A 57671-nucleotide genomic window follows, 5' to 3' on the forward strand; every position below is an offset into this window, starting at 1 on the left:
TCTGCTCGCCGTCTTTGGTAATCGTAGCTGTCAGTGTCACAATCACATCACTAGCCGTTTTCACTGGACGGTTTACCGTTCCGTTCGTTGCGATTACCGTTGTGTCGGTCGAGGACCAACTGATCTCCGTTCCGTTCGCTCCCACTGTCGGCAAGCTTAGGTTCTGTGTCACGCCTGCTGCCGAATCGCCTGGAACAAAGACTACACTTAGCGATGCTGTATCCGTATCTACCGATTCTTTATCACTAAACGCCGTCAGTTTCAGCACGTTTACCTTGAACTCTTTCGTTTTCTGCTCGCCGTCTTTGGTAATCGTAGCTGTCAGTGTCACAATCACATCACTAGCCGTTTTCACTGGACGGTTTACCGTTCCGTTCGTTGCGATTACCGTTGTGTCGGTCGAGGACCAACTGATCTCTGTTCCGTTTGCTCCTGCTACCGGCAAGCTTAGGTTCTGTGTCACGCCTGCTGCCGAGTCACCTGGAACAAAGCCTACATTTAGCGATGCTGTATCTGTCTCTACCGATTCTTTATCGGTAAACGTTGTTAGCTTCAATACGTTTACCTTGAACGTTTTTGTCTCCTGCTGGTTGCCTTTGGTAACCGTCGCGGTTAATGTCACGATCACATCGCTCGCTGTTTTCGCTGGACGAGTTACGGTTCCGTCTTCAGCTATTACCGTTGAATCGGTTGAAGACCAATTGATCTCCGTTCCGTTTGCTCCTGCTTCCGGCAAGCTTAGGTTCTGTGTCACGCCTGCTGCCGAGTCGCCTGGAACAAAGACTACACTTAGCGATGCCGTATCCGTATCTACCGATTCTTTATCACTAAACGCCGTCAATTTCAACACGTTTACCTTGAACGTTTTTGTCTCCTGCTCGTTGCCTTTGGTAACCGTCGCGGTTAATGTCACGATCACATCGCTCGCTGTTTTCGCTGGACGAGTTACGGTTCCATCTGCAGCTATTACCGTTGGCGCGGTTGATGACCAGCTAATTGTCGTTCCGTTTGCTCCTGTAATCGGCAAGCTAAGGTTCTGTGTTACGCTTGCAGCCGAGTCGCCTGGTACAAAGCCTACATTTAGCGATGCAGTGTCCGCTTCTACCGATTCAATAGCCGTAATGGATTCCTTAATGACTTTAATAACAAATTCTTTGGTCTTGAATTCGCCATTAAACGTCAATTCAGCCGTCAACGTAACCGTTGTATCACCTGTTAAATAAGCAGGACGGGTAATGGTACCCGTTGTGCCAACAATGGCTATGATATTTGGAAGATCCGTAGTCCAAGTAATCGTTGAACCTTCGGCTCCGAGAGCAGGAAGCTCAATATCACCAATGACATGGCTAGCCGTATCTCCAGCTGCGAACTGAATGTTAAGCGCATTAAGATCGCGATTTAATGTTCCTGCACTTAATGCAAAATCGAGTGCTGTCTGAATGGCCAACTGGTTCTCGTATCCGGTAACTGGACGAGACCCCAAAACTTTGCCAGAGATGTCCAGCTTATCGTTGTAACCCAATGTATTATAGATGGACAAATCGAGTCCCAGCGTAATATTTTGCAATGCGGTTTGAATGGTTGCAGGTGTAATGGCAATATTGACATTCGCCACGACTGTTCTGCCCGAAATCGCTATATCAAATGCCGCTTGCACGGCTGCTGCATTTACAAAACCTGTAGACGGTACTGCTGCAAAAACAGCTTCTGCTACCGCGATATGATCTGCGTCTGTCCAGCTTGCATATGCGCCAGGCGTCAAGCCAAGTGCTGCATCTTCCAGCGCAGCTTGTATCTCCAATGCATTTGAAGCTGTATTCACTGCTGCAACCGCAACTCGTGCACTTAGCGCCACATCGAACGCCGATTGTACTGCCACTTGATCAGCATATCCGCCAATCGGACGAGCGGTATACACCGCAACTGCGACTGCTTCTTTGTCCGCATCTGACCAATTCCCGTAGGCGCCAAGAATCAAATCAAGAGCTACGTCCTCCAGTGCCACTTGTGTCTCTTCAGCATCTGATGCCAAATTCACAGCTGCAACTGCTGTACGTTCTGTTATCGCTGTATTAAATGCCGTTTGGATTGCAGTTTTATCCGCATAGCCACCATTTGGTCGATTATCCAACACTGCCGCAGCAACTGCTGACTGATCCGCATCTACCCAGACTGTATATACGCCAAGCGTCAATTGAAGATCTACGTCTTCCAATGCCGCTTGCACCGCCGCGTCATTTAATGCAATGTTGACTTCAGCCACTGGTTTACGAGCAGTCACTGCCGCATTAAATGCCGTTTGAATTGCTGCCTTATTCTCATATCCACCTGTTGGGAAAGCCGACAGTACAGCCGCAGCTACCGCTGATTGATCAGAAGTTGTCCAGTCTTCATACTCGCCTAGCGTCAGGCCCAGCGTATTATTTTCAAGTGCCGTCTGAACTGCTGTAGCGGTTAGAGCGATATTAACTGCAGCCACCGGCTGACGCACTTCAATTCCGTCATCGAATGCAGCCTGTACCGCTGCTACATTTGCATATCCAGCTGGCAGACGATTAGACAGCACATATGCCGCAACCGCCTTTTGATCCTCATCCGTCCAGTCTTCATACTCACCGAAGGAAAGGCCTAAAACAACGTTCTCCAATGCGGTTTCCATCTCAGATGCCGTTGCTGCAAGATTCACTGCAGCCATCGTTGCGTCCGCATCAATAGCGCTGTCCAAAGCTAGTTGCACGGCAGCTTTATTCGTAAATCCGCCAACAGGTCGATTGTCGAATAAATGGTCAGCAACCAACCATTGATCTGACAATAGCAATGTATCGTACTCCGACAAATCCAAGGCCAGTGAACCATTTTCGATCGCTGCTTGAATTGCAGCTACATCCAATGCGATGTTCACATCCGCTACTGGTGTACGTTCATCAACAGCATTATCAAAGGCAGTTTGGATAGCTGCTTTATTGACATAACCTGCCCCAAGATGACCGGCTTGTACTTCACTTGCCACAGCCGATTTATCTGCAGTTGTCCAGTTCTCATACGCACCAAGCGTTAAATTAAGCGTCGCGTCTTCAAGTGCCGTTTGAGCAGCCGCTGCTGTTACAGCGATATTTACACTTGCTACAGGCAATCTAGTTGCAATTGCAGCATTAAATGCTGCTTGTACAGCTGACTTATCTACATAACCACCTACGGGGATACCCACTCGAACTGATTCTGATACTGCTTCATGATCCGCATTTGTCCAGTTCTCGTATACTCCAAGATTCAGGTCTAATGTACCATCCTCTAGTGCCGATTGCATTTCTGCCGCATCTACCGCAATGTTGACTGCTGCCAATGCCGAACGGTTGGACACTGCAGTATTGAATGCTGTTTGTACAGCAGACAAATTCGCAAATCCTTCGGTTGGACGGGATAAACGTACAGCTTCAGCTACCGTCGATTTATCTGCAGTTGACCAGCCTGTGTAATCGCCAAGTATCAATCCAAGCGATCCAGCCTCCAAAGCAGTCTGAATTGCAGCAGCATCTTGCGCTGTATTCACAGCAGACACATAGCCTCGTGCTGTCAACGCATTATTGAATGCTGTTTGCACAGCCGCTTTATCAGCATAACCACCTGCAGGACGCGCTGACGATACTGCCGTCGCAACAGCTTTCTTATCTGCAGCCGTCCAACCTGTGTAGGCTCCCTGAGTTAATGAAAGTGCTCCCGCTTCTAGCGCGGTTTGCATTTCCTCATCATCTGCCGCTAGGTTAACAGCCGCTACCGCAACACGTGCAATGATCTCCAAATCAAGTGCAGCTTGCACGGCAGCTTGATTGATGTAACCTGCTCCGCGTGCCGCCAGCACACCAGTTGCTACTGCAGATTTATCCGCCGCCTGCCAGCTTGCATACTCGCCAAGCTCAAGATTAAGCGTTGAATTTTCAAGCGCAGTTCTCATATCAATTGATGTTAAAGCAATATTCACATATTCGATAGCTACTGCCATATCCAAAGCTACTTGTACCGCTGATTTGTCGGCATACCCCCCAGAAGGACGGTTGATCTGCACCCAACCAGCTACAGATGTTTGGCTCGAAGGGGATAATGTGCTGTAAATGCTTAAATTCAGTTGTAGTGTGACAGACTCCAGTGCCGCTTCCATAGCCGACGGATTGCCTGCTCCATTAATATCGGCAAGAGGTGCTACAGCAATAACAGCCGCATTAAAAGCCGATTGGATATCACCAAAGCCTTCATATCCGGTAGCTGGACGATTATCGAGTAGAGCCGTTGCCACCGCCGTTTTATCAGCCAACTGCCAACCAGCATAAGAAGCACCTAGATTTAGGTTTAACGTGTCTCGTTCCAATGCTGCCTGCATGGCCGCTGCATCCACTGAAATGTTAACAGCGGCGATGTCAGCACGGTCCGCCAAAGCAAGATCAAACGCAGCTTGCACAGCTGCTTTGTCTACATAACCAGTGCCTGGACGAGCCGACTGTACATCCACAGCAACCGCTTTTTGATCCGCCTCTGTCCAGCTTGTAAATACATCAAGATCAAGACTTAGTGTTCCGTCTTGCAGTGCTGTTTGCATATCAGCTTCATTGGCCGCTGTATTCACAGCTGCAACTGAAGCACGTGCAACTAATGCTGCATCGAATGCAACTTGCACAGCATTCTTATCTACAAAACCTGTACCCGGACGATTCGCCAGAACGTCTGCGGCAACCGCCGTTCGATCTGCGTCAAGCCAGTCCGTATTGTAATCAGTTCCTAAATCAAGTGCAAGTGCTGCAGCTTCCAGTGCCGTTTGTGTCGCTGCTTCATTTACAGCTAAGTTCACTGCGGCTACCGGAGTTCTAGCGGTTACAGCTGCGTTGAATGCGGCTTGTACAGCCGCTTGATTGACGTAGCCGTCAGTCGGACGATTCGCAACCACTGCCGATGCAACTGCTGCTTGATCCGCTGGTCCCCACCCTGGGTAAGAAGCTCCTTGATTAAGTCCGAACGCTACAGCTTCGATTGCTGATTCCGCTGCTGCAGCATCTGCTGCTAAGTTCACAGCTGCCATTGGAGCATTCAGTACAATCGCTGCATTCAATGCGGTCTGAACAGCTGGTTGATCTGCGAAACCTGCTCCTCGGTTTGCCAGAACGAGTGCGGAAACCGCATCTTTGTCTGCCGTCAACAAACCGTTATACGAAGCAAGCGAAAGGTTTAATACAGCAGCGGTCAAAGCGCTCTTTATGCTGCTTGCATCCGCAGCTGCATTGACGACGTCAACAGCTTGAGCTACTTGCTCAATGGCTACTAGTGAGCTAAGCGTTGCTTGAATACTAGACTGATTGGCAAACGATCCGTTCGTCGTTTTATAATTTAGAAGCGCCTGAGCGGCTGCTAATCGATGTGCAGCATTCAATTTATAATATTCGGTTAGGTCTAGGCCAAGATCTGAAGCTTCCAATGCCGATTTCATTGCAGTGGCTGTAGACGTATTATTGAGTGCTTGAACTGCTACAGCGTAAGCTGCATCTTGCGCACGCTGGGTTACAAGCGCGTTGAGCTTCGTTTGAATGGTAGCCTTGTTGGCAAAAGCGCCGTTCGCTTCTTTAAAATCATACATTTGCTGAGCGACCCCACTTTGATCGAGTAAGCTCAAGTTGTGGAAGGACGTCAGAATGAGTCCAAGATAAGCATCTTCGAGCGCAGCCGTCATTGCACCTGCATCGGTCGCATCATTTACGCTTTTTACAGCGAAGGCAAGCGCTTCATTATCCAGCGTAGCCTGAACGGCAACGTTAAATTGATTCTGAATAGTCGCTTGATCTGCAAAGCTGCCATGTACAGTACGGTAATCGAGCAGTAATTGCGCTGCTCCAAGCTTGCCGTCAGGCGTACTCAAATTGTTGTACGTCGTCAGAATCAAACCGAGTGCTGGATCTTCCAGCGCGGTTCTCAAGGCACTTGCGGAAGCTGCTGTATTTACAGCCTGGATAGCATTGAACAAGATTTCTACGTTTTGTTGATTAGCCACAAAAGTATTTAATTCTTGCTGAATCGACGGTTGGGAACCGAAGCTGCCGTTAGCTGTGCGGAAATCGATCATTTTTTGGGCAACAACTTCTTTTCCTGTAGGGCTTAAGATGTCGTAACCTGTAAGATTTAGAGCCAGATCCACCTGAGCGAGTGCGATTTGCATATCGGCTGCAGTAGCCGCCGTATTCACTACAGCAATAGCTGAAGCTTCATCCGCACTGGCAATATTGACTGGCAGCACAGAAATGACCGATGTTGCTGCAAATGTTGCAGAAAGCACGGTTGCGATACTTTTAGTTAACGGCTTGTAGTTATCATTTTTTTTCTTCGACATGTATGAGACCTCTCTTTTTTTCCATTTGAATGCAGTCTGTTCATCCATTGCGAGCACTATTATTTCACTTGAAATACATGCCATTCATCCGAACCAAAGCGGACCAGACTTACGATATATTCATATTTGCGTTGTCCCGTCGAATCTTGATAGAATACATCCAAATTGACGCGATATACCGGTTCTTCCCCACTGGTTACGAACATTTGGGATTGGAGAGCATATCCCTTGTCCAATGCAGGATCGTTCCGTAGCTTCTGAGCAAAATGTTCCTCCAAGTATCGACTAGCGATACCTATGATTTTAAGCTGTTCAACCAGCTCCAAACTATCGATTCCTTGGACAATTTCTTCCTCATGCGGCATATCTGAATTGGGAAGCTCGTCTATCGATTCCGTTGATTTCAAAGTTGATGAAAATATACGCTGACGCAGACGAGCCCATCTCCCTGCCAGGCCTTCCATACCTTAACCTCCCGATACCGACCTCTCTATTATTCCGTTTCGGCTTCAAGTACTGCGGCAATTGCAATGTTAAAAGCCTTTTGGATTTCAGTACGGTTCAAGAAACCGTTAGCAGGCACAGCTTGGAGTACCGAATCAGCCGCAGCAAGTTTACCTTCAGCGCTTAATTTTCTATAGTTGAGCATTACTAGTCCCAAATACGGGACTTCCAATGCACTTTGCAACCGCACTGCGCTGTCAGCAGTATTTACAGCAGTGATCGCATCACGTAGCACCGCGGTGTCTCTTTGAGCAGCAACTGCCTTATTTAGCACCTGCTGGATAACTCCCGAGTCTGTGAATGCTGCACTGGAATTCATAGTAAAAAGAACTTCAGCCACTTGTGCTTGATCCTCAGGACTAAGCGAATGGTAGCCTGTTAAATTTAAAGCCAACTCCACAGCGGTTAATGTAACTTGCAACTCTGCCGCTGATACAGCGTTTTGTAAGGACTCCAATGCTGTCACCTCCGTTTGAACGACAATTGCTGGCTCTTCTATTTCTTCAGTAGGTCCATCAACCAATGGTGATTCCTCTGGCGCCTCAATGACAGGATTTGCAGTATCAATTGGCTGAATATAAACGGTGTCTGCTACGCTTACATCTTGGGACACTTCGGCTGTTGTAAAATTTGCAGGTAATAAAGGCACTACCGTTGCAGCTGCAATCGTTAAAGTTAATGCTTTGGCAACCGTTTTGCTTAATTTCTTTTTAGAACTCGATTCTTTCTTTGACAAGGAAATACCCTCTCTTCTACTATGAATTTATATTTTATAGTTCAATGAGTCTACCAGATAATCTACTGTCAATGATCAGATCTCTGACTAGATTTAAGCAGACCCACTAAGCGTCACGGCAGGCAGATCTTTCATCTCCTGAATCACTTCTCTAGTAATGGCCCGATGGTATTTGCGTACAAATTTCAAATGTAAATGATACGCATCCTCCTCATATACTTCAGCAAGATCCCGCTTTTCAATGGCTCGAAAATGAATGCCTTGTTTAACCGATCCTAATATTTCCATATGTTCTATCCAACATTGATCGATCAGTCGCAAACATCGCTCCTTCCAGCTAGAACGCCACTTTTGCAGCGCCTGTGCCTCCAAAAACTGCGACCAATCTTGAAGCCACTGCTGTGCTACCTGATGTCGTATTTCACTTGGAGTCATCAAATCCGCAGTATGGATCGAATTCGTTAACCCAAACTCTTGGCCCAACTGCCTCACTTTCCATTCTTCTGGAAGCCGTTTAGCCGGACACAACCTCTCCACACAGACATCCATCCAATAGGAAACGGAGCGAGAAATAATATCTTCCATTTGCTCTGAATGCAGAATTCCCTCCCGCTCGAAATAAAACCACTCCCTCTGCCTATGAACGACACAGTCCAGTCTATACAGCATGGTACGAATACTGTACATTTGCTGCTCTGCCCTGTTCTGGGCCATGTCTACAAAACGAAGCAATGGTTGAGCGGATGCTCCTTCTTCTCCCCACTTCCACGATTCGCGCCAAGCGTCTGCCTCATCACTAGCGAATCGCTGAAACAATTCATCCTCTAGCGAAATAAAAAACTGAGATGCGCCTGGATCTCCTTGCCGACCAGAGCGTCCACTCAACTGCAGATCGATCCTGCGGCTTTCATGCCTTTCCAGCCCGAAAACATGCAATCCACCTAATTCAGCTACGCCATCTTCTAGTCGGATGTCCGCACCGCGACCTGCCATATTCGTCGCAATCGTGATCGCTGACTTCCTGCCTGCACGTCCAATGATTTCTGCTTCTTCCCGTTCTGTCTTGGCATTAAGCACCTGACATGACAAATGGACTTGAGACAGTCTCTCTGCCAGTTCCTCCGACTGCTGAACCGAGGTTGTACCCACAAGAATCGGTGCCCCACGTTGATGCAGTGCTGTAATTTCCTTTACTAGCCACTGAATCTTGGCTTCCTTGTTGGCAAAAACAAGATCAGGAGCATCCTTCCTAACGACAGGCCGATGTGTGCTTATCGGCATTACATCCAAACCGTAGGTATGCCTGAGTTCTTCGGTTTCTGTCTTTATCGTGCCAGACATGCCGATCATTTGCGGGTACAGGCCAAAATACTTCTGAACAGTAATTGAGGCATTAGTCCGAGTTTCTTCGCTCAGTTGCAGTCCTTCTTTTACTTCAATCGCTTGATGCAAACCGTCGCCAAATTCCCGACCTTCCAGCACTCTGCCCGTAAATGCGTCGATAATATGTACCTTTCCATCTGCAATTAAATAATCTCGGTCAACTTCCATCAACACCTGAGACCTTAAGCTTTGAAGCAAATAATGGTAAACCGTCATTTGGTCCAAATCAAATAAATTATCAATCATAAACACCGTTTCAATCTTTCGAATTGCAGATTCAGTGAACATGACCTGATTGGTTTCGACGTCTCGTTCGTAATCTCTATTTTCCCGTAAACCTTTGACAAATTTAGAGCAAATGTAATAGAGATCCGGTGCGGCTTTTGACTTGCCTGCGATGATCATCGGTGTTTTGGCTTCGTCAATAAGTACACTGTCAATTTCATCAATTATCGCGTAAGCGAGTGGTCGTTGAACTTGATGCCCAGGATCATATATGAGATGGTCTCGTAAGTAATCAAAGCCAAATTCCGACCAAGTCCCAAAAGTTATCTCGCATTCGTATACGGATTGTTTCTCTTCCATACGAAGTTCTGACCTGTTAAGCCCAACAGTCATACCCAAAAAATGAAACACTTCTCTCGCCTGCAAATAATCCCGCTCGGCCAAATAAGGGTTGACCGTAATCATATGTACGCCCTTGCCCTGAAGCCCAAACCAAAAGAGAGGGATTAATGACGTCAGCGTCTTCCCCTCGCCGGTCAGCATCTCTGTGACGTTCCCTCTGATCATTGCATAACCTCCCAGCAACTGCTCATCGTGCAGTATGACGCCCATCTTGCGCCTTACCGCTTCCTTGACAAGAGCAGCAGCTGTGTAAGTTGCATGACTAGGTTGCACGTGCTGGACAACCTCTTTTCTGAGCCGCTCGATCTGCTGTAAAAGTTCCGACTCAGATAAATGATGCAGGAGCTCGTATTTTCGATTAATCAGAGGTACTGCTTTTTTGATACTCGATTCTTTGTATTTTACCAGCCCTTTTGTCCACCATGCGCCGCTCAATCGTATGCTTCAAACCTCCCGACAAAAGAAAATAGTAAAATGATCGCATTTTATGAGACTTTTAACTCATATATAGTTATCTATCGGACTATCTAATCAATAACTTTAGAACTATTAATATATTAGTCCATAAGTTTAAAGAAATATATATTGTTAATAATCGATAATCATCTTTCCTCTCTTATAACTTAAGTGAAACTTCTAACTAGGTATAATTAAAATAGTGATACTTATTGATCAGTTGAAATTAGACTTTCGACTCATAAGAAGTATAATACAGCCCAATGACGGCAAAATGACAAACTTTTGTCTAAAAATCCAAATAGAGAAAATAGCATAAATAAGTGGGAATGGAGAATAACAATTGCCGTTCCAAAAAAAACTTATCATAAACAAATACAGCCAACCTCTAAAGAGGTTGGCTGTATTTGTTTTAAGTCTTTTAATTGGATGGAATGATTCGAATATCCTTATCTAAATTGGCAAGCATCATGTAATTGCGATTGAATGTAAAGATGCGTTTTACCTGATAATAGGACATCGTCACAGCTGTGAATGCTTCGCTGAGAGAGAAACGGAGCTCGGGCCTATCCATAAGCAGCCTGCGCGATTCACCATCAAATTCGGGGCCGTTGGAGATGACCGCCAGTTTGCCTCTACTTATCGCCTTATCAATTGCCTTCAGAAAATATTCCGCCTGCTGATAGCTGTAGTCATTACGCAGCCATTCATGAAGATCAAATATAATGGAATTGGTCGTTACGTAATTACGTTCAAGATCATGCAAATCCAGAAACAGGGAACGGGCTTTCACATAACGGGGATCTTCAGGGTTCATTAAAGCTGCCAAAGCTGTTCCATCTAGAAAAATGGTATCCTGAATATTCAATTCATTATCCATATCTCAACACTCCTTAATCCACTAATTTGCAAATACCATCCAAATAAAGTAGCGGGTTATCTTCCTTTTGATCCACTGAAATCGTGTTTTTTTCGTCTGGGATACTCGCCAGGTATTGGACAATGATTCCATTTACGATCGCTTGAACGGTTGTTTGCTGCTTATCGGCAATTGATTTCAGCTCATTATAATATTGCGCATTAAGTTCTATCGTACTTTCTGCTTGTTCTTCCCTTTTTGAAGATATGAATTCGGAAGCAGTAGACTTCGCTTTTTCGAATTGATTCTGAATGAAGCGTTTGTAGTTATTTACCATGGGGATTCACTCCTTGTGTATAGCTTATATAATTATTCGTCAAATTCTGTCGATTTCAGGGGGTGATATCAGATGTAAAGCCTGTTCACTACAATGAAGCCTCGTCAGAACGCAAAGCGCCGACCAGAGAGCTAGGCGGCGCTAATTTGTAATGCTTATGCTTTTAGTGAACGATTGTTACATTTATCCCTTAGCTCCTCAGCTTTGGGCAGTTGGAGCAGTATTCTTCAACACTAGACACCTCATAATATAAGCAGCAGGTTTTTCGAACCCGCATAGACGAGTTAGAAACGGATGAACAGGTTGGTTTGCCATAAAACTGACTGAGCGGGTTTTTCTTTTCCCCGAATAAAACGCCAGGAGCCTGAAGAATCAAATACTTAAAGTCTGCTTGGCCGCGGGATTGCTCTTTCAGTTCATCCCTGACCCCGATTCGTTTCTCGTATAGTGAAAACACACGAACGGCCACGTTTTCCCATAATATTGGTTTTGGTACGTTGGCCGCACTAGACATGACCGCTATTAACTTCCCTATATTACCGGCAAAAAGATTTAGAATAACCTGATCGCGCCAAACCTGCCGTTCGATCGTTTCCGGCATCGCAGCATCAATATCAGATAGACTGACATGCTCCAGCCAAGAGTGATCTGGCGAAGATTCTAGAAAGCAATTTTCCGCAGATAAATCCAGTCCCTTGTTGTACACTGTCATAGCGTACAACAGAGGAACGGACGTCACGAATGCGTACCTTTTAAAAAACTGCGAAGCCGTGATCATCCTCGATGGGGATTGCAGAAGCGCGGTCAGGCTGTCCAAATAATCAGAGCACAGCTCCATGTCTAGCAAGTCCGAAGCTCTCAATGAATAATCAGAACGGGCTGAGTCATATTCACACAAGCCAAATTGAGAGTTTAAGTAATCCCATTCCTCCTGCTTGATCCGTGACTGTTTGTTCATACGCACCCCCTAGGATTCTCTGGTCAGCAGGAATTAATTGAGCGCATCAGCAATCTGATCGACGATCAAATTGATCGCTATAGGCCCATAATAACCGATCCACTGCGCAGTATTCTCTGCATATACTTGGTTTTCCTTAACTGCATTCTGACTTTTCCAGATCATCGTATTTTGAAATTCAGTCGTGAGCTCTAAGTTCGTATCGTCCTGAAGTAGAAACAAATGATCAGCCGCTAGCTCTGGAAGAGATTCAAGAGAAATCATCATACTTGAATCTTTACTGTTAACTGCCATTTTAGGTGGCGTTAGACCTAAATCATCATATAGAATCTGTGAAGTTCGATGTGACGAAGTTTGGAGACGAATCATTGCATCTCTTGGCCTAATCAAGGCCACCGTTTGGCCCTTCATTTTGTCAGTCAGCTCTGCTTTTAGATCGCTTATTTTTTGTTTGTAGCCATCTACTAGCTCTTGCGCTTCTTGTGGCCTATTCAAGATTTGCCCAAACTTCAACTGTACTGTTCGCCAATCTTCATTGCGTTCTAGTACGATCGTTGGTGCTATTTTGAGTAAATCTTCGTAAATATCATCATGGAATTCAGTAGCAATGATAAGATCAGGTTCAATAGCAATAATTCCTTCTAGGTTCGGTTCTATATACGTTCCGAGTAAGGGAATATTCCCCATCTTATCGCCCAAATATGGTGGAAGACCGTTGTCGGTTTCAGCTATTACACTGCCTGCCGGCTGAACGCCAAGAGCCAGCATTTGATCCGCGTACTGCACGTCCAACACGACAATTTTCTCCGGTACATTATCGAGCGTCATTTCCCCCTTCAAATGCGGGATGGTGATCCGTGCTGCGAGGACGGGCTCCTTAACAGCATTGTTATTTGCGGAATGATCATCTGTTGCTTGTGGTTGATTCGTCGATCCTGCTCCAACGTTATTGCTTCCTTGATTTGAGCTGTCTGAGCATGCGCCCAGAAACATGACTAAACATACTAACAAGCTAAAGGTCCATGCTAATTTGGTTTTTGGATACATATGTATAATTCCTCCGTTTCTTCATTGAGAATGACACTCATCCTCACTTACAACACTATAACGACTCCCCTTATTATCTTCAATGGATATTTGCGCCAATGCCGCTGGATTATGACGACAAAAAAAACACCGCTGCTCGGACCTTTGATCCGGATTCAACAGTGTTTACATAAGAAATAGATCAGCGAAGGGCTCGCAGTTCCTTGTGCTTTACGATAAAACAGGTTATTTCGCATCCAAGAAAACTTCTGCCACTTGATCGACCACCTGATTCATCGCGATAGGGCCATAATAAGCAATCCAAATGCTCGCTTTGGCATGGTAAATATGATGATGCTGCACAGCACGCAGACTTTTCCATGTCGTTGTGGTCTGAATCTCATCCGACCAAGCTTTACATTTATTGTCGGTCAATAAGAAATAGTGATCTGCATCCAGCTCCGGCAATCCCTCCAAAGTTATGAGTGAGCTAGTTCTTTTGCGGTCAACGGCTAGTTTCGGCGGATACAGCCCCAGATCTCTGTATAGAATCGCTGCGGTACGATGAACGGATGTATGAAGCCTAATGCTATTGTCCTGAGGCCTGATCATCGTTACGGACTGCCCATGCAGCTTGGCCGCCAGTGCGGATTTAAGCACACTGATTTTGTGTTTATATTGCTGTATGACCTGTTCCGCTTCACGTTTTTTACCCATAATGCGCCCGATGATTCGTAAGGTTTCTCTCCAGTCACGGTTTCGCTCAAGCATGATAGTCGGCGCAATGTGAGAGAGGCTTTCATAAATGTTCTTCTGAAACTCCGTGCAGATGATCAGATCTGGCGCCAAAGCAACCAGTGCTTCGAGATCGGGTTCATCCAGAGTTCCTAAGGGCTGGAACGTACGCAGATTGCCAATCAGAAACTCCGGATAGCCGCTAAGATCTCCAGTTACCATAACGCTGCCGGCAGGATGCTCACCTAGTGCCAGCATATGATCCATAAACTGAGGATCCAACACTGCAATTTTCTCAGGCTGACGCTGGAGCAGCAGCTCACCTTTAAGATGAATGATCGTTCGTACAGATCGGCGAATAACAGCATCCAGTTTGTCTGACGGCATCTTCTGCTCGCTATCGACTGTTTCCAAATTAGGCGCGAATGCAGCAATATTCGCCCGTTCAGCACCTGTGGAATGAGTCATCGTTTCTCGATACATACTAGGCGAAACGCCTGTGTATCGCTTAAATAATCGGCTGAAATAGTAGCTGTCCACATAACCGACTGCTTCTGAGATATCCTTAAGCCCAGTATTCGTACGACATAATAATTCCCTGGCCTTGTCTATACGGATCTGCATTAGGTAGTCAATCGGCCCAAGCGCCAGCCGCTTGTTGAACATCCGCTGCATGGTCCGCGGGCTGCAATTCAATAACGTCGCAAGTGAATCTGCTGTAATCGGTTCGGCATAGTGTTCATCCATATATCTAGCTGCCTGCAGTACCAAATCCGGTGAAGCCTGCTCCAATCGCTGGTGCTGCAGTTGCCCCATCAGCTCGCATATGAACTGATAGAACAACGATTTTACCTGCAGCTTTGCCATCGCTTCCGGCTGGTCCCATTCCTGCTCCATACGAGACAACGAATGGAGCAGCGGAGCAGCATGATGGACTACAAAACCATATTGAATCTCAAACGGTTCCGTGCTGGCCATTAATTGAAGCAAATCTTGGATGCATGGCTGTGGTAGAGAGGCCTTATATTGAATCACATAGTATTCCAAATGCTCGGTAATGTCCATGATTTTAAATACTGAGCCTTTACCGGCATGGCATACATATCCATTCTCCAAGTAGTGCTCAACCCCGTCTAGCAAAAGTCGTGCACGGCCTCGTATCGTGTAAATTATAGTACTAGATGATAGCGCGGATATGTGCGAATGCTCGCCAATCGACTGTTTAGTCCGCTGTACATTAATGATTTTCAGAGAGGCATGGTTCCAAAGGATAAGGTGATTTTCCACAATCATAGGATGATGTCAACTCCCAAGAGATTCTGTAGTTGGCTTGCTGACTAGGGTCAGTCTAGTCAGCATAACATCATTTTTGACTATTTCAAATAACCCTGAAGTGCATTAGATAGATCTATTCAATTAAATATTTGACCCTTTAACGACTCAATCTAATTGCTTATACCTTCATTGAATTGATTCCATCAACTCATAGAAATATTTAGAGTCATGAGTCTTATACAGACCATACCATGCATCTAATGTTTCTAGGGAAAACACACTCAGAGCTTTCAAGACATGAAACGAAAATTCCAAAGGAGCTATCCCAGAAGCAGTAATCAGAGTTCCATCCGTTACAGCAGGCTCCATTTGATAATCCTTTTCGCCCGTGTACGCGGGACAGATCATTTTTAAGTATTCTAGATCATTGCTTGTATGCCTACGTGCATTCAGTAATCCTCTCTGAGCAAGTCCCATTGTAGCACCACAAATCGCTGCAACCAATACCCCTTCCTCAAGACACCGCTCAGCGAATGCTAAAATGGGTTGGTGTGTTATTTCTGTCCATGTATCTCCACCGGGTAAAATCAATGCATCTGCGGTTTCTATGCTGCACTTATCCAGTCCGATATCAGGCAGTATTTTCAATCCGCCCATGGTTGTGACAACAGTCTTCTCAATTCCTACGGTAACTATTTTTGATGGGGGCAGTCCCTTTTTATAATATCTTCCCGAGTTCATTTCGGCAGTCAAGTAACCTATTTCCCAGTCTGCCATTGTGTCAAACACATAAAGATATACCATATTATTCATTTGCAACTCCTCCTCTTTTTCACCATTCTGCACTCGATACCAGCCCTCGAACAGAAATCAATGACTATTATCATTATAAAATAGCTTCACTGACAGCTGCTGTCAGTGAAGCTATTAAAGTTGATAATATTCCAATAGCTCCGACGCAACGGCAGCCAGTTTCACTTTTAAACTCTGTGGTTCGATGACTTGAATGGATTTTCCATAGGATAGGAGAAAATGAGGAACATAAGCATGAAGGGACTCTTCCTCCAGTTGGAAGACTGCTTGATTGGATGTCCGCTCTTTCAAATAATGCCCCATAAACCAATGCAAGCATAAATCATCCAATGCCTCTGATCTGCCTGTGATCGTTACAGCAATTAAACCATCCTTGCCCGCTAAATCAGGCAACAGATTTTTCATGAAAAATTCACGCGCAGAAAACGCTTCTGAACGTTTAAACAGGATTGGTGTACGTTTGATTTGTAAAATCCGATCTGCCCGAAAGCTGCGGATCTCATTTCTTAGGTGGCAAAATGCAACGGTATACCATTTATTTTTCCAGTATACGATTCCATATGGGTCTATCACCCTTTTCTTCGGTTGTTCGTCACGGCTGGTACGATAATCCATTTCGATTGCGTATTCATTAGCTACGGCCTGCTCCAATTCCGCCAATATCGGCTGAATGGAAGGGTCTCTTTTCAGGTTTATAACTTCAAATCCGGCTACATGATGGCCGAGCATACTTTCTTGCTCTTGATTCGAATACATTTTCAATTTTAATGTGGCATTGCCTAACGCCTCGCTCAAAGGATATCCAGCCTCTTCTGCAAATGCAGCAGCATAAAGCAGTGCCTTTTTTTCTTCCATATCAAATAACAGAGGCGCCTTAATAAATGTATTCAGCAGGCTATATCCGCCATGATGACCTGAATCAGATATAATCGGTACTCCACTCGCGTTAAGCGCATCCATATACCGATATACGGTCCTTATATTGATTTCCAACTTTTCAGATATTTGCTTTGCGGTTATTTTCACGCCCGAATTCAGCATCCACAGAATGGCCAGCATATGATCGTTTTTCGGCATTGTTTCCTCCCTCGAATGCACTTCTATTACACTTTAACGATTCAAAAGAATCATAGATGGTTGTCAACTATTCGTATCCTTTTTAAAGACTTTGACCAAAAATAGTTGGAATTATTGCAAGCATCTCAAAATATGTCCAATCGGATGAGCCATACTCCGTTAGAGAGCAGTTATCTATCAAACTGTAGACGAGCAAGACGATTCCAGCAATAAAAAAAACGATAATACTGTACACATTTGCATCCATTTTGTCGCTTACTTTCTGCCCCGCCAAGAGGTATATTGAGACAAAAATCGTGCCTATTGATGATACTCCTACTTGATTAAGTACCGTATTAAGAAAAGCTGCGAGCTTTTAGACTCTACGGATTATACAATTACCGAAATTGCCCGAACAGTTGGTTTTAACCATATCAATCATTTTATTCAGTCCTATTAGAAGCATAAGGGCATGGTGACCTCCCCAGCGCTTTATAAATTTATCCGTTCGCGAAGCTCCCTCTTTCGGTATTGGCTTGGCGATTCGGCCATTAGTCGTGTAAATAGGATGGAAAAATAATTCGCATTTTCATAACCAAGCAAATGGGCGATAACTGAAATTTTCATCTTGGTTGAAACAAGCAATTGTCTGGCTTCGGCCATACGGCGATGCAAAATATAATTGATAGGCGAGTCGTTGTACTTTCGATGAAACACATGAGAAATGTAAAAGGGACTCATATGAAACTCGGTTGCAATATCCTGTAGCGTGAGATGGCGCAAATAGTGAATATCCAAATATTCTTTTATTCCAATCGCAAGGGTCTCCGCGTTCCTCACTTTATCCAATATCGTATTTTCTTTATTCAACCGATGAACCCAAATGACCAATACCGATAATAATTGATAGGCGGCAAGTTGATACTGGTCCCGTTTGTGCTGCGCCTCTTCAAATAACAGGTCAAATAAAGAGTGCACGGTATTTTTGTGTTCCTTTGTTTTCATGACAGGGCAGCTTTCCAGCGGTATTAACAACTCCATATCCGGATGTATAATGCCGCAGTAGTAAAGGGCCAGCGGATTATTTTGGCTTGAATACTCCTTATGGATTACGCCTTTATTGTATACCAGCAGGTCTCCCTCCTGCACCGCGTAACGTTCACCCGCAATCGTCACGACACCTTCGCCCTTCGTTACAAAAATAAGCTCGCTGAAGTGCCCGTGCTGATGCGTCGGAAAATTCCAATCCGGCCGCTCCAATACTTTTCCAATATAGTGCAGCGTTAAATTCACAAATATCCTCGTCCTCAGATCTGATGTTGGTTGCTCTAACATTATTATCATTTATCCAAGGAGAAAATAGCAAGATCTATCACATTTAGCTGAAGGAAGCCAAGATGTTGCATTGTAATTTCATTCATCAAAAATTATGATTATATCCTGCATAATAAACAGAGAAAAAGACAGGATAGGAGAATTTTATATGTTGAACCCACAATCGCTTGCTGGCGTAAAGTCGCAGCCAAAGGAGAAGATGCCGGCCTCGCTTGCATGGTTAACGATAGGAGCCTTTGCTATTGGCATGACCGAATTTTTAGTCATGGGACTGCTGCCTAACGTAGCCTCCGATCTTAACGTAACCATCCCCCAAGCCGGTCAAATTATTACGAGTTATGCTCTGGGAGTTGCTATCGGCGCACCAATTTTGACCATTTTGACGCATTCCGTCGCGAAGAAAAAACTGTTGCTGCTGCTTGTTTTGATTTTTATTCTGGGCAATGCCTTTTCCATGATTGCGCCCACGTACCCCTTGCTCATTATTGCATGAATCGTGACTGCGCTTGCTCATGGTACGTTTCTTGGCTCAGGAACTTTAATCGCTACCCATCTCGTTCCTACTCACAAAAAGGGAAGCGCGGTAGCGCTTGTCTTGGCCGGACTTACAATTGCCAATATTGTTGGCGTACCCTTCGGTACCTTTATCGGTCAGGAATTCGGATGGAGGGCTTCATTTGGGGTGATTACGGTTTTGGGCATTATTGCACTAGCTGGTATCTGGAAGAACATTCCCGTTATTACCGAAAGTTACAATGCCAGCGTAATGCAGGAAATTAAAGCCGTTGTAAGACCACAGGTGTTGCTTATGCTCATAACTGGCTTATTTGGCTGCGCAAGCCTGTTCGCCTTATTCACCTATATCTCGCCAGTGCTTCAGGAGATTAGCGGGTTTCAAGAACAAAACGTCACCTGGATTCTTGTCATTTTCGGCATATCCGTAACCATCGGCAATTTAATTGGAGGCAAGCTTGCGGATTGGAAGCTGCTTCCCGCTCTGATGGTTAACTTCGCAATTTTAAGCATCGTTTTGGCCGCTTTTTCGGTCACCTTACACAATCCCACTTTGGCGATAGCAACTTTATTTATTTGGGGAATTGCCGCCTTCAGCATTATGCCTGGCATTCAGCTCCGCACCATGACTTTGGCAAGTGAAGCTCCCATGCTTGTCGCTACGTCCAATCACTCTTTTCTTAATATAGGGAATGCCTTTGGCGCCTACATAGGCGGCGTCGTCATTACACATTCTGGCCTAGGCGGCTTGCCATGGCTCGCAGCAGTCTTAGCTTTAATCGGCTTCCTGCTAGTCATCGTCATCATCCTAACTGATAAAAAGAGCGGGCATATCCAGGTGGATCAAAAAAACATAACGTCAATCACTAAGCATAGTCAACCAAATTGAATCTTTTGCTCCTCCAACTCGCGCGGTGCGCCTACTTGGAGGAGTTTTTTGTAATCAGTAAGCCCTTATTTAGTTGAAGAACCATAATCCGTAATCGTAAGTTTAATTTCAAAGGTAACCGGAATTCGACTAAACTCCTCATCCCAATTGCCCTTAATTTTTTTCCATTTCTGAGGATATTGAATAGAAAGGTTTTTCCCGAATCCGGCTACATCCACTTTGTATTTCGACTGCATTTTCCGCATCAGACTATCAAGCATTTTGGCTAACCGTTCTTCAAAAATCTTCTCTGCTGCTTCTAAATAAGCCAGCTCGGATGGATTTTCATTGATATCCCAATTTTCAATTAATCTTCCTTTCGATTCAATTGAAACATGAAAGGATATATCATCACCTTTTAATTTTGCAGTCATTTTACTTTTCATGGATTTAATCTCATAGGAGATCGTTTGATTTCTCCAATCATAGCTTTTGATCACTCCTCCATGACCGTTTCCTTGAATCCAAGATAAACTCTCCACATTTTCCTGATTCAAATCGCCAATCCACTTGCTACTATCCCCCTTAATAATACCGGCACCTGAGAATTCGATTTCCCCATTTGATGAGACGATATTTTGCAGCAAGAAGCTTTGTTTGGAATGGATCAGTCCGTCAAGCTGGGTCAGATTGACCTCTTTCATTACCTTATTGGTCCTGTAACTATTTTGAGTCATGGAGTTAATCCGAAATGCAGGAACTTCTTCCGGTTGGTCAATAAGAAACGTGTCATAAGCTTTTCCCTTACTAAAGAACACCCTGCAGCTTGGGCGTATATCATTGTCACGAAGCACGAAATCCATGAGCTGGTCCATATGCTGCTGTTGAGCTAATTTTGTTGATACCACAATCACTTTCAAATGATGACCAATGACTGGGCGATCTCGCCGTGTGGAGTATTGACGCATAATTTCGAATATGGAATCTCCTGTTAATCTCAAATTTGAATATTTCAACAGCTGCTTCTCTTTGGATTTCTCTTGTCTTTCGAACGATTTAATCGGAACGATTTGTACGGTAGCTGTGACTAGATTTTTTTTCAAGTACTTTGCACCTTGGCTTTCCAAGTCCCGTTCAATGTCAACCCTTTCACCTACATCTAATGCTAGACCTGCATAAACACTTAAATCTTCAATTTCTTTACTGCTCCAGCATCCCTGTATGACAACAAGCGAGGATAAAAGTAGTATAATAAGCATCTTTTTTTGTCTATACATGTTGTTTTAAAACCTTCTTTCTAAATAAGAAAATGACAGAAAGCAGGACTGGCACAAGAAAAAATATAGCAATGCCCATCCTACCTATAGTATCACCCAACTTAAAAACTTCATTTATTCGCTCAGGGAGCAGCGCCGTGATAAAGATAGCAGGAATTAATCCAAATATCACTGGAAGAAGCCTAACGCCAAATACCTGAGAAATGCCTAACGATGCATTATAGTAAAAACTGGTGAAATTACAAAACAATTGCATCATCCAGATGACCAAAAAAGGGAATTCGAAACGTTCAAAAATCAATCCCGCAATTTCAAAGCTTCGAAGCAGGTCGATTGTTGGCCATGTGCTATTCATTACTGAATCAATTGACATTCCTCCTATAACGACAACTATGGTCATCAGGTAAAGCACAAAAGGAATACCTATTCCTGCAAAAGTCGCTTTGACTGCCCGCTCCGGATGCTGCATGTGAGCAACGAGAATCATAATTACTTCGCATCCTGTAAATACAAGTACTGACGACTTCAAACCCTTAAATACCGGAAGTAAGCCTTCACTTAAAACAGGACGTAAATTATCGATATCAAACAATCGAATACTCAAGAAATAAGAAAGCACCAATATTAGGATGCTAATAGGGAAAATAATTTGAAATACTCTTGCAATAGAATTGATTCCTCCCAAGCAAATATAGGCACCTACCCAAATGAAGGGGATCACAATAGCCCAAATTGGCGTTCCTTCCAACAAATAATACATGGTAACCTCTGCAAATACCCTTACCTCGAAACCCGCAATAACAATGAAATAAATAATCAAGCACACACTTAACATGCCACCAGGTATAGTTCCGACAATTCGTTTAGCATATTGATACACCGTGTGATTAGGAAATTGCTGGCTTAATTTCACCATGACAAGTGCTACCATAAGGACAATAAAACCACCTACTATCACAGATAGCCACACATCCGGTGTTTGCGCGGTCTCGATTACACTTCGGGGTAAGGTTAAGATTCCCGCCCCAAGTACTGAATCTGTTATAAATATCGCAGTTTGTCTTGTCGAGATTTTATCATCAGTACGTGTAAACATGATTGCTCCTCCGATCTAAGCAGCTACGATAGTCGATTCTTGTCTTGCGTCTTCATCATCTTCGGTCGTTTTTTCATTAAGGGCAGCGGAGCACGCACAAACAAGTCCTTCCAGTCGCTAAAGCGAACCGGTGATAGAGGTGTAACATAAGGAACGCCAAAGCTCTTCAGCTTGCTTAAATGGCCGCAAATGAATAAAAAAAACAGAATGGTTCCGAACATCCCCAATACTGCTGCGCATAACATGCCACCGAACCGTAAAATTCGTAATGTAATGCCTGCGCTATATACGGGGATTGAGAAAGAGGATATAGCAGTCACGGCAACGACTATGACCAAAAAAGGGCTGACAATTCCTGCCTGTACAGCAGCCTCTCCTATAATTAAACCGCCAACAATGCCCATCGCGGGTCCAATCGGCTTGGGTAACCGGATTCCCGCCTCACGTAATATTTCTATAGATATTTCGAGAATTAACACTTCTATCAATGAAGGAAAGGGAACGCCTTGCCTTGTTTCAATGATCGTAATGGCTAGCTCTGTCGGTATTAATCCTGGATGAAAAGAAATAAATGAAATATATAAAGCTGGTGCCATTAAGGCCAAGAATGCTGCGAAAAATCGCAACATTCGCAAAAAAGTTCCTGGTAGCCAACGATCATAATAATCCTCAGGCGATTGCAGCAGCATCCCAAAGGTTACGGGAACAATTAGAGCGAAAGGAGTACCATCCAATAGAATAGCTATCCTTCCTTCTAATAAACTGTTAATGACACGATCGGGACGCTCTGTATTTTGAGTTTGCTGAAACGGGCTTAGGTAATCATCTTCTATGAGCTGTTCAACATATCCAGACTCAGCGACGAAATCGATATTGATTTTTTCAATTCGGTCTCTTACTTCCTGAAGCAGGTCTTGATTCACGATTTCCTTCATGTAAGCAATAACCAATTTCCTTTTAATTCGAGCTCCTACCTCATACCTATTTATTTCCAGATCATCGCTGAAGCCTTGTCTGCGCAGCATAGATGTATTCTCGCTTAATACCTCGGTAAAACCGATGCGAGGGCCGCGAAGCAGAGCTTCAGAGCTAGGTTCGTTAATTGCCCTTGACTTCATATTTGACGCGTGGATCAGCAGTGCACTTGGCATGCCTTCAATAAGCAAGGCCGTACAACCCTTCAAGACGGATTGATTTAAATCACGAAGATCTGCAGCTTCATAGGCCTCGCACACGGGCAATACATTTTCTAGAAGATAGGCGGATAAAGCTAGAGGATTTATGCCTGTTATATCCTTCTCCGTATCTGACATTAAAATTTTCATCACATGCTCACTGATCAATTCTTCATTCTGCATGCCATCTACAAAAATAAGTGTAGCCCGAGCTTGAATATCTGTGATTTGAAATTCACGAAAATGTACATCACTGTTACTACTGATGACTTGTTTGATTGCATTTAAATTCTCATCATAATCGACAGACAAATTTGACTTAGCGGGATGCTCATCTCCATTCTCTTTTTTCTGGATAGGAGCATTCTTTTTTGCAACTATTAACCTCAGATATTTGTTGAAAAAATAAATACCTATGGCAATCATCATACTTATGAGAGCCTGTGCACACATTTTCCAATCGGGAAGGTTCGATGTTATAAAAGTCCACAAGGTAATCATTCCTTTCCAAAATACCTTTGGTTTAACTTGTCCCTTTATTTTCATTTAATTCACTATTTTTCAATCTCTACAAAGCTTTGATACAGCAAGAGTTATGAAAGAAGCATCGCGAATCCATTACGGAGGATTTGCAACCCTTCATGTCGAATGTTGATCGTATGAAAACACCATTACTAACCTCATCCGCTTTCACACGTTTAACCTTAGTCATGATAGCCTTAGGCGTTTTATTTTCCTTAAGATTAGGTTGGTCTGAGTTATTTCACACTTCCAATCCTCCTCCTATCGAGGACGGAGTACTTGATATGCGCGGGGTGGATTTAAATGATTCCCCCATTTATTATTTAAACGGAGCATGGGAGTTTTATCCTGGTAAGCTGCTTACTTCGGGAGAGACAGAAAGCGCTGAAGCACGTTTCATAAACGTCCCAGGGGACTGGGGGGACGAGTTAAATGGTATTAACGGCTCGTCTTACGGCTATGGAACTTACAGGCTGCGCATTCTGGTCGATCCGCTTGTGAAGCCTGTTTCCTTATGGATTAAAAAAATTCAAACCGCTTCAAGGGTAGAAATGAATGGAGAATCGGAAGGTAACATCGGCAAGCCGGTCTTGCAAGAGGATGGTTATCGGCCAAGAACCGTTTCTTATACCTCCACCTATTACAATAAAGGCGCAACAGAGCTCGATATCATCATACATGCAGCCAACTATGACAAGCCGACAAATGGCGGAATCGTTCGCAGCATACGCTTTGGCTCCCAAGGATCGATTGACAGCGTGCGCTGGTACTCCATCGGTTTTCAGCTAGTTACGTTCATCATTTTGCTGCTGCATGGCTTATATACATACATTCTGTACCAGTTCAACCGGAAGGAAACGGACCTACTGCTGACAGGTCTTCTAACGTTATCTGTAGGAGTCGCATTGCTTGTCGGCCACGACAATATTTTGCAGCTATGGCTTCCGATTAATTATACGTGGGCGCTAAAAATCGGGCTGGTAGCTGTTTTATGGCAAAATCACCTTATTTTGCATTTGTTTAGCAAGTTCGCTTCTCCCCCTGTTCTCAGCATGCCTCTAAAGGTTCATGTATTTGCAGTCACTCTGCTTACTGGGCTAATGCTAGTCGCGCCGACGATCTGGATCAATACGTTTATCGATTTAAAGCTATTTTTGGTGTTCTTCTTGGTTTCGTTTGCTTGGCTGACTTACATCATGGCTGGATTAATCTTTAAACAGCAAACAGATAAGGACATCGGCTTCATGCTGCTAAGCGCCGCTGGCATCATTTCAAACCTCGGGTGGAACGTCGCCGATTCAACTGGTCTCGTAACAACAACCGTATATTATCCAATCGATATTTTAGTAGCTATTGTTGGGTTTTCCAGCTACTGGTTCAAAAAGTATTACCGAAATGCCCGGCAAAATCGACACCGCCTGTATGGGCCGATGAGAAAAGATTAGTCCAAGTCATTTACAATCTGCTGCATAACGCCTTTAAATTCACAGAAAACGGCACCGTTGCTGTGAAGGCAGATTCACTAAACGACCGACTTGTTGTCGCTATCGTTGATACCGATGTTGGAATGGATGAAGAAACACAGGCAAGAATCTTTCTCCCCTATGAGCAAGGGGCGCACGGCGTCAGTGATGGGAAAGGTATCGGACTCGGTTTAAGTATTTGCAAGCAGCTCGTTGAATTGCATGGCGGTGTGTTAACGGTCCATTCCGAACCAGGCAAGGGCTCCGTATTCAGTTTCAGTCTTCCACTGGCGGAAGAAGAGACAGTTGGGGTGGCATCCATTAATGAGGTTTCTTCATTCCGCTATTTGAAGAGCGATAACGAAGTGACGTTCGATGGAAACCAATATGAAGCTGCGGCTGAAATTGCCACGGACGACGAATCAGAAGTCTCCCTTACTGTTTCCCCTCTTCTGAAAAATGGGCAGATCCATATTCTCGCAGTGGATGACGACCCCATTAACCTGAGCGTACTAAAAGGCATACTTTCTACAGAGTCTTATCACGTAACGACAGCCCTTTCGGCCCACGAAGCTTTGGGTCTGATTGGAACAAAGCGATGGGATCTGCTCATCGCCGACGTCATGATGCCTCAGATGTCGGGATACGAGTTGACACAGCGAATCCGGGAGCAATACTCCCACTTCGAGCTTCCAGTGCTGTTGTTAACTGCGCGCAGTCTGCCAAGCGACATCTATACAGGCTTTTCATCCGGTGCCAACGATTACGTCACCAAGCCAGTGGACGCTGTTGAACTGCGATACCGTATTCGAGCGCTGACCTCTCTGAACCAGTCCATCCGAGAGCGGGTACGTATGGAGGGGGCTTACTTGCAAGCACAAATCCAGCCTCATTTTCTATTCAACACATTGAATTCGATTATGGCGCTCGCTGTTATTGATACTGAAAAAATGATGAGTCTCGGCGAAGCGTTTGCGTCCTTCTTGCGGATCAGCTTTAATTTCTTGAATACCGAGGAGCTCGTTGACCTCTCGTACGAGTTAGAGCTAACACAAGCTTATCTATACATCGAAAAAGTCAGGTTTGAGGATCGGTTGACGATCGAATGGGAAATTGAGACGGGGCTAAAACTGCTTCTCCCACCACTGTCGATTCAGCCGCTGGTGGAAAATGCCGTAAAGCATGGCCTTCTCAACCGCCCAAATGACGGGAAAATTCGTATTCGGGTTGCAGTCTGCGACGGGTATACGCTCATCGAAGTGGAGGATAACGGTATAGGCATCGAACCGGAACAAATGAAACGGCTGCTTGAACCCTCGCTGAAGGAGAACAGCGGTATCGGCATTTCCAATACGAATAGGCGGCTCATTCAACTGTTTGGGAAAGGGCTATCCATTTCAAGCAAGCAAGGCGAAGGAACGGTCGTCTCCTTTACAATTCCAGACATCCGAGCTGATTAAAATGAATCAAAAAATAATTAGACAATTGCTTCATTCTGTAAGAAAAGAGTTGTTCCGAAAGCTACCTTCACGTGAGCTTAAGAACAACTCTTTTTCTGTTCTTGCTATTCCCTTATTCGGACTCTTTCACCTCAATGACAATGCTGTCAACAAGTCTGCCTCCAACAAAAGGAAGTATCCTCCATACTCCGGCTTCCGGCAAAGACAACGAACTCGGCAAACTCCGATCAGAACCGTTCAACGGCCCTCCTAAGCTTGGGCCTGAGAACACGTCGATCATATGATCGTCCCCCTGCTTAACAGCCATTACGGTAAAGTTTCCATTCAAGTCCTGCTCGGCTTCCCATAAATGCCACATATACTTATTGGTCTTGCCCGCGATGAATCCAGGGTCAATGAATCCTACGTTCCTCTCCTTTCCCCTTAACCAATAGCTTTCTGACTTAAACAGAGAACTAAGCTCCCAAGAAGGGTCTCCTACGGATAAAATCACATCCCCATAAGACTCGCCGCCAAGCTCTACCTCAAGCTTCCACAAACCTCCGAGCGGAAGGGCGAAGCTAGCGGCAAAACGTTCTAAGCCCGTGTACCTGCTGCTCGGCTCGGTTATTTGCACGGTTGGAACCGCAATAACTTGCTGCCCCGTAAGGATATGGGTGGCATGGATCAAGAGCTCTTTTCCTTGATATTTGGCAAACGCCTCCGAGAACTGAAAGATATACCCTGAGGGGCTTCCAGCCTGAAGGCCAGGTTCGGGAAAAACTTGAAATAATAGCTCCCCGTTATGATAATAGGCAGTTCGCTCATGGATAGGTCCGGGAATCATTGTTTTTTCATCTATATTAAAGAGATACAAGAAAATGGAGCTTAAGGCTGCCGCAGTAAGGAGGATCACAGAAATCCCCAGCCTTCTCTTGCTTTTTATTTTCGTTTTTTGCCGGATTTGCGACCTTAAAGCTTCCGTAAAATGCAATTGATCAAATGGCGGATCTTTCAAGAGCTCAGCCCATTGTGGTTTTTCCATATTCGTCATGACGTTCACACTCCCTCCTGTTCTCTATCCAATAGTACCGTCATTTTTTTCTTCGCCCGGTGTAAACGAGACTTCACCGTTCCTTCCGAGATTTGAAGCGCTGCGGCAATCTCACTAACTGGCAGCTCGAAATGATAGTCTAGAATGATCACTTCTCTGAACTTCAAAGGCAGCTTCATCACATGATTCCAAACTGCTATAGATGACATATGGTCTAAAACTACCTGCTCGGCCGATGGAGACCGGCCACTAGAATACAGCATGGTATCAATTAATGTAACTTTACGAATAAAGGCGCTTTTCAAATAGTTGAGAGCTTTATTGCGCGTAATACTCAAAATCCAACTTTTGATAGAGCATTCTCCTCGAAAAGTATACAGCCGGTTAAAAACAATTAAAAACACGTCTTGGGATATATCATCTGCTGCATCCGCGCGACGGGTCAGGAAGAAAGCAAAATTCCAGACGTCCTCGCCATATGTGGTCATAAGATCTTCCAGTACAAGACCGCGATCGAAACCTGGTGCCAAATACTGTATATATTGCTTCTCCACATCCATTCACCTCTACTAATAAGACCAATCAGCGCCGGAAAAGTTCCCGAATTTTGATATTAATTTACCGGTAGCTGTTAGTTTGTGATTCTTTTACACCTTCCGAACAGTAGGCGAGTAAAACACGTCACTATGCATATGCTGCATTTTGTCCCAGTTGCCAGGATTGGTCGTGTCTGGAGAGCGGTGCTCCAGAATCGCTTGATAAAGGGCGGTTTTTTCTTCCAAATGGGCAACATGCTGTTTGGCTTCCTCGAGCTTAGCGAGCGCCGCTTCTTTATGCTCCAACATGAGTGCGGAGCGTTGCGGAATGGTCGAATCACCTTTGAGACAGAGATCGACGTACTTTTTTATGACACCAATCGGCATTCCGGATTGCTTGAGGCATCTAATGCCATGTAGCCAGTTGATCGATTCTTCGTCGAACATCCGAATATTATTTGGATTGCGCTGCACGCTTGGCACCAGGCCTTTATCCGTGTAAAAACGTATAGCGTGCTCGGTTAGTCCCGTTATTGTCGCGGCTTCTTTGACCGTATGCATGTGATTCCTCCATAAAAAATAAATTTTTGCATTCACCTTGACTTCGTGTAACACGAAGGTCCTAAGCTTATTGTAATGCAAATGAGCAGTAAGAGGAATCTCCCTCTGCAGTACCCGAGACAGGGGATTCGCGCCGTTTGCTATTAGACATTTGATCAATAGGAGGAATTACAATGCAAACCGTAACATTAAACAATGGTGTAAAAATGCCGCTCATCGGCTTTGGTGTCTACCAAGTTCCGGATGCTGAAGAATGCGAGAGCGCGGTATATGAAGCGCTGATGGCCGGTTACCGCCTGATCGACACCGCCGCCGGCTATCTGAACGAGGAAGCAGTGGGACGCGCGATCAAGCGCAGCGGTGTACCTCGTAAGGAGCTATTCATCACGACCAAGCTTTGGGTTCAGGATGCCGGTTACGAGAGTGCTAAGCTGGCGTTTGCCAAATCCTTGAAGAAGCTACAGCTCGAATATCTCGATCTATACCTTATTCACCAGCCGTTCGGCGATTACTACGGAGCTTGGCGAGCAATGGAAGACCTTTACCGCGAAGGCAAGATCAAAGCGATCGGTGTCAGCAACTTCTTGCCCGACCGATTGATGGACCTCATCGTGCATAACGAAATCGTCCCCGCGATCAATCAGGTCGAAACTCACCCTTTCTACCACCAAATCGAGAGCGCCGCATTTATGAAAGAGCAAGGAGTACAGCACCAGTCGTGGGCCCCGTTTGCTGAGGGACTTAACAACTTGTTTGGCAACGATGTGCTGGCCTTGATCGCAGAGAAACACAACAAGTCCGTAGCCCAGGTCGTGCTGCGATGGCTCGTTCAACGTGGAATCGTTGCAATTCCAAAATCGGTGCGTAAGGAGCGAATTATCGAAAACTTCAACATTTTCGATTTCGAGTTGAGCGCAGACGAGATCGAACAAATTTCCGCACTCGATACGCGGGAAAGTCTATTCTTGTCGTACCGCGATCCGGAAGTCGCCAAGATGATGGGCAACTGGAGAGTCGATCTGTAAACCTTGACCGAACCGTAATCCATCAATGCTTCCACCCATATTGGTCATTCATTTGAATACCATAGCCAAAAACACCTCCAAGTTGTACGATTATGTGATCATAATCGCAGCTACAACTGTGAGGTGTTTGAGGTTTCATATGTTGATTATCTAGCAATATTTCACTGACATCCGTGATATCTTCGCCTAACTTCTTTAAGTTTCTAACGAGTGATTCGCTCGCTTTACTTACTTCCAGTCAGTGCTTGCACAACATCGTCGATTTTCATGCTCTCGGCGATGGGCCCGTTGAGCATCCAATGCCTTGCCGATATTTTATAGACATGATTTTGCTTCGCAGCGGACATGGCTTTCCATACCTGCAGCTTTTCCAATTCCTTCACATTTTCCAACTCTTTTTGAATATCGCTTTCCAAAGCTCCAGAGTATCCCGCTGTAACAAATAAATAATCGGAATTCAACTCCGGAAGCATCTCTAAGGATAACGTGTAGCCCCAATCTTCTTCTGTTTTCTTCTGAAACTCAGCAACGCTTGCCGAAGGGGTTACTCCCAAATCATTATACAATACGCCGCCGTACGGGAAACTTGGAAAGAACAGATCTGCTTCCTTTTCAGAAGTACGAATCAAAGCAACCGTTTTATCCGAACCAACCGTTTGAATAATCTTCTCCCGGGCTTGCTTCAATTTATCATCATACGCTTGAATGATTGCGTTTGCTTTCTCCTCACGATTAAGCGCTTTTCCGATTTCAACGATAGAAGCTTTCCAACTATCACGGTCATAGGCAAGCGTAGGGGCAATTTCAGATAACTTCTCATATCCCGCTTGATCAACATATCCATTTATAATGATGATCAGATCAGGTTTTGCGGCCAATATGGCTTCAAAATTTGGTGTGGATGAAGAAGTAATGACAGGGATCTTCTTCTCTTTGAGCTTCTCATACAAATAATCGCCTTCATTGCCACCGGCTTGCACTAAAGGTGCCTCCAATGATAAGAGCATATCCTCGAGTCCAATGCTAACGATAGACTTAGGCTCCGCTGGAATTTCCACATCACCGAGCACCGTTTTGACTATCTTGGTACGTACCTCTGTTCCCGCAGTTGAATTTGAATCTGTTTTGTTATTGCCACTCTTGCTGGTATCACCGTTCGTTTGCGATTGGGATGGCCGTTCGTTTGCTGTGCCCGTGCCCCCATTTGTGTTCGCATTTGAATTGGACACACTGCTAGAGCACGCTCCCATCAGTAAAGTGAAACACATGAGCAAAATGGCAAGCGTTGATGACTTTCTATTCCTATACATAGATAAATCCCCTTCTCTCGAAAATAGATAACGATTATCATTATCAATATATCGCCTATTTCTATGAGGGACAATGGACAATCTTTTAGAAATCATAGCATTATCTTTTACTGCTTTCTCAGCGTTCGCTTTCGACCTAAACTTTCCAGGTGAGACCCCTTTTTCCTTTTTGAAAATGCGGCTGAAGTAATTCACATCCGCATATCCTATGCTCGCTGCGATCTCATGCAATGCTGCGTCTGTGGTGACCAAAAGATCTGCTGCTGTGGAAACTCGAACTTGGATGAGGTAACCAATCGGACTAAGACCTATTTTATCTTTAAATTGAATGGATAAGTGCGAGGAGCTGTAGTTCAAACCCTCTGCCAGTGATTCAAGTGTAATCGGCATCGAATAATATTCATGAATGTACCGTACTGCCTGAGCGACAAGCTCCGGTTTTTGCGTCTTGATGCCTTGAACCTCCAACTGACAGAGCAACTGATATACAAATTGATAAAAGGATACTTTTACATGGAAATGACCCAATGAGGCCTGCAGCCGCCATCCTTCTTCCATGTCTCTAACCTTATGTAATAAAGAAATCGCATGCTGTGGAGCAAAACCATATTGAATATGAAACGGACGGTTCCTCTCTATCATGCTTATGATTTCCTGGCGACAAGGCATAGGAAGAATTGCTCTGTAAAAAACGAGATAGTACTCAAATTCTCCACCTGTCAGCATAATATCCAGAGATAATCCTTTTCCTCCATGAAGCACATGAAAGCCCTCCGACATATACTCCGTTCCATTTAGCAGAATACGAGCGCTGCCACGTACAGAAAACAGGAAACTGCTTGCAGGGAGATGGTAACCACGTAATTCCTCACCTTGTTCCATGAGGGCATGGCGAATGTCTAAAATTTTAATGGAAGCATAATTCCATGACTTAATATGTTCATCCAAATTCATAGGTCCACTCTCATATCATCATCGCAACGTTTCGTGCGATTTACTGTGTTGCAGTTTTCATCCAGCTAGGCGCAGTCAGGATCGTGCATAAACTTCCTATCAAAAATTATAGTATTCGATAACCATTCTCATTGTCAATCAAATATCAAATTCGGAGTCTAAACTCGTTTATTCTTTAAGACATTATTATTGATAAAAAAGTTTCATATACAAGTTTAAACATCATATTTTCTCTTATTTTGTTATCTGATCGAGTTAATGGATTTATCAGCACTCTCATTCCTTCAAACATTAATCACGTGAATAACGGTTCTTCGGGATTTTCAGCCCCAGATTGCCCCTAAGCGTATCGCTCTCGTAATCGAGCCGGAATAATCCGCGCTTTTGGAGCACCGGTACTAGCAGCTCCGTCACATCAGCCAACGTGCCCGGCACTTCACTGTGCAGTATAAACCCGTCAGCCGCACCTGTTTCGAACCATTCCTGCATGCGATCTGCTACTTCATCCGGTGATCCAAAAAAAATCGGCTTTGGCTCGGCAAAGGCCAGTACAGTCTGCCGCAGTGTCAATTTACGCTCACGCGCTTCCCGCTTGATGCGATCAGTAAAGCTTTGGAAGCTTTTGCGGCCAAGTGTTCCCACATCAGGGAATGGCTCGTCCAACGGATATTGCATAAAATCATGAAAATCGAAAAACTGTGCGAAATACCGCAGCGACTGTTCAAATGATACGAACGACGCGGTCTTGGCATACTTCTCCTCGGCCTCCTCCCTCGTTCGTCCGACAACAATATTAGCGCTCGGCATTATGATTAAATCGGCGGAATCACGCCCAGCTTCTCCAACTTTTCGTTTCAACTCTTTATAATAGCGCCTCGCTTCCTCTAAATCAGTAATGCCGGTCATGACCGCATCAGAGTGAATCGCGGAGAAATCCTGCCCGTCCGCAGAAGAACCCGCTTGAAAAATAACCGGGTGGCCCTGACGCGATCGGGCAATATTCAATGGTCCTTTTACAGAATAAAATTCACCTCGGTGATCAAGCGTATGCAGCTTCCTCGGATCAAAAAAGTTTCCGCTCGCTTTGTCCCTCACAAATGCGTCGTCTTCCCATGAATCCCATAAACCGCGGGCAACGGACAAATACTCGCTAGCCATCCGGTAACGCGTATCATGCCCAGGGTGATCGCCCTCGGATTTTCCGAAATTAAGCGCTGCCGCTTGTATGCCGGTCGTCACCACATTCCACCCTGCTCGTCCGCCACTAATATGGTCAATTGAAGAAAGCTGCCTTGCACTTGTATAAGGATCACTGTATGTCGTAGATAATGTACCAACCAAACCGATGTGCGAGGTAGCGTGTCCAAGAGCTGACAGCAGCGTCAACGGCTCCAAGTGATTTGCATAGTGAGGGGTTGATTTCTCATTGATATGCAGGACATCGGCGATAAAAACAAGATCCAGCTTACCTCTCTCCGCGATTAGCGCCTCTTCGCGATAAAAGTCAAATGCGATGCTCGCGTCCGGTCGCACCTCGGGATGACGCCATGCGCTTACACTCGATCCAACACCATGAATCATCGCACCTAGTTTCATTTTTCTGCGATTTGCCGTCATAACGACCACCAGCCTTTCCATTACTTCCATTGGTTATTTCTTTTCGCCAGTCATTTTGAAAATTAGATTTGCTTTCTTTGAGCTCGTAACTCTTTACTAACGTTTGACAACCCAACTAGAAATCGGTCAATTTGCCGAAAGCTCAGAGACAGATACCTCGCCGCCCGTTTCGAAGCGGCTCAGGAACTGCCTAACCCGCTCATTGCGGCTATCTCCGAAAATATGTTTCGGCGTCCCATCGTCAGAAATGACGCCTTTTTCCATAAAGATGACACGGTCTCCGACCTCTCTGGCAAAATTCATTTCATGTGTCGCCACGACAAGCGTCATCCCTTCACGGGTCAGTTCCTTCATGACGAGCAGCACTTCACCCACCAGTTCGGGATCGAGTGCAGAAGTCGGCTCATCGAACAGCAGGATTGCCGGCTCCATCGCGAGCGCCCTTGCAATGCCGATTCGCTGCTGCTGTCCACCTGATAGCTGCGCAGGAAACCGATCTGCAAACTCTCCAAGGCCAACCTTGGCTAGAAGTGCTTTTCCACTCCGTATGGCGTCAACCCTATTCCATCGTTTGACAACAATTAGACCCTCTATGACATTTTCCAATGCTGTGCGATGGGGAAACAATTGATGGCTTTGAAACACCATGCCTGTTTTTTGCCGGTAACTGATTAATTCACGTATCCTCTTCTTTCCTCCATCCCCGAAGGCCATTCGCATTCCATCCAATTCGATCGTGCCGGTATCGGGAATTTCCAGCAAATTCAGGCAGTTGAGCAAGGTTGATTTCCCTGATCCGGAAGGACCGATGACAATGGTCGTCTGTCCCTTGGCAACATGCAGATCGATACCTCGAAGAACTTCTGTCGGACCGAAGCTTTTGCGCAGCTGTGAGATGGTTAACATAGGCCCCTCCTCCTTCTCCTCATTTAAAGGGAATACTTTCCGAATTTGTTTTCCAGCCGATGCTGCAGTACCGTTAGTACAGAGCAGATTGCCAGATAATACCCGGCTGCCACAATGTAGAGCAGCATCGGTTCGAACGTGGACGCAGCAATTTGCTTGGCTACGCCAAACAAATCCGGCAGGGTCACGAGTGCTGCAAGCGATGATGTCTTAAACAAGCTAATAAACTGGCTGCCGAGCGGCGGGATGCTGATCCGTGCCGCTTGCGGCAAAATGACACGCCTTAACACTTGAAAGGGTGACATTCCAAGGGAGTATCCGGCTCTCCATTGTCCTTGTGGCAGCGACTTAATCGTCGAACGCATAATTTCGGAGCAATAAGCAGCTTCAGACACGGTAAGTGCTATGACGACCGTTGGAAATGCTGGAAGTACAATGCCAAAACTCGGCAATCCGTAAAAGATAATGAACAGCTGAACAAGAATCGGGGTTCCCCGAACAATCCACACATAAAACCGGGAAGGTAATCGCAAATAGGATTTGTGTGATAAGCCGGCTAATGCAATCAGCAGTGCAAAAATTAGCGATAGTCCGAACGAGACGACGGACAGCGGTATGGTATATTTAAGCATTCCCTGCAGCAGCGGCCATAGCGAGTGGAGGAAAACGTCCCACAATCTTTCCGTGCGCTCCTGACTCATGTCATTTCTCCCTTCTCCCTATGATTTCAGTACATTTTCTCCGAACCACTTGACCGACAACTTCTCGTAAGTACCATCCTCCTGTACGCTCTTCAAAGCCTCATTAAATGCCGTAGCGACGGTTCCGTCCCCGCCCTTAACCAGTGGCAGCGCAACAAACTCCTCGGTGTCTGCCTCATCTGCCGCTCTCAGCTTCAAATCCGTACGACTTTTCTTAATTTCAAGGAAATACAAATTGTTAAAAATAATTGCATCCACCCGCTTATTCTTAAGCAGCTCGAGGCTTTCGCCTTCAGGTACAAGCACAGCCCCATAAGATTCGGCCAGTTTACCGTATATACTCGTATTAGATCCGTATACCTTTTTACCCTTTAGGTCCTCAAAGCTGTTGATGTCCTTTGTTTCGTCCAATACGATCAGCGTCGGATAGGCAATTAAGTACGGGTCTGTAAAATCGTACTTCTGCCTGCGTTCATCCGTTACTCCAATTTGGTGGATGGAGTCGAAGCGTCCTGCATCCAAACCAGCGAGCATACCATCCCACTCTGCTTCCTTGAACGACGGCTTCACACCTTCGACGCGATTCCATATTTCCGTAAGCAGCTCGATATCAAAACCTGTCAGCGGTCGTACATTGCTTTCCTCATGAAAGGCATAAGGCGGATAAGTACCCGTAGTTGCAATGACAAACTCACCTTTCTCCTTCAGCTGATCCAGCGAAGTCTGCTCCGCAGCTGGAGGTTTGGTCGAAAGTGCTGCCTCAGATTCGCTACCTTTCTTGTTCGAGCATCCTGATGCGATTAACGCCAGAATCAATACAGTAATCAAAGCTGTGCTTTTTATCTTTAACATTTCACTCGCTCCTTGGCTAATTAGATTTAGTCGTGCGCGGCCTCTCGCATGCCCACATCATATTACACAGTTATACCATCTGTATAGTTGGTTTTTAAGGAATGCCAATCTACTCGTATTAGTTCACAATACAGTTATATCTCGTAGCAGCGAATCTCATAAATCGATGCTTCCGTGCTTCCATTCGTCGCATGAACGACAACTCGAATTCGTTCGGCAAGCACTGGTTCTGGCAGTCGATGCGAGACATGCCGCTGATAATTATCGGATATATCCATGACCACAAGCCAGTTCTTGCCATCCCATGCTTCAATGCTGTAATCCCGAGGACAGTCAGGTTCACGGAAAAAGGCAGGATACCGGTTAAGGTCCTGCAGCAAATGACCCGGGAACGTTAATTCTACCGTTCCGATCTGCTGAGGTTTTCTCCAATTCAGCTCGAGCGACTGCGGAAGGCATTCCCCTGACGCCGAGCGCCACAAGTTGGTCGCCCTATGCGGCCTAGACACACCGCTAATCGTTCTGGCTGCGCCGAACACTGCCTGTGGCGGAAATACGCGCAAACTCATCGTTCGCCCGTCCTCATGGCTGCGCAGCTGGCCAGTGTCCAATTCGCTTGCTGAAGGCATCCCTTGATGCAAGCTTGCTGCGCGATGCCAAAACAATTCCTCCGCTCCATAAAGATCGAGACGCACATAACCGTCCTTCGGAAAGGCTTCTTTGAAGTCTCCGTCCATCCGCACCTGCCATTGCACCCAGCCGGTATAGGCAGCGGGTACTACCAACCGCGCGAAGGCTATTTGCCCAGTTGAAATACTAGTTTCCGGCTTACCCGAATTTCCTTCCTCGCTTCTGTTTACATCGTAATCCCAGATATGCTCGGTATTATGCAATTCCGCAAAGAACGATTGCGGCTGGTCCGTGGGATTAGCAATCCACATGTCGATACGCTCTAGTAGACCGCTCACCGGTACCCATTGACTGCGCTGGATGCCAAGGGAATCGGCATCCTTACCGGGCTCCGCGGTTACTAAAATATCTTCACTACTGGCGTTAGCTTCCGCCATGCGAGCGAGATCAAGCGAATCGGCATTCGTCACATTCGGCAGGAAGCAGCCCCTACGCAGCAGCGTTTGCTGCACCTCGCTAATGCCCTTCTCGGGCATATCAGGTATCGCTATGCCTTGCCGCAATGCGATGGCGGCTGCCGTTCCAGCTGCTTGCCCCATAATCGCGGTCGTCGACATGACGCGAACCGTTCCAAGAGCGGCATGCGTTACGCTGACATTGCGGCCGGCCATCATCAGGTTGTCGATATCCTTCGCGATCATAATTCGCAGCGGAATACCATAAGGACTAATAATTTCTCCCGCTCCTGGCAATTCGCTCGTCGGCGCAAGCAGTCCACCCGGAATATGCAAATCCAAGTACCAGCCCCCAAAGGCAACCTCATCTGGAAAGGGCATCTTCTGCTGTACATCGTGTTCAGTCATCAGATAACGCCCGATAATGCGACGGCTTTCCCGTTTGCCTGGCACTTGGCCAATCCAATCGAGTGCATAATTCGCCGATTTGTCTCGTGTCAGGGGATCTTTGTTTTTTATCCAATCCCATACACCGAGGACATGGCGCGTAAGCTCGTGTCGAATGGTCTCCGCGGCGTGAATGGTATCCCAAGGCGTTCCTAGTTCGAACCACCAGTAGCCTGCCCGGATATCATTAGGCTTCCGATTATGCCCATAAAAGAAAGTCGGATCGTCATAGGAAACGGCCCATGCCGGAGCTCGGTAAGGTGCCGGCTGGCCAGTATCCCGGGCTCGAAAATGAATCGAGCTGCCCATCGTATCGCTGCTCGCTTTCTCCGGTGCATGCGACTCTCCGTATTCATCTCGCCCCTCAGAACCCATCCGCCAATCATTGCCCGCCAGTGCAGCAATCGTGCCGTCTCCGGTACAGTCGATAAAGACGCGGCCTTCTATTCGCAGTTCTGTCTCCGCGCCAAGAACGTACCCCGTTACAGCCGTGATATGCCTCTCCTCGTACTTGTACACTTGCTGCACTGTCGTGTTCATATAAACAGTCAATTTCTCTGTCTTTACAGCCAAATCATACAACGCCATGTCCCAAACGCTGTTCGTCCAACCGTTATTGTGAAACTGCTCATGATTATTCGCACGATCCTCGCAGGCTAGCTCGGTCAAGATGCCTGTTTCGCGCGCATACGCATGGAATCGGCCTGCACCATGCGGTGTAACACGAATTTCTGACGAGCTGTTGCCGCCGAGGACAGGGCGGTCCTGCAGCAGCGCAGTTGTGGCTCCCTCGCGCGCCGCGGCAACTGCTGCGCTAAGGCCAGCCAATCCTCCCCCAATGACGACTACGTCGTAAGATGCCGATTTGCTGCTCATCTTTTTTCTCCACCCCCATCTTCCGATGTTCCCACATAATGAGTCGACCTTCGAGAAACCGCTTCTGCTACTTCTACCGATTGAATGGCCGAAGCGATCCCGCCGCTCGGCTGCCGACCAGCTCGAATATCATTAAAGAATTCGGCGTTCTCATCATAAAATCCGTTAATGACATAAGGATCTTCGCTGCCTGCAACAGCAGCACCATTCCAATATGTGGTACGTTGATTGCTCTTCCACAGCTGGGCACCGCCAGGCGAATCATGTGATGTCCAAAAAGGAAGCTTCAGCCGCAGCGAGATTCCCTCCCCTGTAGCCTCTACACGTTCATATACCGCCCCCGCTACTGGATAATAGTTCAGTCTAAACGTTATTCCGGACTGAAACTCCCCTTCCAGCGCAACATTGGTCACTCCTGCTCCCAGATGTGGAAGTTTTCTGTAATGAAGACGAATATCCTTGTAATCGGCGCCAGCCAACTCGCGCAGTGCATCTATACCGTGAATAGCCGTAACAGACACATCCTCGTCATCAGTCCGTCCAACTCTGCTGATATCGTAGGCAATATGATGAAGACGGCCGGCAGCACTCCATTCTTCCAATTGATTGCGTGCCTGTATGACTAGCGGCATATAGCGCCTATTGAACGCTACCCGATTCGGAAGTTCGCTCCCATCAGGCCGCTGTGCAGCAGCAGCAATTCGCAGTGCCTCCTCCTTAGATACACCCGGAGGCTTCTCTAGCAGCAATGGATATCCTTGCTTTAAGATATAAATCGCAAGTGATGCAATATGCGGTGCTGGCACCAGCAGACAAACCACATCCGGACGCTCATTCTCTAGCGCTTCGTCCACTTGGGTATACGTCCGGGCAAATCCGAATTCCCTCGCAAACGCGGCCGCCTTGTCAGGGTCGGTATCTATACAGGCAGCAAGCTCCGTGTCCGGATGCTTCTCCGCATAACGCCGGTAGGCTGGTCCATGCCCGCGCCAGGCAATGCTTCCGCAGCCGACAATACATATTTTAAAAGCCATTTTCTTCCCTCTCCTTCGCTAACTGCTCTGCGCGTTTTAATGCTTCAAGCTCCCTTGGCAAATGAATGTCATGCGGCTCCCATTGAAACCATTCCCCGCTTAAATAACCTACATAGCTAATTAGTTGCAATGCATGTATGACTTCCGCATGATCAATGTCTCCACTGCCGATATCACGATATTGCGGATGCCCATTCTCCCGTTTCGGACCAGCAACACCGTCATGAACATGCACATGCTGAATCCAGGGACCGAGTATCTCAACAACAGTTGCTGGAGACTCACCACCTTCAAGCTGTGTGTGGAGCACATCCCATAATACACCTATGCCTGGATGCCCTACACGCCGCAGCAATTCAGCAAGTATATACGGAGACGACCAGTCATCATGCGTTTCAAGGAGCAGCACAACTCCGTGGCTTACCGCAATCGGCGCAAGCTGGTCGAGAGCCGCGACAACTCGGTTAGCGGCTGCATCCCATGAGTCCTCTTCAGCGATTCGCCCGCAAAACAACCGCACAAACGGAATGCCCACATCCTTCGCCAACGTGATAGCCTCTACTGCAGCTGCAATTTGACTTTCGGAACCCTCGGCTGTTGTAAAACGGGAGGATATGCCTAGAACTGTCAATGTAATGCCACTCTGCGCTGCTTCTTGCTTAATCGCTGCACGCTTATCTCTGCTATCCGCAACTTCTATACCATGTGCATGACCGGCGCCACTTCGAATTTCCAAGCCGCAATAGCCATAATTGTGCGCCACTGCCAGCAGCTCTGTCAGCGTAAGCTGCGGGGCAGATGCCGTGTTAAACGCATATTTCATATCATTTCCTCCTACTAAAAAGTAATGTTTTCTCCTGTTTTCTTGCTCCTTGTACGCATTAAGAAAACGACTGTCGCCAACCCAACATTAGGTCCCATTCCTAGCCAATTTGTTGCGTGTAATTTTTCGAGTAACAGAAGCCCAGCACAAATTTTCCGCACAGCGAAAGCACCGGTGCTGAGCAGCATGGCCTCATTGGCCACCGGTGTAATTTTCACTTTCAATAAAGCATACCTTCTGTTAAATCTGGCGGGACCGCTTTCGAAACGCTTGCGGCGATAAACCCATTTTCTTCTTGAATGTCTTGCAAAAATACGCACTGCTATTGAATCCGGTCTGCTTTCCGATCTGCATCACAGGATGATCTGTCACCGTGAGCAGCAAGCAGGACTCTCGAAGCCTGCGGGCAATAATGTATTGGCTTAGCGTACAGCCGGTTTCCTCACTAAACAAATGTGAAGCATAAAAAGGAGAGACATGCAGGCTTTCAGCCAGCTTTTCCAATGAAAATTCCTCGTGATAATGCTCCTCTATCCAATTCATCATATGTTCGATATGGCGGCCCTCACGTTTGTCGATAATCTCAGCCTGCTGATGTTGGGAGGCTCTTTCATACATTTTGCGCAGCACCCGCATGAAATCCATTAGAAAAAGAAGCAGTTCCTCCTGATACTCATGTTTCGGGACTATCGATATCCGCTGCTCGAATTGCCCGTTCAGTCCGTCAAAGCAGCGTAACTCCTCCTCCGTCAACGAAAACAATTGGCGTTCCATCTTTCCTTTCCATACCCGTTGAAAAAAAGAATGCAGTGCCGGGAACAAAGCTGCATAACGATCGAATAAATACGGATCGAACACGATAGGCGTACGCACATAGGGCGGTTCCATTTTAAAGTGGTGGAGCTGGTAGGGCTGAATAAAAATAAGCGTGCCAGGACCAATCGAATGTACTTTCTGCTCCAGAATGAGCTGGCCATGCCCTTCAAGTACGAGCACAACCTCAATGCCTTGATGCGCATTAACGATTTCCAAATGGCCCTCGCGAGTTTCAAGGCGGTGAAAAAACAGGAAATTCTGCTCGACCAACTGCGGAACCGGATTAACAAGGCGGCTCATTTACGAGTCAACTCCTTATGCAGCCAATCATAGGAATGGAGACCACTAATTTCATGGCCGCCTTCAAAAACATCTAACGTGAACCGATCCTCTGCCCCAAGTTTTTTATAATGGCGCCTCAATACGTCCGCGGCTTTGACTGCCCCTTCTACCGGAAACAGATGATCACCCCTTCCGACCTCCAGATACAGCGAGCGAGGAGCAATCAGCCCAATTAGGTCCGGCATATCGCCTAATTCAGTGATGCCCGGAATGTAGTCGCACAAGCAGTGCTGCCGGGAGAAAAAGAAGCTGTCTTCATAGGTGTTCGTATACCCGCTTAGCACCACCGCAGTAAGCCTTTCGTCCAGCGCTCCGGCCAAATAAGCCACAAAAGCGCCGCCCGATAAACCCATCACACCTATGCCGCCTCCTTGTATCTCCGGCCTAGCAAGGGCATAATCTGCCGCTATCAGCGTTTCCAGAGTACGAATGCCTGCAAGCGTCTCTCCCAGATGAATTAAATAAGATGAAAGCTTATAGCAAGAGGAGTTGCCCATATCCTTTGGAGTTTTGTCCAACTGGCTGTCCTCCGTCAGCCTCCTCTCCCCAAAGCCAAGCAATTCCGGCACAATCACAGCCAAGCCACGCTTAACTAGCGACAATCCGAAATGCTTGTGAATGCCAGTTCCTTGGGCTTCATCATGACCCTCTGGCGTGAGGCCGACCAGTTCGCGGCTGCCATAACCGTGGCCGTGCAGTGCTAGCACCGCAGGAACCGGTTTATCGGCAGTCGCAGCTTTTGGAAGAAGTATATAGGCTGGCATACGCAGCCCGTCCCGGGTTTCGATCTCAATTTGTTCCCTTATATACTCCCCGCAATCAGTTGAGTCTTTCTGGAATGAAGATGGCACACCAGGCATAGCATTCCTGCTGCTTGGCGAATCAACGTAAGCAGACGGTATGCGAAGAATTTGTGCCAGCCTTTCTCTACGTCGCTGCCTTTCATCATTTTCGAAAATATCAGGAAAATGAGACACCTGCGCCAACTTTTTTTTGTACAAAGTATCGATAAATGCATTCGGGGATCCGTTTCTCATCCGATCGCCTCTTTCATAACGGATTCATATTCCTAATCACTTTACAAAGCATATAATTGTACTTAATTGTTCTAAAAATGAACTCCAGAATTGCGACCTGAACCAATCTACACACATGCAGTTGAGATGAAAAACAATTAACAGCAAGGGTTATCGTTACTTTTCTGTATCATAGTATGAGTTATCCCAGATGTAAAGTTGGATATTAAAATGCAGCAATAAAATTATATCTATACACAATGTAGGACAATGTTCGCAACCTAATCCAACTTTTGCTCAACACATTCTCGCTTTCATCGTTTATGCTTGTAGAAAGAAGGGAGAGATTCCGAATGAATCGTAGTTTACCCTGGACGATAGCCAGTGCGGGGCGAGCGTTTCGAGAAGGCCGCTTATCGCCTTCTTCTTTGCTGGACTTGCATCTGCAACGGATTGCATATGACGAGCCGCTTCATCGTACGTTTATTGCCATTATGGAGGAAGAAGCACGTACTCAAGCATGGCAGGCCGAGCAGGAGCTGAAGAGCGGGCTAGATCGCGGACCACTGCACGGCATTCCCATATCGGTGAAAGATATGATTGCGTATGCGGGTATCCCCATGACGAACGGATCAGGACGCACGCCTCCTTACATACCTAGTACACATGCTCATATCGTGAAGAAACTACTCAGGGCAGGCGCAGTAATCATTGGAAAATCCCATCTGCAGGAATTTGCGTATGGCAAGCATCATCCGGCATATGGTTCGGTAAGTAATCCCTATGATTCAGACCGTTTGCCCGGTGGTTCAAGTTCCGGCTCAGCCGCAGGCGTTGCTGCCCAATTCGCTCTCGGCTCTATCGGGACCGATTCTGCAGGGTCGGTTCGGGTTCCGGCCAGTTTTTGCGGAGTCGCAGGGTTTAAGCCTACCGCTAACCGCCTAAGCTTGGAAGGTGTAACTCCGCTTGCTCCTTCGCTAGATCATGCGGGCATCATTACACGCACCTGTGAAGACGCTTCGCTGCTGTTCAACGAATTGGATATGGGAACTGGAATGACGCATAGAGAGTCTGACTGCATAGCGCTCGGGCAGCCTGTGACTGCGCCTCCGAGGTTCGGCGTTCCCCTCGCCTATTTGCAAACGGAGATCGATCCTGATGTCCGCGATGCAATACTGAAAGTTGTCCGCATACTGGAGAGGCAAGGCCCCATCATACAGTGGCTTCCTAACGATCTACCCATCCAAGAGATCAAAGACAAGACATGGACGATCCTTCATTATGAAGCTTTTTCTACACACAGCAGTCTCTTGTTGGATTGGGCAGAAGGCTATAGCGATCCGTTACGAAACAACTTGAAATTAGGGCAAGCTATCGCGGAAGCAGATTATAACCATTGCCTATCCTGGCGTGATACGTCATTCAGCTGGATGGACCAAATGTTCACAGAGATCGACGTAATCCTTACGCCGACTTGCCCCGTCACAGCCGGACCAATTAATGACGCTAATCCCATTAGGCCAAGCAACGGGGAATTCACGCCACTGGCCAATCTATGGGGACTTCCTGCGCTCACGCTACCAATTGGCTTGTCACGAGATGGCATGCCAATCGGTTTACAGATAACCGGGCTTCAAGGAGCGGATAATGATGTGTTAGCAGCCGGCCTCTATATTGAACACATTCTCGATATGACCGAGCTTTGGAAGCTGCCTTAACATTTTTACAATCTTTCGATAATTCCTCACCACGAACACTATCACCGCGTAGGCGAAGTGTAGCAAGAAAACGCTATTAGCACATCGTAGAATTCAACCAAAGCGTAGACTCTTCATTTTTAGTTAAAAAATTGCCCTATAATAAACCAATTAACCACGTCCGCTGGACGTGGTTAATTGGTTTATTATTCTCACTTTATTTCCTCCGGCAAACTGAACCGCTAACCTTTTTCTTGCCTTACTGCCTTACTGGCAGTTCGTATTGTAGCGGTCATACAATTAAGCACTGTCCCTCCGTTACCCACGATAATTATCCTGCCAACGCAGCCATTTTCTCTCAAGTAACCGAACAACCGAATCCGCCAGCTTGCCAACGGCAGCAAAAATGAAAATACCGACAAACACAGCACCGGTTCGTACATAAGAACGCGCATCTTGGATCAGAAAACCAACTCCGCTATCGGCTCCCATAAGCTCTGCTACTACCAAACATAGCCAAGCTACGCTAAGTGAAAGTCGCAGTCCTAATAGTATATTGGGCAGAGCCCCCGGCAGCATCAGCTTAGTTATCTGCTTGAAGCGACTGAACTCAAGCACTCGCGCCACATCATACAGCTTCTTATCCACATTTCGGACGCCAAGAAAAGTGTTCAAATATAGTGGAAAGAACGCTCCCATCGCAATTAGCAGCACCTTGGACAGCTCGCCAAAGCCAAACCATAATATAAATAACGGCGTTATGGCCAGCAGTGGCACTGTGCGCAGCATTTGCACGGTTGGATCAACGAACTCCTCCACCTTTACATACATACCGACTAACAGGCCAATAAGAAGTCCTAATATACCTCCCAGCAAAAAGCCAAGCGCGGCGCGTACAATGCTGATTCGGATATGATAGTATAGTTCTCCTGACAAGAGCATGCTGTAAAAATCACCAAAAATTGAGCTAGGCGCCGGAAACAACTTAGGGTCAGCTGCACCTGTGTAGGAAGCACACTGCCACAAAAGCAGTATAGTGACCGGAATAACGGCCCCTTTCCACCATTTTTTTGATATCTTCATAATGTCTCCTCGTCTGCTCACAATACGGATCGTCGCTGCACGTTATTAAATCGTCCAGCTTTCATCCGTTTCCCCTGGCTGCTCTAGTACTCTCAGCACATGGCTGCGTAATTCTTGAAACCCTGATCCATACCGCGTTCGTGGATACGGCAAATCGTTCACAATTGTTCGTTTCACCCGTCCCGGTCTGGCATCCATGACGATGATTTTCTCCGATAAAAAAACGGCCTCATCCAAATCATGTGTGACAAGCAGCATCGTCGTTCTATTCGTTCGCCAAATATCCAGAAGCGCCTCCTGCATATGGGATCGTGTGAAAGCATCCAATGCACCGAACGGTTCATCCAGAAACAGTACCTGTGGACTGCGCATAAGCGCACGAGCAATCGCCACCCGCTGGGACATACCACCTGACAGCTGCTTAGGGTATGCCTTCTCATACCCGTTAAGCCGCACCAACGCGATCATTTCATCTACCTTCTGACGCACCTCGCTGCTGCGAAGCGACAGATCCGCGGCAATGTTCTGCTCGACTGTTAACCATGGGAATAGTCGATGCTCTTGAAAAATAAATCCTTTATCGCGGCTCGGATCGCTGACTTCTAGGTCGTTAATTAAAACGGAGCCTGTGTAATCTTGATCTAATCCAGCTACAATTTTGAGCAATGTGCTTTTGCCGCAGCCGCTGGGTCCGATTATCGTAACAAACTGTCCAGGACTGATATTCAAATCGATATCGGCTAGCACATGATTCGTTTCTGTTCCTACAAAGCTCTTGTTTACCGATAACAATTCCAGCTTCCCTGTAGCACTCATCCTTCTGCCCCATTCGCGACCTTATCATACCTGCTTGCTGGACGAGCAAGTCCCAGATGATCTCGCAGCGTATGGCCCAAATACTCCGTCCGGAATAAGCCGCGCTGCTGCAGAATTGGAATAACCTTGTCCACAAAATCGTTCAATCCACCTGGCATATATGGCGGCATAATGTTGAATCCGTCTGCAGCCTCTTCTCGCAGCCATAGCTCCATCAAGTCAGCGATTTGTTCGGCTGTACCAATGACCGTTAGGTGACCTCGTGCCGATGCAAACCGCAAATACACTTCACGTACGGTTAAACCTTCCCTCCGTGCTGTTTCCATAACCAGCTGGAAACGGCTGCGCGTACCCTGTGCATCCTGTAGTTCAGGGAACAGCTCATCATCGGCGTAGCCCGACAAGTCAATATTATCAAATACACCGCCTAATAGCGCTGTACCAATATGGCGGTCAACCAGATCCTGCAGTTGCTGGTAATTCGCCTCTGCTTCCTCGATGGTGTCTGCAATGATCGGAAATAGACCGGGCATAATTTTAATATCATCGGCTGATCGTCCCTGAGACTCTGCTTTCTGTTTGACTTGCGAATAGTAGTGCTTTGCTTTGCCCAGATCGTTCTGCACAGTAAACACGATATCGGCATTCTTTGAAGCAAACTGTTGACCGGTTTCAGATGATCCTGCTTGTATGAGGACAGGGCGCCCTTGTACAGGACGAGCAACGTTTAGCGGCCCCCGTACAGAGAAGAATGGACCTTTATGATTGAGAACATGAACCTTATCTGCATCGAAATATTGACCGCTTTCCTTGTTCGCGCCAACAGCATCCTCATCCCAGCTATCCCATAGTCCCTTGACTACCTGTACGAACTCATCTGCTCGATCATAACGCAGTTCATGATCCAAAATTTTCTCTTGCCCAAAATTATAAGCTTCATCATTAAGCGCCGACGTCACGACATTCCAAGCAGCACGGCCGTCGCTAATATGATCTAGCGAGGCGAACTTGCGAGCTGCATGAAAAGGCTCATTAAACGTAGTAGACATTGTAGCTGCCAGCCCAATATGTTCCGTAACCGCAGCCAAGTTGGAGAGCAGCGTCAATGGCTCTAGCTTGCCGTAACGATCAGTCAATGCCGATTTGAATGGAAGCGGTACAGCCAAATCATCGGCTAGGAAGATAAGATCAAATTTCCCCCGCTCCGCATCTTTGGCAAGCTGTTGATAATATTTCACATTATGACTTTGACCCGTTGCTGAGCCCGGATGACGCCATGCGGCTGCGTGATGACCTGTACTCTGGATAAACAAGCCAAGCTTCAACTGTTTGTCTGTAGTACTCATGTGCTCACCTCTTCCTGCAAGCTGTAAGTTCCGCCTGCTGCAAATTGGCTATTCGGCCGTTTGAGTCCAAGATGCTCTCTCAGTGTATTGCCTGTATACTCCGTGCGAAACAACCCTCTACGCTGGAGCACCGGAACGACTTGATCTACAAACTCGGCCATTCCGCCTGGCAATAACGGCGGCATGATGTTGAAGCCATCACAAGCGCCGCTGCGGAACCAGTCCTCCATCACATCAGCAATTTGTTCAGGTGTTCCTGTCACTTTCATATGTCCTCTCGCAACGGCATAATGCATGCCCAGCTCACGAACGGTTTGTTTCGTTTTTCTCGCCATTTCTACAATGAGCTTCGCCCGGCTTGTGTTGCCTTTAAGCTCGATTTCCGGCAGTTCCTCGTCAAGCGAACAGCCCGAAAGATCAGTATTCAGCATTCTGGACAAATATGTGACACCTGCAGATGGCAGGATTAGATCATAAAATTGCTCTTCATTCACTTTCGCTTCCGCTTCAGTAGCACCAACAAAATACATGAGTCCAGGCATAATTTTAACGTCGCCTGCTTCTCTACCGAATTCAGGCAGCAACCCCTTCATATGCTTATAGAAGCTGATTGCTTCCTCCTTATCCTCGCATGCCGTGAAGACGACATCTGCTCCACTTGCCGCAAACCTTGACCCAGCCGGCGATGTTCCCGCTTGAATAATGACGGGACGACCTTGCGGGGACCGCGGTATATTAAGCGGGCCCAGCACAGAGAATTCAGTACCGCTGTGCGAAAGCAGATGTACCTTCTCCTTATCAGCGAATACACCGTCTTGCTTATCCCAAATTAGCGCGTCATCTTCCCAGCTATCCCAAAGAGCGTTTGCAACGTCCAAGAACTCCTTTGCCCTCTCATACCGCAATCCATGTTCAGGAAGTTTCTCCATGCTGTAGTTGAGCGCATCGCCCTCTTTAGTCGATGTAACGACGTTCCATGCAGCGCGTCCCTTGCTGAGATGATCGAGTGTCGAGAACCGTCTGGCAACATTATACGGATCATTAAAGGTCGTAGATACGGTAGCAGCCAGACCGATTTTCGTCGTCATCGCTGCAAATGCACCAAGAACCGCTGTCGATTCCGGGTATACAAAGCGAGCGCTTGATTCTGCATCACTCAGTGGTATGGAGCCGGAATCGGCTAGAAAAAGCATATCCAGCTTACCGCGCTCTGCACTTGCAGCAACCTCCCGATAGTATTCCAAGCTGATTACCTCATTCGTATCCGTATCCGGATGACGCCATGCTGCAAAGTGATGACCGAACGTGAACACAAAGGCACCAAGATTCATTTGCTCATTCAACTGCTTCATTTCGTTACACTTCCATCCATTATTATTTATTCGATTCTGCCTTTAAATCCTCCAACGTTTTTTCAAGATAAGAATTATCAATTACGGTTGATACATCAATTTTTTGCTTGATTTCACCAAGTTCAAACATGAAATCAGCTGTTTGCTGCTGGAATTTAGTCGCTTCCTCTGATACCGGAAGATTGGTCGGCACGGAGCTAGGGTTCGCCATCGAAGCACGAATCGTATCTTCACTTACATTTTTGATTTTGGCGTTAAGAGCAACGGCTTCATCCAAATTCGCTTTCTGCCAATCAATCGCTTTCTGGTAGGCTTTCAAAAACGCTTCCACAAGCTCAGGGTATTTCTCTGCGAATTCAGTACGGGCAATGACATAACCAGGTGTGAAAATACCAAGTGTGCTAGCTTCAGCGATAATTCTTGATTCACCTGTGCTTGTCTGCTGGCTGCGATACGGTTCGAAAATAACCCATGCATCAACCTGACCACCTTGATACGCAGCTTGTGCATCTCCTGGCTGAAGGTTAACCAGCTTAACCTCATCTGGCGAAATCCCTTCTTTTTTCAGCGCATGCTGGAGTAAGCCCCATGAACTGCTTCCTTTAGCGACGGCAATTGTCTTACCTTTCAGATCTAGAATGGATTTAATGCTGCTTGCCTCTGGCACAAGAATAGCATCAGGTGCGCCGCTGCTTCCTTCCGCAAGCGACTTGAACGAAATACCAGCCGCTTGCGCTGTAATTGTGCCGATATAACCTGTACGAACGATGTCCAGACGCCCAGCAGCGAGCGATTCGTTATATTGCGATGCGCTTGCCAGTGTTTGGAATTCTACAGTTGCACCGTACTTTCCAATTTCCTCAGCGAACCACCCTTTTTCTTTTGCAATAATCATTGGGCCAACTTGGCTTCCCTCCAGATTAACGACTACACCTTTATATTTTTCTGGATCTGGCTGTGCGGGCTGCTCCGTTTCAGCCGGAGTTTCAGTTGCTGCGGCAGGCGTGTCAGTAGAAGCCGTATTTCCTGATGTTCCTTCTTGTTTGTTTCCGCATGCACTCAATACCAGTACAATAACCGCGATTAATAAGACACTCCATATTGTGGATCGTTTGTTCTTCATTAATAATTCCTCCTGAACAGTGTGCTCGATGCCATCTGTTATATTTTTTGTGATATTTCTAAATGCTTTTTTATTGATAAAATTATCGCTTCGCTTCCGATTGCCACTTTATTCACTTATGAAGTGATTACGCCTATCTGCCAAATATGCAATATACGCTTCAGCTAATCTTGCAACGCCTAACTCCAGCGACTCTGCCTCACAATAGCTGAAGGATAGACGAGCTTCGTGCTTGCCTTCATGAGGCGTCAAATAAAACTGTCTGCCGTCTATAAAACTTACACCGCGCTCTGCCGCAAATTTGACGAGCTCACCTGTGTCTACTTCTTCTTTGAAACGCAGCCAGACGAAGAAGCCGCCTTGAGGAATGGTATATTCCACGGAATCTCCAAAATATTTGTCTATTGCTGCAAGCATGCTGTCACGCTGCTTACGGTAGCGGTCGATCAACTGCTTGATATGCTCCTCAAGCGAATAGCTTCGCAGTAAATTAGCGACGATCTGCTGGGTGAAGACGCTGGCACGGCTGCCGTGGAAGAAAGAACCCAACTTAACTATCGCCTCGGCAGATGCAATGGCCCAGCCCACTCTAATTCCAGGTGCAATCGTCTTCGAGAAGGTGCCTAAATAAATCGTTCTTTGCGGAGCAAACGTATAGATTGCTGGCAAATACTCCTCCTCAAAATTTAGCTCCGAATAAGCGTCATCCTCAAGAATAAAGAAATTATAAGTTTGTGCCAGCTCGGCGAGCCGCTTACGGCGGACTACGGATAAACTGACCCCACCTGGATTATGATAATTCGGAATGCAATAAAGCAGCTTCGGCAATGGCTCGCCTGCATGAGCAGCTGCTAAGAGCGCCTCCTCCACAAGGTCGACGCGCAGGCCTTCAGCGTCAATCGGGAAGGCGGTGAGCACAGCTTCACTAGAGCGGAATATATTCAGTGCGCCGAAGAAGGTTGGAGATTCAACCCAGACATGATCCCCTGGCTCTAATATTGCTCGGCATGCGAAGTCAATGGCTTGTCCTGATCCATAAGTGACGAGAACCTTTTCAGGTGCAGTGCTGATTCCTCGCAGTGCTGAGCGCTCGGCTATCCACTTCCGAACAACAGCTGGACCATCAGCTCCCGAATATTGCAGTGCCTCATTTCCTTGTGTCAAAATAGCTTCTGATGCTGCAAGCTGGAGCGCTTCATAGGGAAATGACCCCGAAACGGGAGAGCCATAAGAAAGCGGAATAACATCAACTCGGCTCGATGCTTGCGCGGCTCCCATGGGAGCCGTCTGCGGAACCCTGTTAGCATAAACAAAAGGAGTAAGCTTGTCCCCCATTGCTAGTCCACAACCTTTCGATTAGTACTTAAACGATAGTCGTTATCCGGAGACAACTGAGCTCATTTGGAAGAGATATACAATCTCTAGAATCATATTCTTTTATTGCAAATGGATAGGAGTTATCGGCCGCTACCACCCATCATTCGGTTAACAGATACTGTCCTGCACGTAATTTCGTAATTTCCGATAGGATATTAAGTATTTGATAGTTGAAATATTACACATTGCGAATTAGAATGTATAATATAAAAAAACGATGTTTCCATAACTACAAATTATGAATAGAAAGGAGCCCGCCTATGCGTATTGAACAATTACGATATTTAGTCGAGGTCGCCCAAAGCGGTTCCATCACTTTAGCCGCGGAGAAACTACATCTGTCACAACCCAACATTAGCAACTCCATTTCCGCATTAGAGAATGAAATTGGTCTCGCTATTTTCACCCGTACACGTTCAGGAACTCGTCCGACTTCCGCAGGTCATAATCTCATTGAGATGGCAGAAGATATTTTGATGAAATGGGACCAGTTCGCAGAAGCAGCAAGACTGAACAGTGCACTCATTAATGAGCGGCTAGTTATCGGGGCCACATTCGGTGCTTGTACAAGCTTTCTTCCCAAACTACTGACCAACTATTCAGAACGCTATCCTTTTGTAGAACTGCAAATTATGGAGAGTCACCCTGCTGAGATTGAAGAAAGGCTGCTCGCAGGCGATTGGGACTTGGGGCTGATTGGAACGCCTGAGGAAATGGCATTTAAAAATCTAGTGGCAGAAAACTTTCTGAAATGCCGAATTATGGCTTGTGTCGGAGGCAAATCTCCACTGGCTGCCAAGAAAAGTTTGACAATGGAAGAGATAAGACAGCACGCGATTATCGGTACTTCCGAGCATATTAAAGAGGAGCTTCAAAGTTACGGTCCGATTCGAGAAATGTTTCATTCGAAGCATTCCGAGGTTTCCAAACGGGTGATTAGCGAGGGTCTTGGCATTGGCTTCTACCTGGATATTTCCTTGAAAAATGATCCCTATGTCATGACCGGGAATATTGTCCCCATTCCACTTCAGGAAGAGCATCCGGTTGAATTCTACTGGCTGCATGCGAAGAAAAAACTGTCACCTTCTTCCGAAGCATTTCTTAAAGAGCTGAACACGCTTATTCCGCAGTTTGTCCGGCTAAACGCCTAAATTATTTTTAAAGACACCACAGCAAAACTTATGGTCTACATTGAACATAGTATCTCCCTTATGCCTGTTTTCCCGGCTCATGATACAGATGAATCCAAAACTTTTTCAAACTTTGTAAACTACGTTTGTTCTCTGGGCATTTGATGAAAGCAAAATACGCGCTACGCAGTTTATGCATTTCTTCCAGTCATCGGCTTCCACTAGCCGATGACTGGAAGTGCATCTTCTCCGTCACGCGTATCATTGAAAAACTATTCCCTTACTTTCCAACACGACCACTGGTAACGTAAATCAATCTTTTTATCTCTAAAACCTCACCACAACGATTAAATAAAGGAGTAATCCAACCGCCATAATGCCTGCATATTTGTAATTCGGCCGGGCAACCTCAAAGACTGACTTCTTCAGTAAACCAGCCAATAAGTTATTTACAGCCGAGGCCGGAGAAATGGGATTAGATAAAGCCCAGCTTCCGAGCAACAGCACAGCGAAATAAATTGGGCTAATCTGAACACTCGAGGGGTCAATGCTTCCCGCAAGTATGGTCACGGGCACAATGGGATGAAGTCCAATTAAAGAAGTTCCCACAATAAAAGCGACCGTTAGAAACGAAAATGTGAATGCTACCGGCAGTGGCACCTGCTCCAGTAAGCTTGGAACCATAGATCCGAGCTTCGTGACGCCGATTGACCCGCTGAAAAAGCCAGCAGCTAGAAATAACGTAATTTCTTTCTGCAAAGCAGGTAAAGTCACCGTTACATGATTCTTAATTCCTTCTATGTATACGGTCATTTCCCCCTTGATAAGGCACCAGAGCAAAGGGAATGCAAGTGCTGCTAAACAAATTAATAAGACCATAGGGAGCTCGATCACACGTTCCATGGTTAAGATGACAATAATAGCAGCTAATAAATATACCCCAAGTCCGAACGGAAAATGCGCTCGTTCCTTTTTTTCTATCGGCTGCTTTGGTTCTTCTGGCTCGGCATGAAGCAATTCCCGATAATCGACCAGCCAGCTTACGACAAGGCTTAGAATAGCCATTCCAAGCATGTATGGCAACACAGAGGACCAGGACAGACCAAGCGCGGAGGTCACAAGCGTCATCGCAGCAAAATACGGAGACCAAAGAATCGCTCCCGCAAAGCCGCGGTTCATTGCATTAGCTAACAGCTGAGTCATACCTGGCTGCGGCTTCACGAATACCATTTGATAAACAACTGGAATCGACCCGACGTTAATAAATACACCCATGATTTGGGTGAGAAGCTGCGTTCCCACGAATAAAGCGGACTTGCTTCGCAGGTTAACTTCATAAAACCGCTTCAAAGCTTTAACGTATTCTGGAAGGCGGACTGGAATTCCGAACAAAGGTGCGAATAGGAACAAGGTAACAATAGTCACGTTTATCCCAGCCGACTCGAACCATATTCTTGCACTTACTTTCTGAAGCAACAGAAGGACGACTCCGGTTACTAAGAAGAAAATCGTTAGCCATAACGTCATACCTTTAAGTTTCGGCAGCAGCACGAGGATTGCAGCAAACACCAACCCTCCCAGAAGAAAGCTCAGCGTCTCAAACTGAGTCAGTTGCAGCGCAATATAAACTACGGCAATAGAGAAAATAAGGGATCTCTCCATTGCCGTCTTCACTGCGGATGTCATTGAATCCGCCCTCTTTTCCTATCTTAGTTAAATTGCCAGCAGCTTAAGCTAAGGTTGCCGAATTGATAGCTGCGATGAAGAAGCTTCGCTTTACGATTGGCATCACCCGTGCCCATGGCGAGAAGAAGCGGAATAAAGTGTTCACTCGTTGGTACAGCATCCATGGCATGAGGAGCCTGTTCACGATATTGAAACAACGCTTCTGTATCCCATGATTCTAGCTTATTTTGCAGCCAATTGTCGAACTGTTCCGCCCACGCCTCAATACCTTCGGACTGCCAGTTCAATCTTCTTAAATTATGGACGGTGCCTCCGCTCCCAATGATAAGGACATCCTGCTCGCGAAGTTCTGCCAACGCTTTACCGATTTGATATTGCTGCTCATTCGATAAATAACGATTTACAGATAGTGCAATGACCGGAATGTCTGCATCCGGATAAAGCAGTTTTAGAACGGCCCATGCACCGTGATCCAAGCCTCTTCTTTCATTCTGAACACTTTGAACACCATGAATAGTAAACAAGGATTGAATCTGCTCAGCTATTGAGAGATCGCTTTTGGCCGGATAGGTCATTTCGTAAAGCTCATCTTGAAACCCGCCAAAATCATAAATGGTTTCATACTCTTCAGCAGCACTGACCGTCTGGACCTCCTCTTCCCAATGAGCAGAAAAGAGTACGATCGCTTTTGGCTTAGGCGAATGCTCCTTAAAGTTTTTTAGCAATTGTGTATATTCGTTATCCTCAAGCACGATCGACGGAGCGCCGTGTGCGAAAAAATAGGAAGGCATCATCTGTCTTCACTCCTTATTTGTATTTACTTCTGCGTCTTTCTTAAGCCAGTGAATAAAATCAAGCTGGTTTTCTTCCGATACACCATGGTCGGTCGGATATATTTTGAATGTCAGCCGATTCATCTTATCATGCAAATATGCGGCCGTTTCATGGCCGATCCGTACTGGAAAAACAGAATCAAATTCCCCATGTGAAATAAATGCGGAAACATCTTTAACGTTTCGAATGGAATACTCCGTCTTCACAAAGTTAGGAATGTACCCGTTTAGCGCAACGATACCCTTTAGCCCCTCACCCATTACTAGCGAAAGCGTCATAGATAAAATAGCACCTTGGCTAAAGCCGAGTAAATACCTTTTGCCTGGATCAATCGGATACTTATCCGTCGCATAATGAATGAATGCTTCGAGCTCGGTCACTGCTTCATCAAACATCTCTCGAATCGGATGACCTAGACTTTTTAAATCATAATACTGATAACCAGCGCCAAGTGGCAAATTCCCGCGAATGCCAACGATGATGAAGTCTTCGGCTAAAGGAGCAACAAGACCAAACATATTACTTTCGTTCGAGCCTTTGCCGTGCAAGGTGAAAATGGTTGGGTAAGTCTTGCCTGGCACGGGGTTAGCCGGCATATGAACGTCATATGGATACATTGGATTCAAATTAAAGCCTCCTTGTTTTGCAAATTATGCGGTGCGTTTGTTCATAATAAAACGGTCAACCGACAGCGGTGTCTGATCGGAAACGACTAGATACAATGAAATCAAAACAACACTATTCTTTGTCATTCTTCTACTCTCCTCCAACAAGAAATTAGTTATAAAGAAATAAATTTTATATGAGTAATTTAACTTAGGACGCATTGACTTGTCAACATGAAAATTGTTAATATGTAATTATAATTCATATTACTAATATTCAAGAGGTGTTAGAGATGGATATCGGATCCACAATAAGGACAATTCGGAAACGCAAGAATATCACCATCGCACAAATTTGCGAAACTACCGGTCTGTCCCAAGGCTTCATGAGTCAAGTTGAAACGAATAAAACATCCCCTTCTATAGCGACTCTGGAAAACATAGCTCAAGCCTTGAATGTACCTATAGCCTATTTGCTTTTAAAGAAAGATGAACGGATGAGTTTTGTTCGGAAGAATGAACGGAAAATGACCACAAGCGGTCCCGAAAATCTAAAGGTCGAACACCTAAGCTCCACGAAGAACGTTAGAATGATGCTCGTAGAGTTTCCTCCTGGTGCTTCAACTGGAGCCGCGCCTCACTCGCATGAAGGTGAAGAGGTCCATGTCGTTATTAAAGGGAAAGTATACGCCGTACAGGGTGAAGATACAGCTGAGTTCGAAGAAGGCGATTCATTCAGCTGGAATGCATGTACGCCCCATTTAGTAAAAAATACAGGTGAGGACACAGCAATCGTTCTGATATCCATCTTTACAGAAAATGAGAACGGACAGGACCTGATCTAAACAAAAAAGCCCTAAATCAAGCCAAAATGGCCGATGAAGGGCTTTTTTTTAATATAAGAATTGATAAGTTTGTTAGCTTATGGTAAGGCTCTTATAAAAATTATATATTCGGTGTGAGATTTAATAAGTTTCTTGTGCCAACAGTGATTTGTCCGAAGAGCCATCCAGCAGCTTCATGTAGAGCAGCTTGCCTTCACCTGGATAGTAATAATCAGGCAAATGACACATGAACTTAAAGCCGTTGCGATCAAACATTTTCCTTGCACTTTCATACTCCGGCAAATCACAGGTAAACGTCTCAAGGTATCTGCCGCTTCTAGCTACACAGAACTGAATCAATGCATCCATCAGCTTCCATCCTAGCCTGCGTTGGCGATAGGAACGGTGCACGCCGAAGTATTCAAGACGATAACCACCGCTCCGATGCTCATTCTCTACAAAAATAATGGCAGAAATAATCTGTCCTTCTTCTTCTTCATACCAGCAAAACACATGCTGCTCCTGCATACTCCTAATCGGCAGCCATCTTAGCTGCTCCGTCTCCCCTGGCGTAAAACGCTGATCATCGAAACAATGCTCACTAAGCAAGAAATCCGACACTCTTCCCGCTTCAGTACCGCTCGTTACCGGCTTAATTTCAGTATAAGCATGTCCTACATGTTCCTTCCCAACTCGAAGCATATGCTCCCCCTCCTTCACTGACAATTAGGAAATGCGAAGTGAATGATTCCATTCTGATGTGACACCTTTTTGAAAATGATGATCACATTCAAAAAAGTAAAGCTTAGCAGCAAGATCATAACGATTTTTCTTCACTACAGCGACAAAGCCTTCTCTCGCATCATAAAATCTTCCTAACCGATAGGCTTCTACGGCAGCTTCGAATTGTTGCTTAGTCTCATGTTTAAGCTTGCGGATATGCTCTGGATCAGCTTCATACCAATCGTACAACTCAATAGGGCCATTCTCTTCGTCTATTTGAAGAATACCGAGCTTACGATA

The 57671-nt window shown here is 46.0% G+C and carries 46 protein-coding genes and 2 pseudogenes (1 of these 48 running past the window's edge); 8 read left to right on the forward strand and 40 right to left on the reverse strand.

From position 1 onward, the window contains the following. From E0496_RS10710 to E0496_RS10760, 11 genes are all read right to left on the reverse strand, one after another. On the reverse strand, positions 1–6367 hold a 6367-nt coding region (locus E0496_RS10710), incomplete at its 3' end, for an immunoglobulin-like domain-containing protein (RefSeq protein ID WP_338325839.1). A gap of 59 nt (positions 6368–6426) precedes the next feature. Beyond that, positions 6427–6831: a hypothetical protein gene (locus tag E0496_RS10715; protein ID WP_141501541.1), complete on the reverse strand. Its 405-nt coding sequence runs from the start codon at positions 6829–6831 to the stop codon at positions 6427–6429. A gap of 29 nt (positions 6832–6860) precedes the next feature. Further along, positions 6861–7607 (reverse strand): hypothetical protein, encoded by a 747-nt coding sequence (locus tag E0496_RS10720; protein ID WP_141501542.1) that lies wholly within the window; start codon positions 7605–7607, stop codon positions 6861–6863. A 93-nt stretch (positions 7608–7700) separates the two neighbouring features. Further along, a complete protein-coding gene (locus tag E0496_RS10725; protein WP_141501543.1) occupies positions 7701–10052 on the reverse strand; it encodes a preprotein translocase subunit SecA in 2352 nt (783 codons plus the stop codon). 442 nt (positions 10053–10494) lie between these two features. Next, positions 10495–10953, reverse strand: coding sequence for a hypothetical protein (locus E0496_RS10730; RefSeq protein ID WP_141501544.1), 459 nt, complete (start codon positions 10951–10953; stop codon positions 10495–10497). A gap of 13 nt (positions 10954–10966) precedes the next feature. Next, a complete protein-coding gene (locus E0496_RS10735; RefSeq protein WP_141501545.1) occupies positions 10967–11269 on the reverse strand; it encodes a hypothetical protein in 303 nt (100 codons plus the stop codon). 190 nt (positions 11270–11459) lie between these two features. Next, a complete protein-coding gene (locus tag E0496_RS10740; RefSeq protein WP_141501791.1) occupies positions 11460–12227 on the reverse strand; it encodes a ferric iron reductase in 768 nt (255 codons plus the stop codon). Between the two features lie 33 nt (positions 12228–12260). Further along, positions 12261–13274: an ABC transporter substrate-binding protein gene (locus E0496_RS10745; protein ID WP_141501546.1), complete on the reverse strand. Its 1014-nt coding sequence runs from the start codon at positions 13272–13274 to the stop codon at positions 12261–12263. A gap of 225 nt (positions 13275–13499) precedes the next feature. Beyond that, positions 13500–15053 carry an AraC family transcriptional regulator gene (locus tag E0496_RS10750; protein WP_241674680.1) on the reverse strand — a complete coding sequence of 518 codons (1554 nt, stop codon included), beginning with the start codon at positions 15051–15053 and terminating at the stop codon, positions 13500–13502. A gap of 396 nt (positions 15054–15449) precedes the next feature. Beyond that, positions 15450–16076 carry a type 1 glutamine amidotransferase family protein gene (locus E0496_RS10755; RefSeq protein ID WP_141501548.1) on the reverse strand — a complete coding sequence of 209 codons (627 nt, stop codon included), beginning with the start codon at positions 16074–16076 and terminating at the stop codon, positions 15450–15452. A 114-nt stretch (positions 16077–16190) separates the two neighbouring features. Next, entirely contained in the window at positions 16191–17153 is a 963-nt protein-coding gene (locus tag E0496_RS10760; RefSeq protein ID WP_141501549.1) for a helix-turn-helix transcriptional regulator, read from the reverse strand. A 310-nt stretch (positions 17154–17463) separates the two neighbouring features. Here E0496_RS10760 and E0496_RS10765 point away from each other — a divergent pair. Next, positions 17464–17592: pseudogene (locus E0496_RS10765) on the forward strand (helix-turn-helix domain-containing protein); the annotation flags it as partial. 32 nt (positions 17593–17624) lie between these two features. On the opposite strand, the gene E0496_RS10770 reads toward E0496_RS10765, so the two are convergent. Then, complete coding sequence (locus tag E0496_RS10770; protein WP_161601367.1) at positions 17625–18425, reverse strand: AraC family transcriptional regulator; 801 nt, start codon at positions 18423–18425, stop codon at positions 17625–17627. Between the two features lie 190 nt (positions 18426–18615). Here E0496_RS10770 and E0496_RS10775 point away from each other — a divergent pair. Continuing rightward, positions 18616–19869: pseudogene (locus E0496_RS10775) on the forward strand (MFS transporter). A gap of 65 nt (positions 19870–19934) precedes the next feature. Here E0496_RS10775 and E0496_RS10780 read toward each other — a convergent pair. From E0496_RS10780 to E0496_RS10790, 3 genes are read right to left on the reverse strand one after another with little or no spacing between them, the layout of a single operon-like run. Further along, entirely contained in the window at positions 19935–21125 is a 1191-nt protein-coding gene (locus tag E0496_RS10780; protein WP_141501551.1) for a Ger(x)C family spore germination protein, read from the reverse strand. Continuing rightward, entirely contained in the window at positions 21118–22221 is a 1104-nt protein-coding gene (locus E0496_RS10785; protein ID WP_141501552.1) for a GerAB/ArcD/ProY family transporter, read from the reverse strand. The genes E0496_RS10780 and E0496_RS10785 overlap by 8 nt, the downstream gene beginning before the upstream one ends. Before the next feature lie 23 nt (positions 22222–22244). Next, on the reverse strand, positions 22245–23942 hold the full coding sequence (locus E0496_RS10790) for a spore germination protein (RefSeq protein ID WP_421923620.1): 1698 nt from the start codon (positions 23940–23942) through the stop codon (positions 22245–22247). Between the two features lie 113 nt (positions 23943–24055). Between E0496_RS10790 and E0496_RS36480 the strand changes: the two genes are divergently transcribed. Together E0496_RS36480 and E0496_RS36485 are read left to right on the forward strand one after the other, a co-directional pair. Further along, the gene (locus tag E0496_RS36480) at positions 24056–25363 is read left to right on the forward strand and encodes a hypothetical protein (protein WP_241674681.1); all 1308 of its coding nucleotides are present in this window, start codon (positions 24056–24058) and stop codon (positions 25361–25363) included. A 20-nt stretch (positions 25364–25383) separates the two neighbouring features. Next, positions 25384–26841 (forward strand): ATP-binding protein, encoded by a 1458-nt coding sequence (locus E0496_RS36485; protein ID WP_241674711.1) that lies wholly within the window; start codon positions 25384–25386, stop codon positions 26839–26841. A gap of 112 nt (positions 26842–26953) precedes the next feature. On the opposite strand, the gene E0496_RS10800 is transcribed toward E0496_RS36485, so the two are convergent. The 3 genes from E0496_RS10800 to E0496_RS10810 all read right to left on the reverse strand — a co-directional run bounded on the left by E0496_RS10800 (position 26954) and on the right by E0496_RS10810 (position 28971). Then, positions 26954–27874, reverse strand: coding sequence for a DUF4871 domain-containing protein (locus E0496_RS10800; protein ID WP_141501553.1), 921 nt, complete (start codon positions 27872–27874; stop codon positions 26954–26956). Positions 27875–27879: 5 nt separating this feature from the next. Then, positions 27880–28434 (reverse strand): RNA polymerase sigma factor, encoded by a 555-nt coding sequence (locus tag E0496_RS10805; RefSeq protein WP_175598037.1) that lies wholly within the window; start codon positions 28432–28434, stop codon positions 27880–27882. 87 nt (positions 28435–28521) lie between these two features. Further along, entirely contained in the window at positions 28522–28971 is a 450-nt protein-coding gene (locus E0496_RS10810) for a MerR family transcriptional regulator (protein WP_141501554.1), read from the reverse strand. Positions 28972–29144: 173 nt separating this feature from the next. Here E0496_RS10810 and E0496_RS10815 point away from each other — a divergent pair, with 173 nt between their 5' ends. Continuing rightward, positions 29145–29996, forward strand: a complete 852-nt coding sequence (locus E0496_RS10815; RefSeq protein ID WP_141501555.1) for an aldo/keto reductase — start codon at positions 29145–29147, stop codon at positions 29994–29996. A 224-nt stretch (positions 29997–30220) separates the two neighbouring features. Here E0496_RS10815 and E0496_RS10820 read toward each other — a convergent pair whose 3' ends face one another. The 11 genes from E0496_RS10820 to E0496_RS10870 all read right to left on the reverse strand — a co-directional run bounded on the left by E0496_RS10820 (position 30221) and on the right by E0496_RS10870 (position 42796). After that, positions 30221–32260 (reverse strand): AraC family transcriptional regulator, encoded by a 2040-nt coding sequence (locus tag E0496_RS10820; protein WP_141501556.1) that lies wholly within the window; start codon positions 32258–32260, stop codon positions 30221–30223. A gap of 291 nt (positions 32261–32551) precedes the next feature. Beyond that, complete coding sequence (locus E0496_RS10825) at positions 32552–33907, reverse strand: LLM class flavin-dependent oxidoreductase (protein ID WP_241674683.1); 1356 nt, start codon at positions 33905–33907, stop codon at positions 32552–32554. Between the two features lie 96 nt (positions 33908–34003). After that, a complete protein-coding gene (locus tag E0496_RS10830; RefSeq protein ID WP_141501557.1) occupies positions 34004–34783 on the reverse strand; it encodes an amino acid ABC transporter ATP-binding protein in 780 nt (259 codons plus the stop codon). A gap of 23 nt (positions 34784–34806) precedes the next feature. Then, entirely contained in the window at positions 34807–35484 is a 678-nt protein-coding gene (locus E0496_RS10835) for an amino acid ABC transporter permease (protein ID WP_141501558.1), read from the reverse strand. An 18-nt stretch (positions 35485–35502) separates the two neighbouring features. After that, complete coding sequence (locus tag E0496_RS10840) at positions 35503–36336, reverse strand: transporter substrate-binding domain-containing protein (protein WP_141501559.1); 834 nt, start codon at positions 36334–36336, stop codon at positions 35503–35505. 134 nt (positions 36337–36470) lie between these two features. Continuing rightward, entirely contained in the window at positions 36471–38744 is a 2274-nt protein-coding gene (locus E0496_RS10845; RefSeq protein WP_141501560.1) for an FAD-dependent oxidoreductase, read from the reverse strand. Next, positions 38741–39778 carry a Gfo/Idh/MocA family protein gene (locus E0496_RS10850; RefSeq protein ID WP_141501561.1) on the reverse strand — a complete coding sequence of 346 codons (1038 nt, stop codon included), beginning with the start codon at positions 39776–39778 and terminating at the stop codon, positions 38741–38743. The genes E0496_RS10845 and E0496_RS10850 overlap by 4 nt, the downstream gene beginning before the upstream one ends. Continuing rightward, a complete protein-coding gene (locus E0496_RS10855) occupies positions 39768–40601 on the reverse strand; it encodes a sugar phosphate isomerase/epimerase family protein (RefSeq protein ID WP_141501562.1) in 834 nt (277 codons plus the stop codon). Before E0496_RS10855 ends, E0496_RS10850 begins: the two co-directional genes overlap by 11 nt. Before the next feature lie 14 nt (positions 40602–40615). Continuing rightward, a complete protein-coding gene (locus tag E0496_RS10860) occupies positions 40616–40825 on the reverse strand; it encodes a hypothetical protein (protein WP_141501563.1) in 210 nt (69 codons plus the stop codon). A 16-nt stretch (positions 40826–40841) separates the two neighbouring features. Beyond that, complete coding sequence (locus E0496_RS10865; RefSeq protein ID WP_141501564.1) at positions 40842–41717, reverse strand: AraC family transcriptional regulator; 876 nt, start codon at positions 41715–41717, stop codon at positions 40842–40844. Then, positions 41714–42796, reverse strand: a complete 1083-nt coding sequence (locus E0496_RS10870; RefSeq protein WP_141501565.1) for a dienelactone hydrolase family protein — start codon at positions 42794–42796, stop codon at positions 41714–41716. The genes E0496_RS10865 and E0496_RS10870 overlap by 4 nt, the downstream gene beginning before the upstream one ends. A 332-nt stretch (positions 42797–43128) precedes the next feature. Between E0496_RS10870 and E0496_RS10875 the strand changes: the two genes are divergently transcribed. Continuing rightward, the gene (locus tag E0496_RS10875) at positions 43129–44493 is read left to right on the forward strand and encodes an amidase (protein WP_161601368.1); all 1365 of its coding nucleotides are present in this window, start codon (positions 43129–43131) and stop codon (positions 44491–44493) included. Between the two features lie 297 nt (positions 44494–44790). Here E0496_RS10875 and E0496_RS10880 read toward each other — a convergent pair whose 3' ends face one another. From E0496_RS10880 to E0496_RS10905, 6 genes are all read right to left on the reverse strand, one after another. After that, positions 44791–45555 carry an ABC transporter permease gene (locus E0496_RS10880; RefSeq protein ID WP_141501567.1) on the reverse strand — a complete coding sequence of 255 codons (765 nt, stop codon included), beginning with the start codon at positions 45553–45555 and terminating at the stop codon, positions 44791–44793. A 45-nt stretch (positions 45556–45600) separates the two neighbouring features. Then, positions 45601–46371: an ABC transporter ATP-binding protein gene (locus tag E0496_RS10885; RefSeq protein ID WP_141501568.1), complete on the reverse strand. Its 771-nt coding sequence runs from the start codon at positions 46369–46371 to the stop codon at positions 45601–45603. After that, positions 46368–47717, reverse strand: coding sequence for an LLM class flavin-dependent oxidoreductase (locus tag E0496_RS10890; protein WP_141501569.1), 1350 nt, complete (start codon positions 47715–47717; stop codon positions 46368–46370). The genes E0496_RS10885 and E0496_RS10890 overlap by 4 nt, the downstream gene beginning before the upstream one ends. Further along, positions 47714–49069: an LLM class flavin-dependent oxidoreductase gene (locus E0496_RS10895; protein WP_141501570.1), complete on the reverse strand. Its 1356-nt coding sequence runs from the start codon at positions 49067–49069 to the stop codon at positions 47714–47716. The genes E0496_RS10890 and E0496_RS10895 overlap by 4 nt, the downstream gene beginning before the upstream one ends. Before the next feature lie 22 nt (positions 49070–49091). Continuing rightward, positions 49092–50192, reverse strand: coding sequence for an aliphatic sulfonate ABC transporter substrate-binding protein (locus E0496_RS10900; protein ID WP_141501571.1), 1101 nt, complete (start codon positions 50190–50192; stop codon positions 49092–49094). Positions 50193–50300: 108 nt separating this feature from the next. Beyond that, positions 50301–51470: an aminotransferase-like domain-containing protein gene (locus E0496_RS10905; RefSeq protein ID WP_241674684.1), complete on the reverse strand. Its 1170-nt coding sequence runs from the start codon at positions 51468–51470 to the stop codon at positions 50301–50303. A gap of 359 nt (positions 51471–51829) precedes the next feature. On the opposite strand from E0496_RS10905, the gene E0496_RS10910 reads away from it, so the two are divergent. Beyond that, positions 51830–52720: a LysR family transcriptional regulator gene (locus E0496_RS10910; RefSeq protein WP_141501573.1), complete on the forward strand. Its 891-nt coding sequence runs from the start codon at positions 51830–51832 to the stop codon at positions 52718–52720. A gap of 306 nt (positions 52721–53026) precedes the next feature. On the opposite strand, the gene E0496_RS10915 is transcribed toward E0496_RS10910, so the two are convergent. Genes E0496_RS10915 through E0496_RS10925 form a run of 3 tightly spaced genes read right to left on the reverse strand, consistent with a single transcriptional unit; the run spans position 53027 to position 55836 of the window. Beyond that, positions 53027–54385 carry a hypothetical protein gene (locus E0496_RS10915; RefSeq protein WP_141501574.1) on the reverse strand — a complete coding sequence of 453 codons (1359 nt, stop codon included), beginning with the start codon at positions 54383–54385 and terminating at the stop codon, positions 53027–53029. Between the two features lie 23 nt (positions 54386–54408). Continuing rightward, complete coding sequence (locus tag E0496_RS10920) at positions 54409–55179, reverse strand: DODA-type extradiol aromatic ring-opening family dioxygenase (RefSeq protein ID WP_141501575.1); 771 nt, start codon at positions 55177–55179, stop codon at positions 54409–54411. Positions 55180–55185: 6 nt separating this feature from the next. After that, positions 55186–55836 (reverse strand): alpha/beta hydrolase, encoded by a 651-nt coding sequence (locus tag E0496_RS10925; protein ID WP_338325843.1) that lies wholly within the window; start codon positions 55834–55836, stop codon positions 55186–55188. Positions 55837–56117: 281 nt separating this feature from the next. On the opposite strand from E0496_RS10925, the gene E0496_RS10930 reads away from it, so the two are divergent. Continuing rightward, positions 56118–56669 carry a helix-turn-helix domain-containing protein gene (locus E0496_RS10930; RefSeq protein ID WP_141501577.1) on the forward strand — a complete coding sequence of 184 codons (552 nt, stop codon included), beginning with the start codon at positions 56118–56120 and terminating at the stop codon, positions 56667–56669. Between the two features lie 120 nt (positions 56670–56789). Here E0496_RS10930 and E0496_RS10935 read toward each other — a convergent pair whose 3' ends face one another. Both E0496_RS10935 and E0496_RS10940 read right to left on the reverse strand, forming a co-directional pair. Continuing rightward, complete coding sequence (locus E0496_RS10935) at positions 56790–57350, reverse strand: GNAT family N-acetyltransferase (RefSeq protein ID WP_141501578.1); 561 nt, start codon at positions 57348–57350, stop codon at positions 56790–56792. A 24-nt stretch (positions 57351–57374) separates the two neighbouring features. Continuing rightward, positions 57375–57671, reverse strand: the final stretch of a protein-coding gene (locus tag E0496_RS10940; RefSeq protein WP_241674713.1) for an adenylate/guanylate cyclase domain-containing protein. Its footprint extends 2424 nt past the window's final position; the window shows 297 of its 2721 coding nt (coding positions 2425–2721); its start codon lies beyond the right edge, outside the window; its stop codon occupies positions 57375–57377.

The organism is Paenibacillus luteus (genome assembly GCF_006542765.1).
GTDB lineage: Bacteria > Bacillota > Bacilli > Paenibacillales > Paenibacillaceae > Pristimantibacillus > Pristimantibacillus luteus.

Coding starts and splice junctions, on each gene's coding strand:
- E0496_RS10810 (WP_141501554.1), bottom strand. CDS start 28,971: ATGCATACGGTCAAAGAAGCCGCGACAATAACGGGACTAACCGAGCAC.
- E0496_RS10915 (WP_141501574.1), bottom strand. CDS start 54,385: ATGACATCCGCAGTGAAGACGGCAATGGAGAGATCCCTTATTTTCTCT.
- E0496_RS10845 (WP_141501560.1), bottom strand. CDS start 38,744: ATGAGCAGCAAATCGGCATCTTACGACGTAGTCGTCATTGGGGGAGGA.
- E0496_RS10935 (WP_141501578.1), bottom strand. CDS start 57,350: ATGCTTCGAGTTGGGAAGGAACATGTAGGACATGCTTATACTGAAATT.
- E0496_RS10865 (WP_141501564.1), bottom strand. CDS start 41,717: ATGAGCCGCCTTGTTAATCCGGTTCCGCAGTTGGTCGAGCAGAATTTC.
- E0496_RS10800 (WP_141501553.1), bottom strand. CDS start 27,874: ATGACGAATATGGAAAAACCACAATGGGCTGAGCTCTTGAAAGATCCG.
- E0496_RS10740 (WP_141501791.1), bottom strand. CDS start 12,227: ATGAACAAACAGTCACGGATCAAGCAGGAGGAATGGGATTACTTAAAC.
- E0496_RS10820 (WP_141501556.1), bottom strand. CDS start 32,260: ATGAATTTGGATGAACATATTAAGTCATGGAATTATGCTTCCATTAAA.
- E0496_RS10855 (WP_141501562.1), bottom strand. CDS start 40,601: ATGAAATATGCGTTTAACACGGCATCTGCCCCGCAGCTTACGCTGACA.
- E0496_RS10750 (WP_241674680.1), bottom strand. CDS start 15,053: ATGGACATTACCGAGCATTTGGAATACTATGTGATTCAATATAAGGCC.
- E0496_RS10870 (WP_141501565.1), bottom strand. CDS start 42,796: ATGAGAAACGGATCCCCGAATGCATTTATCGATACTTTGTACAAAAAA.
- E0496_RS10780 (WP_141501551.1), bottom strand. CDS start 21,125: ATGTATAGACAAAAAAAGATGCTTATTATACTACTTTTATCCTCGCTT.
- E0496_RS10755 (WP_141501548.1), bottom strand. CDS start 16,076: ATGAATAATATGGTATATCTTTATGTGTTTGACACAATGGCAGACTGG.
- E0496_RS10790 (WP_421923620.1), bottom strand. CDS start 23,942: ATGAAAATAAAGGGACAAGTTAAACCAAAGGTATTTTGGAAAGGAATG.
- E0496_RS10910 (WP_141501573.1), top strand. CDS start 51,830: ATGCGTATTGAACAATTACGATATTTAGTCGAGGTCGCCCAAAGCGGT.
- E0496_RS10905 (WP_241674684.1), bottom strand. CDS start 51,470: ATGGGAGCCGCGCAAGCATCGAGCCGAGTTGATGTTATTCCGCTTTCT.
- E0496_RS10785 (WP_141501552.1), bottom strand. CDS start 22,221: ATGTTTACACGTACTGATGATAAAATCTCGACAAGACAAACTGCGATA.
- E0496_RS10840 (WP_141501559.1), bottom strand. CDS start 36,336: ATGTTAAAGATAAAAAGCACAGCTTTGATTACTGTATTGATTCTGGCG.
- E0496_RS10895 (WP_141501570.1), bottom strand. CDS start 49,069: ATGAAGCAGTTGAATGAGCAAATGAATCTTGGTGCCTTTGTGTTCACG.
- E0496_RS10715 (WP_141501541.1), bottom strand. CDS start 6,831: ATGGAAGGCCTGGCAGGGAGATGGGCTCGTCTGCGTCAGCGTATATTT.
- E0496_RS10805 (WP_175598037.1), bottom strand. CDS start 28,434: ATGGATGTGGAGAAGCAATATATACAGTATTTGGCACCAGGTTTCGAT.
- E0496_RS10735 (WP_141501545.1), bottom strand. CDS start 11,269: ATGGTAAATAACTACAAACGCTTCATTCAGAATCAATTCGAAAAAGCG.
- E0496_RS10815 (WP_141501555.1), top strand. CDS start 29,145: ATGCAAACCGTAACATTAAACAATGGTGTAAAAATGCCGCTCATCGGC.
- E0496_RS10830 (WP_141501557.1), bottom strand. CDS start 34,783: ATGTTAACCATCTCACAGCTGCGCAAAAGCTTCGGTCCGACAGAAGTT.
- E0496_RS10835 (WP_141501558.1), bottom strand. CDS start 35,484: ATGAGTCAGGAGCGCACGGAAAGATTGTGGGACGTTTTCCTCCACTCG.
- E0496_RS10925 (WP_338325843.1), bottom strand. CDS start 55,836: ATGTATCCATATGACGTTCATATGCCGGCTAACCCCGTGCCAGGCAAG.
- E0496_RS36480 (WP_241674681.1), top strand. CDS start 24,056: ATGAAAACACCATTACTAACCTCATCCGCTTTCACACGTTTAACCTTA.
- E0496_RS10760 (WP_141501549.1), bottom strand. CDS start 17,153: ATGCCGAAAAACGATCATATGCTGGCCATTCTGTGGATGCTGAATTCG.
- E0496_RS10890 (WP_141501569.1), bottom strand. CDS start 47,717: ATGAGTACTACAGACAAACAGTTGAAGCTTGGCTTGTTTATCCAGAGT.
- E0496_RS10730 (WP_141501544.1), bottom strand. CDS start 10,953: ATGGATAATGAATTGAATATTCAGGATACCATTTTTCTAGATGGAACA.
- E0496_RS10930 (WP_141501577.1), top strand. CDS start 56,118: ATGGATATCGGATCCACAATAAGGACAATTCGGAAACGCAAGAATATC.
- E0496_RS10850 (WP_141501561.1), bottom strand. CDS start 39,778: ATGGCTTTTAAAATATGTATTGTCGGCTGCGGAAGCATTGCCTGGCGC.
- E0496_RS10880 (WP_141501567.1), bottom strand. CDS start 45,555: ATGAAGATATCAAAAAAATGGTGGAAAGGGGCCGTTATTCCGGTCACT.
- E0496_RS10875 (WP_161601368.1), top strand. CDS start 43,129: ATGAATCGTAGTTTACCCTGGACGATAGCCAGTGCGGGGCGAGCGTTT.
- E0496_RS10885 (WP_141501568.1), bottom strand. CDS start 46,371: ATGAGTGCTACAGGGAAGCTGGAATTGTTATCGGTAAACAAGAGCTTT.
- E0496_RS10920 (WP_141501575.1), bottom strand. CDS start 55,179: ATGATGCCTTCCTATTTTTTCGCACACGGCGCTCCGTCGATCGTGCTT.
- E0496_RS10825 (WP_241674683.1), bottom strand. CDS start 33,907: ATGGAAGTAATGGAAAGGCTGGTGGTCGTTATGACGGCAAATCGCAGA.
- E0496_RS10745 (WP_141501546.1), bottom strand. CDS start 13,274: ATGTATCCAAAAACCAAATTAGCATGGACCTTTAGCTTGTTAGTATGT.
- E0496_RS10900 (WP_141501571.1), bottom strand. CDS start 50,192: ATGAAGAACAAACGATCCACAATATGGAGTGTCTTATTAATCGCGGTT.